Origin of the sequence: Ensifer sp. ENS03, from assembly GCF_014852035.1 — a bacterium.
GTDB classification, from domain to species: Bacteria; Pseudomonadota; Alphaproteobacteria; order Rhizobiales; family Rhizobiaceae; genus Ensifer; species Ensifer adhaerens.
The window spans coordinates 1297939-1354746 of record NZ_JACVAV010000001.1 but is presented as its reverse complement, the minus strand read 5'-3'; the positions used below and the strand labels follow the sequence as shown (position 1 = coordinate 1354746).

At 62.2% G+C, this 56808-nt stretch carries 51 protein-coding genes, 3 tRNA genes and 1 riboswitch (2 of these 55 cut by a window edge); of the genes, 16 read left to right on the top strand and 38 right to left on the bottom strand.

The window, feature by feature from the left end:
* The 19 genes from IB263_RS06630 to IB263_RS06540 all read right to left on the bottom strand — a co-directional run.
* A protein-coding gene (locus tag IB263_RS06630) for a biotin--[acetyl-CoA-carboxylase] ligase (protein WP_162727209.1) crosses the window boundary here: on the bottom strand, nt 1–748 show its 5' portion. The gene continues 17 nt to the left of window position 1, outside the view; the window shows 748 of its 765 coding nt (coding positions 1–748); it begins with the start codon at nt 746–748; its stop codon lies beyond the left edge, outside the window.
* The gene (gene nuoN / locus IB263_RS06625; protein WP_034803562.1) at nt 748–2190 is read right to left on the bottom strand and encodes an NADH-quinone oxidoreductase subunit NuoN; all 1443 of its coding nucleotides are present in this window, start codon (nt 2188–2190) and stop codon (nt 748–750) included. Before nuoN ends, IB263_RS06630 begins: the two co-directional genes overlap by 1 nt.
* Nucleotides 2191–2209: 19 nt before the next feature.
* Nucleotides 2210–3721 (bottom strand): NADH-quinone oxidoreductase subunit M, encoded by a 1512-nt coding sequence (locus IB263_RS06620; protein WP_060522197.1) that lies wholly within the window; start codon nt 3719–3721, stop codon nt 2210–2212.
* Nucleotides 3721–5715, bottom strand: coding sequence for an NADH-quinone oxidoreductase subunit L (gene nuoL, locus IB263_RS06615; protein ID WP_192437993.1), 1995 nt, complete (start codon nt 5713–5715; stop codon nt 3721–3723). The genes IB263_RS06620 and nuoL overlap by 1 nt, the downstream gene beginning before the upstream one ends.
* Nucleotides 5716–5722: 7 nt before the next feature.
* Nucleotides 5723–6031 carry an NADH-quinone oxidoreductase subunit NuoK gene (nuoK, locus tag IB263_RS06610; RefSeq protein ID WP_034803568.1) on the bottom strand — a complete coding sequence of 103 codons (309 nt, stop codon included), beginning with the start codon at nt 6029–6031 and terminating at the stop codon, nt 5723–5725.
* Between the two features lie 28 nt (nt 6032–6059).
* Complete coding sequence (locus IB263_RS06605) at nt 6060–6674, bottom strand: NADH-quinone oxidoreductase subunit J (protein ID WP_034804235.1); 615 nt, start codon at nt 6672–6674, stop codon at nt 6060–6062.
* Nucleotides 6675–6812: 138 nt separating this feature from the next.
* Nucleotides 6813–7304 (bottom strand): NADH-quinone oxidoreductase subunit NuoI, encoded by a 492-nt coding sequence (gene nuoI / locus IB263_RS06600; RefSeq protein WP_025426590.1) that lies wholly within the window; start codon nt 7302–7304, stop codon nt 6813–6815.
* 64 nt (nt 7305–7368) lie between these two features.
* Nucleotides 7369–8412: an NADH-quinone oxidoreductase subunit NuoH gene (nuoH, locus tag IB263_RS06595; protein ID WP_034803570.1), complete on the bottom strand. Its 1044-nt coding sequence runs from the start codon at nt 8410–8412 to the stop codon at nt 7369–7371.
* 20 nt (nt 8413–8432) lie between these two features.
* The gene (gene nuoG / locus IB263_RS06590; protein ID WP_192437990.1) at nt 8433–10514 is read right to left on the bottom strand and encodes an NADH-quinone oxidoreductase subunit NuoG; all 2082 of its coding nucleotides are present in this window, start codon (nt 10512–10514) and stop codon (nt 8433–8435) included.
* A gap of 109 nt (nt 10515–10623) precedes the next feature.
* A complete protein-coding gene (locus tag IB263_RS06585; RefSeq protein ID WP_192437988.1) occupies nt 10624–11274 on the bottom strand; it encodes an NADH:ubiquinone oxidoreductase in 651 nt (216 codons plus the stop codon).
* A 7-nt stretch (nt 11275–11281) separates the two neighbouring features.
* Nucleotides 11282–12586 carry an NADH-quinone oxidoreductase subunit NuoF gene (gene nuoF / locus IB263_RS06580; RefSeq protein WP_134887009.1) on the bottom strand — a complete coding sequence of 435 codons (1305 nt, stop codon included), beginning with the start codon at nt 12584–12586 and terminating at the stop codon, nt 11282–11284.
* Nucleotides 12587–12597: 11 nt separating this feature from the next.
* Nucleotides 12598–13728 carry an NADH-quinone oxidoreductase subunit E gene (locus IB263_RS06575; RefSeq protein WP_113293512.1) on the bottom strand — a complete coding sequence of 377 codons (1131 nt, stop codon included), beginning with the start codon at nt 13726–13728 and terminating at the stop codon, nt 12598–12600.
* Nucleotides 13729–13744: 16 nt separating this feature from the next.
* Complete coding sequence (locus IB263_RS06570) at nt 13745–14002, bottom strand: hypothetical protein (protein WP_034803583.1); 258 nt, start codon at nt 14000–14002, stop codon at nt 13745–13747.
* Nucleotides 14002–15192 carry an NADH-quinone oxidoreductase subunit D gene (locus IB263_RS06565; RefSeq protein ID WP_060522193.1) on the bottom strand — a complete coding sequence of 397 codons (1191 nt, stop codon included), beginning with the start codon at nt 15190–15192 and terminating at the stop codon, nt 14002–14004. The genes IB263_RS06570 and IB263_RS06565 overlap by 1 nt, the downstream gene beginning before the upstream one ends.
* Nucleotides 15193–15249: 57 nt before the next feature.
* Nucleotides 15250–15855: an NADH-quinone oxidoreductase subunit C gene (locus tag IB263_RS06560; protein WP_034803588.1), complete on the bottom strand. Its 606-nt coding sequence runs from the start codon at nt 15853–15855 to the stop codon at nt 15250–15252.
* 18 nt (nt 15856–15873) lie between these two features.
* Nucleotides 15874–16452: an NADH-quinone oxidoreductase subunit B family protein gene (locus tag IB263_RS06555; RefSeq protein ID WP_034803591.1), complete on the bottom strand. Its 579-nt coding sequence runs from the start codon at nt 16450–16452 to the stop codon at nt 15874–15876.
* Nucleotides 16443–16808 (bottom strand): NADH-quinone oxidoreductase subunit A, encoded by a 366-nt coding sequence (locus IB263_RS06550; protein ID WP_034803593.1) that lies wholly within the window; start codon nt 16806–16808, stop codon nt 16443–16445. The genes IB263_RS06555 and IB263_RS06550 overlap by 10 nt, the downstream gene beginning before the upstream one ends.
* Nucleotides 16809–17107: 299 nt before the next feature.
* A tRNA-Asp gene (locus IB263_RS06545) sits at nt 17108–17184 on the bottom strand.
* 76 nt (nt 17185–17260) lie between these two features.
* Nucleotides 17261–17337, bottom strand: a tRNA-Asp gene (locus IB263_RS06540).
* Nucleotides 17338–17795: 458 nt separating this feature from the next.
* On the opposite strand from IB263_RS06540, the gene IB263_RS06535 reads away from it, so the two are divergent.
* Nucleotides 17796–17871 (top strand) — tRNA-Val (locus IB263_RS06535).
* A 211-nt stretch (nt 17872–18082) separates the two neighbouring features.
* Here the strand turns inward: IB263_RS06535 and IB263_RS06530 are convergent.
* The 3 genes from IB263_RS06530 to IB263_RS06520 form a co-directional block, all read right to left on the bottom strand.
* Nucleotides 18083–18481 carry a cupin domain-containing protein gene (locus IB263_RS06530; protein ID WP_034803594.1) on the bottom strand — a complete coding sequence of 133 codons (399 nt, stop codon included), beginning with the start codon at nt 18479–18481 and terminating at the stop codon, nt 18083–18085.
* A gap of 87 nt (nt 18482–18568) precedes the next feature.
* Nucleotides 18569–22024 carry an AAA family ATPase gene (locus IB263_RS06525; RefSeq protein ID WP_192437986.1) on the bottom strand — a complete coding sequence of 1152 codons (3456 nt, stop codon included), beginning with the start codon at nt 22022–22024 and terminating at the stop codon, nt 18569–18571.
* Nucleotides 22024–23304, bottom strand: coding sequence for an exonuclease SbcCD subunit D (locus IB263_RS06520; RefSeq protein WP_090294527.1), 1281 nt, complete (start codon nt 23302–23304; stop codon nt 22024–22026). The genes IB263_RS06525 and IB263_RS06520 overlap by 1 nt, the downstream gene beginning before the upstream one ends.
* Before the next feature lie 379 nt (nt 23305–23683).
* Here IB263_RS06520 and IB263_RS06515 point away from each other — a divergent pair, with 379 nt between their 5' ends.
* Nucleotides 23684–25522, top strand: a complete 1839-nt coding sequence (locus IB263_RS06515; RefSeq protein ID WP_090294529.1) for a methyl-accepting chemotaxis protein — start codon at nt 23684–23686, stop codon at nt 25520–25522.
* A gap of 228 nt (nt 25523–25750) precedes the next feature.
* Nucleotides 25751–26227: a MarR family winged helix-turn-helix transcriptional regulator gene (locus tag IB263_RS06510; RefSeq protein WP_034803611.1), complete on the top strand. Its 477-nt coding sequence runs from the start codon at nt 25751–25753 to the stop codon at nt 26225–26227.
* A gap of 95 nt (nt 26228–26322) precedes the next feature.
* On the opposite strand, the gene IB263_RS06505 is transcribed toward IB263_RS06510, so the two are convergent.
* The 9 genes from IB263_RS06505 to IB263_RS06465 form a co-directional block, all read right to left on the bottom strand.
* Nucleotides 26323–28530 (bottom strand): esterase-like activity of phytase family protein, encoded by a 2208-nt coding sequence (locus IB263_RS06505; protein WP_192437984.1) that lies wholly within the window; start codon nt 28528–28530, stop codon nt 26323–26325.
* A gap of 67 nt (nt 28531–28597) precedes the next feature.
* On the bottom strand, nt 28598–29512 hold the full coding sequence (locus tag IB263_RS06500; protein WP_060522189.1) for a DMT family transporter: 915 nt from the start codon (nt 29510–29512) through the stop codon (nt 28598–28600).
* An 87-nt stretch (nt 29513–29599) separates the two neighbouring features.
* Nucleotides 29600–29782, bottom strand: a riboswitch (FMN riboswitch).
* Between the two features lie 124 nt (nt 29783–29906).
* Entirely contained in the window at nt 29907–30182 is a 276-nt protein-coding gene (gene hupB, locus IB263_RS06495) for a DNA-binding protein HupB (protein ID WP_034803616.1), read from the bottom strand.
* A gap of 220 nt (nt 30183–30402) precedes the next feature.
* Complete coding sequence (lon, locus tag IB263_RS06490) at nt 30403–32823, bottom strand: endopeptidase La (RefSeq protein WP_192437982.1); 2421 nt, start codon at nt 32821–32823, stop codon at nt 30403–30405.
* A 384-nt stretch (nt 32824–33207) separates the two neighbouring features.
* Nucleotides 33208–34485: an ATP-dependent Clp protease ATP-binding subunit ClpX gene (clpX, locus tag IB263_RS06485; RefSeq protein WP_034803621.1), complete on the bottom strand. Its 1278-nt coding sequence runs from the start codon at nt 34483–34485 to the stop codon at nt 33208–33210.
* 284 nt (nt 34486–34769) lie between these two features.
* Entirely contained in the window at nt 34770–35402 is a 633-nt protein-coding gene (locus IB263_RS06480) for an ATP-dependent Clp protease proteolytic subunit (RefSeq protein WP_034803630.1), read from the bottom strand.
* 287 nt (nt 35403–35689) lie between these two features.
* Nucleotides 35690–37249, bottom strand: a complete 1560-nt coding sequence (locus tag IB263_RS06475; RefSeq protein WP_192437973.1) for a phospholipase D family protein — start codon at nt 37247–37249, stop codon at nt 35690–35692.
* A gap of 19 nt (nt 37250–37268) precedes the next feature.
* Nucleotides 37269–38126 (bottom strand): endonuclease/exonuclease/phosphatase family protein, encoded by an 858-nt coding sequence (locus tag IB263_RS06470; protein ID WP_034803635.1) that lies wholly within the window; start codon nt 38124–38126, stop codon nt 37269–37271.
* A 159-nt stretch (nt 38127–38285) separates the two neighbouring features.
* Nucleotides 38286–38933 carry a VOC family protein gene (locus IB263_RS06465; RefSeq protein ID WP_034803637.1) on the bottom strand — a complete coding sequence of 216 codons (648 nt, stop codon included), beginning with the start codon at nt 38931–38933 and terminating at the stop codon, nt 38286–38288.
* A gap of 205 nt (nt 38934–39138) precedes the next feature.
* Between IB263_RS06465 and IB263_RS06460 the strand changes: the two genes are divergently transcribed.
* Entirely contained in the window at nt 39139–40377 is a 1239-nt protein-coding gene (locus IB263_RS06460; protein ID WP_192437971.1) for a cytochrome P450, read from the top strand.
* A 35-nt stretch (nt 40378–40412) separates the two neighbouring features.
* On the opposite strand, the gene IB263_RS06455 is transcribed toward IB263_RS06460, so the two are convergent.
* The 3 genes from IB263_RS06455 to IB263_RS06445 form a co-directional block, all read right to left on the bottom strand.
* The gene (locus IB263_RS06455; protein WP_060522184.1) at nt 40413–40757 is read right to left on the bottom strand and encodes a cupin domain-containing protein; all 345 of its coding nucleotides are present in this window, start codon (nt 40755–40757) and stop codon (nt 40413–40415) included.
* 50 nt (nt 40758–40807) lie between these two features.
* On the bottom strand, nt 40808–42091 hold the full coding sequence (locus IB263_RS06450; protein ID WP_034803656.1) for an O-acetylhomoserine aminocarboxypropyltransferase: 1284 nt from the start codon (nt 42089–42091) through the stop codon (nt 40808–40810).
* 204 nt (nt 42092–42295) lie between these two features.
* On the bottom strand, nt 42296–42724 hold the full coding sequence (locus tag IB263_RS06445; protein ID WP_034803659.1) for a CoA-binding protein: 429 nt from the start codon (nt 42722–42724) through the stop codon (nt 42296–42298).
* A 186-nt stretch (nt 42725–42910) separates the two neighbouring features.
* Between IB263_RS06445 and IB263_RS06440 the strand changes: the two genes are divergently transcribed.
* Nucleotides 42911–43747 (top strand): DMT family transporter, encoded by an 837-nt coding sequence (locus IB263_RS06440; RefSeq protein ID WP_034804240.1) that lies wholly within the window; start codon nt 42911–42913, stop codon nt 43745–43747.
* A 3-nt stretch (nt 43748–43750) separates the two neighbouring features.
* Here IB263_RS06440 and IB263_RS06435 read toward each other — a convergent pair whose 3' ends face one another.
* Nucleotides 43751–44572 (bottom strand): enoyl-CoA hydratase, encoded by an 822-nt coding sequence (locus IB263_RS06435; RefSeq protein WP_060580877.1) that lies wholly within the window; start codon nt 44570–44572, stop codon nt 43751–43753.
* A 167-nt stretch (nt 44573–44739) separates the two neighbouring features.
* On the opposite strand from IB263_RS06435, the gene IB263_RS06430 reads away from it, so the two are divergent.
* From IB263_RS06430 to IB263_RS06415, 4 genes are all read left to right on the top strand, one after another.
* Nucleotides 44740–45171, top strand: coding sequence for a PaaI family thioesterase (locus tag IB263_RS06430; protein WP_192437969.1), 432 nt, complete (start codon nt 44740–44742; stop codon nt 45169–45171).
* Between the two features lie 225 nt (nt 45172–45396).
* Nucleotides 45397–45861, top strand: a complete 465-nt coding sequence (gene rplM / locus IB263_RS06425) for a 50S ribosomal protein L13 (protein ID WP_057252379.1) — start codon at nt 45397–45399, stop codon at nt 45859–45861.
* Between the two features lie 2 nt (nt 45862–45863).
* Nucleotides 45864–46331 (top strand): 30S ribosomal protein S9, encoded by a 468-nt coding sequence (gene rpsI / locus IB263_RS06420; RefSeq protein WP_034803667.1) that lies wholly within the window; start codon nt 45864–45866, stop codon nt 46329–46331.
* 102 nt (nt 46332–46433) lie between these two features.
* A complete protein-coding gene (locus IB263_RS06415) occupies nt 46434–46772 on the top strand; it encodes an antibiotic biosynthesis monooxygenase (RefSeq protein WP_060580878.1) in 339 nt (112 codons plus the stop codon).
* Between the two features lie 36 nt (nt 46773–46808).
* On the opposite strand, the gene IB263_RS06410 is transcribed toward IB263_RS06415, so the two are convergent.
* The gene (locus tag IB263_RS06410; RefSeq protein ID WP_060522181.1) at nt 46809–47282 is read right to left on the bottom strand and encodes an Lrp/AsnC family transcriptional regulator; all 474 of its coding nucleotides are present in this window, start codon (nt 47280–47282) and stop codon (nt 46809–46811) included.
* 113 nt (nt 47283–47395) lie between these two features.
* Between IB263_RS06410 and IB263_RS06405 the strand changes: the two genes are divergently transcribed.
* The 3 genes from IB263_RS06405 to argC all read left to right on the top strand — a co-directional run bounded on the left by IB263_RS06405 (nt 47396) and on the right by argC (nt 50355).
* On the top strand, nt 47396–48187 hold the full coding sequence (locus IB263_RS06405) for a phenylalanine 4-monooxygenase (protein ID WP_192437967.1): 792 nt from the start codon (nt 47396–47398) through the stop codon (nt 48185–48187).
* Between the two features lie 127 nt (nt 48188–48314).
* Nucleotides 48315–49277, top strand: a complete 963-nt coding sequence (gene speB / locus IB263_RS06400) for an agmatinase (RefSeq protein WP_192437965.1) — start codon at nt 48315–48317, stop codon at nt 49275–49277.
* A 145-nt stretch (nt 49278–49422) separates the two neighbouring features.
* Nucleotides 49423–50355, top strand: coding sequence for an N-acetyl-gamma-glutamyl-phosphate reductase (gene argC, locus IB263_RS06395; RefSeq protein WP_192437963.1), 933 nt, complete (start codon nt 49423–49425; stop codon nt 50353–50355).
* A 76-nt stretch (nt 50356–50431) separates the two neighbouring features.
* On the opposite strand, the gene IB263_RS06390 is transcribed toward argC, so the two are convergent.
* Nucleotides 50432–51535, bottom strand: a complete 1104-nt coding sequence (locus tag IB263_RS06390) for a COX15/CtaA family protein (RefSeq protein ID WP_034803680.1) — start codon at nt 51533–51535, stop codon at nt 50432–50434.
* A gap of 173 nt (nt 51536–51708) precedes the next feature.
* On the opposite strand from IB263_RS06390, the gene IB263_RS06385 reads away from it, so the two are divergent.
* The 3 genes from IB263_RS06385 to IB263_RS06375 all read left to right on the top strand — a co-directional run bounded on the left by IB263_RS06385 (nt 51709) and on the right by IB263_RS06375 (nt 54092).
* Nucleotides 51709–51921: a DUF2842 domain-containing protein gene (locus IB263_RS06385; protein WP_034804246.1), complete on the top strand. Its 213-nt coding sequence runs from the start codon at nt 51709–51711 to the stop codon at nt 51919–51921.
* A gap of 33 nt (nt 51922–51954) precedes the next feature.
* Nucleotides 51955–52695 (top strand): metallophosphoesterase, encoded by a 741-nt coding sequence (locus IB263_RS06380; RefSeq protein ID WP_060580882.1) that lies wholly within the window; start codon nt 51955–51957, stop codon nt 52693–52695.
* Nucleotides 52696–52847: 152 nt separating this feature from the next.
* Nucleotides 52848–54092, top strand: a complete 1245-nt coding sequence (locus IB263_RS06375) for a GNAT family N-acetyltransferase (RefSeq protein WP_192437961.1) — start codon at nt 52848–52850, stop codon at nt 54090–54092.
* 56 nt (nt 54093–54148) lie between these two features.
* Here IB263_RS06375 and IB263_RS06370 read toward each other — a convergent pair whose 3' ends face one another.
* Nucleotides 54149–56332, bottom strand: a complete 2184-nt coding sequence (locus IB263_RS06370) for an exopolysaccharide transport family protein (RefSeq protein ID WP_192437959.1) — start codon at nt 56330–56332, stop codon at nt 54149–54151.
* Nucleotides 56333–56535: 203 nt separating this feature from the next.
* Between IB263_RS06370 and IB263_RS06365 the strand changes: the two genes are divergently transcribed.
* Nucleotides 56536–56808 carry the 5' end (the start) of a polysaccharide biosynthesis/export family protein gene (locus tag IB263_RS06365; protein ID WP_034804249.1) on the top strand. Its footprint extends 303 nt past the window's final position, so only the first 273 of its 576 coding nucleotides appear in the window; its start codon is at nt 56536–56538; its stop codon lies off the right edge, out of view.

Sequence of the window (56808 nt, the reverse complement as noted above, 5' to 3'; positions counted from 1 at the left end):
CGCCGGCGGCAATCGCCTGCGTCATGCCGTTGCCGGTGTCGAGCACCAGCCGTCCGGCCTCATCAATACCGGCAAAGCGCCCTGAAAGCGACCGGTCCGGCAGGTTCACGGTTATCGTTTCACCGATGCCGCGGGCTGCCGCCCGCCATTGTTCGATCGTCGTGGCGATACCGGCGCCCCGATCCCAAACCTGCAGGGTCTCCGCCATCGTCAGGAACAGGCGAGCAAACAGTTCGTCGGGCGAAACCGACGCACCTTCGTTGGCCAGCGACGTCACGGGATAGAGCCCTTCATCCGGCTGGACCGCGATGTTGATGCCGCAACCGATGACCAGCGCCCGGCGCCCGTCCGGGAGGCTTTCGCCTTCAAGCAGGATACCGCAGGTCTTCTTGCCGTCGATCAGGATGTCGTTCGGCCACTTGATCTCCACCGGCGCCGAACCCGGCGGCATCACCTGGCGGATCGCCCTGTGAACGGCGACGGCGACAGCAAGCGGCAAAGAGTGCAGGTGCTCGACCGGTGCCGGCTCGATGAGGAGAAGCGAAGCGTAGAGATTGCCCGGTTCGGAGAACCATGCCCGGCCGCGACGTCCGCGCCCGCCGGTCTGCCTGATGGCCGTGACCCAGAGATTGCCCGGGTCACCCTGGCGCGCACGCGCCAGGCATTCACTGTTGGTCGACCCGACCGCATCGAGAGCGACGTGCCGGAAATCGTCGAGCGAGATCCGGCCGCCGCTTTCAAAGGCGATCAAAAGAAGGTCCGCGCCGCGACTTCAGCGGCGTTTCCGAGCGGGCCGCCGATGAGCACGTATCCGAGAACGAACAGGCCCGAGAGACCGAACACCAGCCGCAGTTCGCCGGCGGTGCGGGCGAACTCGCCCTTGGCATCGTCGAACCACATCACCTTGATGACGCGCAGGTAGTAGTAGGCGCCGACGACGGATGCGAGAACGCCGATGATGGCGAGCGCATAGAGCTGGGCTTCAATGGCCGCCATGAAGACGAAGTACTTCCCGAAGAAGCCTGCCATCGGCGGGATGCCGGCGAGCGAGAACATCAGGACGGTCAGCACCGTCGCCATGAAGGGGTTGGTCTGCGAGAGACCGGCGAGATCGTCGACGTTCTCGACGTTTTCGCCTTCCTTGCGGCGCATCGCCAGGATGCAGGCGAAGGTGCCAAGCGTCATGACCATGTAGATGAGCATGTAGAGCAGCACGCCGCGAACACCAGCCATGGAGCCGGCGGCAAGGCCGACCAGCGCGTAGCCCATGTGGCCGATCGAGGAATAGGCCATCAGGCGCTTGATGTTCTTCTGGCCGATCGCCGCGAAGGCACCGAGCAGCATCGATGCGATCGAGATGAAGACGATGATCTGCTGCCAGTCTGCAACGACAGGCTCGAAGGCGTTGATGACGATGCGAACGAGGATCGCCATGGCGGCGACCTTCGGTGCCGCCGCGAAGAAGGCGGTGACCGGCGTCGGCGCGCCTTCATAAACGTCAGGCGTCCACATGTGGAACGGCACGGCCGAGATCTTGAAGGCTAGGCCGGCGAGTACGAAAACCAGCCCGAAGATCAGGCCGAGCGAGCGGCCTTCAGCCGTCAGCGCAGCCGCGATCTGGGTAAAGCCGGTGTGGCCGGTGAAGCCGTAGATCAGCGACATGCCGTAAAGCAGCATGCCCGAAGAAAGCGCACCGAGGACGAAGTACTTCAGGCCGGCTTCCGTCGAGCGGATGCTGTCGCGGTTGATGGCAGCGACGACATAAAGGGCCAGCGACTGCAGTTCCAGCGACAGGTAGAGCGAGATCAGGTCGTTGGCCGAGATCATCAAGAGCATGCCGAGCGTTGCCAGCACCAGAAGCACCGGGAACTCGAAACGGTCAATCTGGGCGGAGCGCGCATGGCCGACCGTCATCACCAGCGCGGTGATGGAGCCGATCAGGGCCAGAACCTTCATGAACTTGGCGAAGGGGTCCGACAGGAAGGCGCCGCCATAGGCTTCGCCTTCACCGGTCTTAAGCACGAGCCAGAGGCCAGCGATGATCAGGAGGGCAACCGCAAGACCGGTGACCGTCGACGCCGACTTCTCGCCGGAAAACACGCCAATCATCAGCAACGCCATCGCGCCGACCGCGAGGATCAGCTCGGGGATCGAGAGTTGCAGGCTTGCAAGGAGGGTTTCAGCAGTCATGTCCAATCACGTCCTGTGGTCATTGCACCGAAAGCGCAACGTTTTGCGCTGCCTGCAGGGCTGCGGAGTAGTTGTTGACGAGCAGATCCACGGAGGCCGCGGTCGCATCGAAGATCGGTGCCGGATAGACGCCGAAGAAGATCGTCAGGATCACCAGCGGATAAAGGATGGCCTTTTCGCGCGGCGACAGGTCGAGCAACGCCTTCAGGCTTTCCTTTTCCAGCGCGCCGAACACGACCCGGCGATAGAGCCAGAGCGCATAGGCGGCCGACAGGATCACGCCGGAGGTGGCAAAGAGCGCAACCCAGGTGTTGGCACGGAAGGCACCGACGAGGGTCAGGACTTCGCCGACGAAGCTGGACGTGCCCGGCAGGCCGACGTTCGCCATGGTGAACACCATGAAGGCGACGGCGTACTTCGGCATGTTGTTTACGAGGCCGCCATAGGCGGCGATTTCGCGGGTGTGCAGGCGGTCGTAGACAACGCCGACGCAAAGGAAGAGCGCGCCGGAGACTATGCCGTGCGACAGCATCTGGAAGATCGCACCCTGCACGCCCTGAACGTTGGCGGCAAAGATACCCATCGTCACGTAGCCCATGTGCGCAACGGACGAATAGGCGATCAGCTTCTTGATATCGGTCTGCATCAGCGCCACCAGCGAGGTGTAGATGATGGCGACGACCGAAAGCGTGAAGACGAACGGCGCGAAGTAATCTGAGGCCAGCGGGAACATCGGCAGCGAGAAGCGCAGGAAGCCGTAACCGCCGAGCTTCAGCAAGACGCCGGCCAGAATGACCGAGCCCGCCGTCGGCGCCTGAACGTGTGCGTCGGGAAGCCAGGTGTGGACCGGCCACATCGGCATCTTCACCGCAAAGGAGGCGAAGAAGGCGAGCCACAGCCAAGTCTGCATCTGGCGCGGGAAGTTATAGGCCAGTAGCTGCGTGATGTCGGTCGTACCGGCCTGCCAGTACATCGCCATGATCGCGAGCAGCATCAGCACTGAGCCGAGCAGCGTATAGAGGAAGAACTTGTAGCTGGCGTAAACGCGGTCCTTGCCGCCCCAGACACCGATGATGAGGAACATCGGGATGAGACCGGCTTCGAAGAACACGTAGAAGAGCACGATATCGAGCGACACGAAGACGCCGATCATGAACGTTTCCAGAACCAGGAACGCGATCATGTAGGCCTTCAGCCGCTTCTCGATCGACAGCCAGCTCGCCAGTACGCAGAACGGCATGAGGAAGGCCGAGAGCACCACGAACAGCATCGAGATACCATCGACACCGAGATGGTAGGAAATGCCGGTGCCGAGCCACTCGTGCTTCTCGATCATCTGGAAGCCCGGGTTCGAGGAATCGAACTGGTACCAGATGTAGACCGACACGGCGAAGGTGAAGATCGTCGTCAGCAGCGAAACGTTCAGGATATTCCGGCGGCCGTAGGCGCTGTCTTCCCTTGTGAGCAAGAGAAGCAGGACGCCGACGAGCGGCATGAAGGTGACCGCGGAAAGTACGGGCCAATCGGTCATCAGAAGGAACTCCTGAACATCATCCAAGTAACAAGCGCGGCAATGCCGATCAGCATCGCAAACGCGTAGTGATAGAGGTAACCAGTCTGCAGGCGGACAACGCGGTCAGTGACGTTGAGCACACGTGCGGCAATGCCGTTCGGGCCGTAGCCGTCGATCACGCGACCGTCGCCTTCCTTCCACAGGAAGGTGCCGAGCCACTTGGCCGAGCGTACGAACAGGAAGTCGTAGAGCTCGTCGAAGTACCACTTATTGAGCAGGAACTGGTAGAGGCCACGGTGCTGCTCTGCCAGATACTTCGGCAGTTCCGGCCGGCGGATATACATGTACCAGGCCGTGAAGAGGCCAAGCGCCATGGCGACAAACGGGCTCCACTTAACCCACTTCGGCACGTGGTGGTACTCATGCAGGATTTCGTTTTCCGCCGAGGTGAACAGCGCACCCTTCCAGAATTCGGCATAGCCTTCGCCGAAGAAGTGATCGTGGAAGATGAAGCCGGCGACCAGCGCACCGACGCCAAGGATATAGAGCGGCACCAGCATGACCTGCGGCGATTCGTGGACGTGATGCATGACATCCGAGGAAGCGCGCGGCTTGCCATGGAAGGTCATGAAGGTCAGGCGCCACGAATAGAAGCTGGTGAAGAGTGCCGCGACCACGAGCAGCGCATAGGCGAAACCGGAAACCGAGCTGTGGGCGGCATAGGCGGACTCGATGATCGCGTCCTTCGAGAAGAAGCCCGCGGTACCGATGATCGTGCCAGGGATGCCGACGCCGGTCAGTGCGATCGTGCCGATGAACATCATCCAGTAGGTAACCGGAATGTGCTTCCGGAGACCGCCCATGTAACGCATGTCCTGCTCGCCATCGACGGCGTGGATGACCGAACCGGCACCCAAGAACAGCAGAGCCTTGAAGAAGGCGTGCGTGAACAGGTGGAAGATCGCCGCGCCATAGGCACCGACGCCGAGGGCCACGAACATGTAGCCGAGCTGCGAGCAGGTCGAATAGGCGATGACACGCTTGATATCGTTCTGGACGAGGCCGACGGTCGCCGCGAAGAAGGCGGTGATCGCGCCGATGATGGTGACGACGGTCAGCGCATCCGGCGACAGCTCGAACACCGGCGACATGCGGGCGACGAGGAAGACGCCGGCGGTAACCATGGTTGCGGCATGGATAAGAGCCGAAACCGGGGTCGGGCCTTCCATGGCGTCCGGAAGCCAGGTGTGCAGCAGGAACTGCGCCGACTTGCCCATCGCGCCCATGAAGAGCAGCAGGGATGCGGCGGTGATGGCATCAGCCTTGTCGAGGTGCATGCCGAACAGGGTGACGACGGCCTCCCCTGCTCCCGCACCTTCGGCCGGAAGATAGGTCTTGGCGGCAGCGAAGATCGTTTCCAGGTTGACCGAGCCGAACAGCACGAAGACCAGGAAGATACCGAGCGCGAACCCGAAGTCACCGACGCGGTTGACGATGAAGGCCTTCATCGCAGCAGCGTTGGCCGACGGCTTCTTGTACCAGAAGCCGATGAGCAGGTAGGACGCAAGACCCACGCCTTCCCAGCCGAAGAACATCTGCACCAGGTTGTCCGACGTGATGAGCATCAACATCGCGAAGGTGAAGAGCGACAGATAGGCAAAGAAGCGCGGACGATGCGGATCGTGGTGCATGTAGCCGATCGAATAGACATGCACGAGGGTCGACACCGTGTTGACGACCACGAACATGACCGAGGTCAGCGTATCGACGCGGAACGCCCATTCGACATCGAAGGTGCCGGACTGGATCCAGCGCAGCACCGACACCTTGATCATTTCCTGGTGGCCCACGGCGACGTCGAAGAAGACGTACCAGGAGAGCGCAGCGGCAATGATCATCAGACCGCTGGTGACATATTCCGATGCCTTGGCGCCGATCGAACTACCGAAGAGGCCGGCGATCAGAAAGCCGATCAAAGGCAGGAAGACGATAGCCTTGATGATGGTATCCATAGCCCAATCAGCCCTTCATCATGTTGACGTCTTCAACAGCGATCGAGCCGCGGTTGCGGTAGAAGACGACGAGAATTGCAAGTCCGATGGCCGCTTCCGCAGCCGCGACGGTCAGGATGAACAGGGCAAAGACCTGGCCAGTGATGTCATTCAGGAACGCCGAGAAGGCGACCATGTTGATGTTGACCGCGAGAAGAATGAGTTCGACCGACATCAGGATGACGATGACGTTCTTCCGGTTCAGGAAGATGCCGAAGACGCCCAGCGTGAACAGGATGGCGCTGACGGTGAGATAGTGGGAAATTCCGATTTCCATTTTTTTGTTCCTCGATCTCGCGTCCGACTTAAATGCCCTGGCCGGGCTTGACCGTGACCACTTCGACGGCGGTCTCGGGCGTGCGGGCAACCTGCTGCGGGATGTTCTGGCGCTTGATGTTTTCGCGGTGGCGCAGGGTCAGCACGATCGCGCCGATCATGGCGACGAGCAGGACCAGGCCGGCGATCTGGAAGAAGTAGACGTAGTGCGTGTAGAGCACGTCGCCGAGCGCTGCCGTGTTCGTGCGGTCGGCGACCGCCGGGATCGGCATCGAAATCGACTTGGCGATCTCAGGCGAGAACGTCGCACCGCCAACCACGATGATGAGCTCGGCTGCAAGGATCAGACCGATCAGCGCGCCCACCGGCGCATATTCAAGCACGCCGGCCCGCAGTTCCGCGAAGTCGATGTCGAGCATCATAACCACGAACAGGAACAGCACCGCGACCGCGCCGACATAAACGACCAGCAGGATCATCGCGAGGAATTCGGCGCCAGTCAGCAGGAACAGACCTGCCGCGTTAAAGAAGGTCAGGATCAGGAACAGAACCGAATAAACCGGGTTCCTGGCCGCAATGACCATGAATGCCGACGCCACCGCGATGAAGGCAAAGAGATAGAAAAAAAGAACCTGCAGACCCATGATCGGTGCCTTCTTCGTCTTGCACGGCGTGAGGCGCTTCTGGCCCCACTCCACAGGCAAAGCCGGACACGCGTCCGGCCGTTGCCCAAACCTATGTCACATGCACCGCCCTCCCCGGGGCGGCGCTACGCTCTGGCCTCAGCGATAGGGCGAGTCCATTGCGATGTTGCGTGCGATTTCCCGTTCCCAACGGTCGCCGTTGGCGAGGAGCTTGTCCTTGTCGTAGTAAAGCTCTTCGCGCGTCTCGGTGGCGAACTCGAAGTTCGGGCCCTCGACGATGGCATCGACCGGACAGGCTTCCTGGCAGAAACCGCAATAGATGCACTTCACCATATCGATGTCGTAGCGAACCGTACGGCGTGTGCCGTCGTTGCGGCGCGGGCCGGCTTCGATGGTGATGGCCTGTGCAGGACAGATCGCCTCGCACAGCTTGCAGGCGATGCAACGCTCTTCACCGTTCGGATAACGGCGCAGCGCATGCTCGCCGCGGAAGCGCGGGCTGACCGGTCCCTTTTCGAAGGGGTAGTTCAACGTCGCCTTCGGCTTGAAGAAATAGCGCATCGACAGAAAGAACGCGCCGACGAATTCCTTCAGGAACAGCGAGCTGACGGCTTGCGAAAGACCGGCCATCATTTACCTCCAGAGTTGCCGGCCTGGGAGCGACCGGCGGTATGCTGCCAAACGTGAGCCATCGTCATGCGGCTCCCGTCAGCTTGAGAACGAACGCAGTGATCACGACCATTGCGAGAGAGATCGGCAGGAAGACCTTCCAGCCAAGACGCATCAGCTGGTCGTAGCGGTAACGCGGCACGAAAGCCTTCACCATCGCGAACATGAAGAACACGAAGGATGCCTTCAGCACGAACCAGATGATGCCGGGTACCCAGTTGAGGAACCAGACGTCCACCGGAGGCAGCCAGCCACCGAGGAACAGGATCGTCGTCAGCGCGCACATCAGGCAGATGGCGGCATATTCGCCGAGCATGAACATCATGTAAGGCGTGGAGCCGTACTCGACCATGAAGCCGGCGACGAGTTCGGATTCCGCTTCGGGAAGGTCGAAAGGCGGGCGGTTCGTTTCGGCCAGCGCCGAAATGAAGAACACGATGAACATCGGGAACAGCGCCAGCCAATGCCAGTCGAGGAACGACGCCGGCAGGCCGAGGTTGGTGCCGATGCCGCTCGACTGCGCGTTGACGATGTCCGTCAGGTTCAGCGAGCCGACGCAGAGCAGGACGGTGACGATAACGAAGCCGATCGAGACTTCGTAGGAGACCATCTGTGCTGCGGAGCGAAGCGCGCCGAGGAAGGGATATTTGGAGTTCGACGCCCAGCCGCCCATGATGATGCCATAAACTTCAAGAGAAGATATGGCGAACACGAAGAGGATGCCGACGTTGATGTTCGCGATCACCCAGCCGGCGTTGAGCGGGATCACGGCCCAAGCGGCGAGCGCCAGCGTCACGGAGACGAGCGGGGCGAGCAGGAAGATCGCCTTGTTGGCGCCGGCCGGGATAACCGGCTCCTTGAAGACGAACTTCAAAAGGTCGGCGAAGGACTGGAAAAGTCCCCAGGGGCCCACCACATTCGGACCACGGCGGAGCTGAACTGCAGCCCAGATCTTACGGTCTGCAAGCAGGATGTAGGCGATGAAAAGCAGCAGCGCGACCAGGAGCAGCAGCGACTGGGCGACCATGATGATCGCGGGCCAGACATAGGTCGAAACGAAAGCGTCCATGATACTCTATTCCCTCGCGCTCATTCCGCCGCAGCTTTGAAATTGTTGCGTGCCAAAGCCGAGCATTCGGCCATGACGGCGGATGCGCGCGCTATCGGGTTCGTCAAATAGAAGTCTTTGACCGGAGACGCAAACACGGATTTGCCCATCTCACCTGCTTTTTGACCAAGTGCGGCAATTTCGTCGCCGTTGCCGCTCGCGATCGCGTCGATATCGGCGAAATGCGGGTGGGCCGCATAGAGCTTCGAGCGCAATTCGCCAAGCGAATCAAAGGGCAGCTTCTTGCCGAGCACGTCGGAGAGCGCGCGGATGATCGCCCAGTCCTCGCGTGCGTCGCCCGGTGCGAAGCCGGCGCGGTTGCCGACCTGAACGCGGCCTTCGGTGTTGACCCAGGTGCCGGACTTTTCGGTGTAGGTCGCGCCCGGCAGGATGACGTCGGCGGCATGTGCGCCGTTGTCGCCGTGCGAGCCGATATAAACCGTGAAGCCGGACTTGCGTTCCGCAAGGTCGATCTCGTCAGCGCCGAGCAGGAAGAGAACTTCGGAGGCGGTGACCATCTCGGCCGCCGTCTTGCCGTTCGCGCCCGGAACGAAGCCGAGGTCGAGACCACCGACGCGGGAAGCGGCCGTGTGAAGAACGGCAAAACCGTTCCACTCGGCGGTAACCGCACCGACGGCGCCTGCGAGCTTGGCGGCGGCAGAAAGAACGGCAGCGCCGCCCTCCCCTGCAACAGCACCCTGGCCGATGAGGATCATCGGGCGCTGCGCCTTCCTCAAGGTCGCTGCAAACTTGCCCTTGCCCGAGACGAGCTCGGCGAGCGTTTCGGTGCCGGCGCCGAGATACTCGTATTCGTAACGCAGTTCGCCCGGCTCGCCGATCACGGCGATCGGGAAGTTGCCCATGCGGTAGCGCTTGCGGATGCGAGCGTTGAGAACCGACGCCTCAAAGCGCGGATTGGAGCCGATGATCAGCAGCGCGTCAGCGCTTTCGATGCCAGCAATCGTCGGGTTGAAGAGGTAGCTGGCGCGACCGAGCGACGGGTCGAGTGCGGCGCCATCCTGGCGGCAGTCGACACTCTCGGAGCCGAGCGCTGCGATCAGCTGCTTCAGCGCGTACATTTCTTCGACCGAAGCGAGGTCGCCGGCAATGGCGCCGATCTTGTCGCCGGAAGTCTGGGCGACAGCAGCCTTGACCGCCTGGAAGGCTTCGCCCCACGTTGCCGGCTGCAGACGGCCGTCCTTCTTGACGTATGGACGATCGAGGCGCTGCGTCTTCAGGCCATCCCAGATGAAGCGGCTCTTGTCGGAGATCCACTCTTCGTTGATGTCCTCGTTGACGCGCGGCATGATGCGCATGACTTCGCGGCCGCGGGTATCGACGCGGATCGCCGAACCGAGCGCGTCCATCACGTCGATGGATTCGGTCTTGTTCAGCTCCCACGGACGGGCGGTGAAGGCAAACGGCTTCGAGGTCAGCGCACCGACCGGGCAGAGGTCAACGACGTTGCCCTGCAGTTCGGAGGTCATCGCCTGCTCGAGATAGGTGGTGATCTCGGCGTCTTCGCCGCGGCCGATCAGGCCAAGTTCGGCAATGCCGGCAACTTCGGTCGTGAAGCGAACGCAGCGCGTGCAGTGAATGCAGCGGTTCATCACGGTCTTGACGAGCGGGCCGATATACTTGTCTTCGACGGCGCGCTTGTTTTCCTGGTAGCGCGAGCTGTCGATACCGAAGGCCATGGCCTGGTCCTGCAGGTCGCATTCGCCGCCCTGGTCACAGATCGGGCAGTCGAGCGGATGGTTGATCAGCAGGAATTCCATCACGCCTTCGCGCGCCTTCTTGACCATCGGCGTGGTCGTGAAGACTTCCGGCGCTTCGCCGTTCGGGCCCGGACGGAGGTCGCGCACGCCCATGGCGCAGGAAGCGGCGGGCTTGGGCGGCCCTCCCTTCACCTCGATCAGACACATGCGGCAGTTGCCGGCGACCGAAAGCCGCTCGTGGAAACAGAAGCGCGGAACTTCAGCCCCGGCCTCTTCGCACGCCTGAAGCAGCGTGAAATGATCCGGTACCTCGATCTCTTTTCCGTCGACTTTCAGCTTTGCCATCTTCGTACTCAATCCTGTCTTCCGTCCGTCGGCCCATCGGCGACGCACAATTCCAACACAGCCTTGCTGCTTGCGGGCGATGGCCGTCCCCGGTCCCCGCCCTGTTGTCTCAAGCGCCTTTCAGCGCCTTGGCCTGTCCAACCCAATCGTCCCGCTTGATCCGCCCGCCGAAACCGAGTTCGTCGTCGAAGCGGGCGACATCCGCCTCGCTCCAACCGGCGATGTCGGCAAAGCCGCTGATGCCCTTCGCGTTCAGCACCTGCTCGAGCTTCGGGCCGATGCCGGAGATCCGCTTGAGGTCGTCGGCGGCTTTCGCCTTGGCGCGCGTCGCGCGAACCTTGACCACCTTTTGAGTGGCAACCTTCTCGACCACCGGCTTTGCGGCTGCGCGCTTGGCAGGCGCGGACGGCTTGGCGACCGGTTCCGGCTTTGCGTCGGCCTGCACCGTCTTTGCGACAACGGCAGTCGTCGTGTCAGACGCTGCGGGCTCTGTCCGCTTCTGCGCCGCCTCGACGGCCCCTTGCATCGCGCCGATCATGGCGCCTGCAATCTGGGTCGTGAGACCGAAGCCGATCGCGGTCGCTGCCGCAACCGCGGCTGCCGGGTGAACCATCAGCGGATGCAGCGGCACCTGTGAAAGGCCCTTCATCCATTCGCCCATGCCGAACGGGTCGGCCGGATCGCCGCCAAGCGGACGTGCGAACGGAATGCCTGCTTCGGCCTGTCCCTTCATCTGTCCCTCTTCGCGTGCGCCGGCCATCGTCGGGTTACTCCGCCGCTTCCAGAACCGCGCCATCCGACGACGCATTGCGCGTATATTCGTCGATGCGCTTTTCCATTTCCGGACGGAAATGCTTGATCAGACCCTGGATCGGCCAGGCAGCTGCGTCGCCAAGGGCGCAGATCGTGTGGCCTTCCACCTGCTTGGTGACGTCGAACAGCATGTCGATTTCGCGCTTCTGGGCGCGGCCCTGAACCATGCGTTCCATGACGCGCATCATCCAGCCGGTGCCTTCGCGGCACGGCGTGCACTGACCGCAGCTCTCGTGCTTGTAGAAGGCCGAGAGACGCCAGATCGCCTTGATGATGTCGGTCGACCTGTCCATCACGATGACGGCGGCGGTTCCAAGACTGGAACCGACCTCGCGCAGACCGTCGAAATCCATGATCGCGTCCTTCATCTGCGCGCCGGGCACGCAAGGAACGGACGAACCGCCGGGAATGACGGCGAGCAGGTTGTCCCAGCCGCCGCGAATGCCGCCACAGTGCTTTTCGATCAGCTCATGGAACGGGATCGACATCGCGTCTTCGACCGTGCACGGGCGGTTGACGTGACCGGAGACCGAATAGAGCTTGGTGCCGTGGTTGTTCGGGCGACCGAAACTCGTGTACCAGCCGGCGCCGCGGCGCAGGATCGTCGGGGTTACCGCGATCGACTCGACGTTGTTGACGGTCGTCGGGCAGCCGTAGAGGCCCATGTTGGCCGGGAACGGCGGCTTCAGGCGCGGCTGGCCCTTCTTGCCTTCAAGGCTTTCGAGCAGCGCCGTCTCTTCGCCACAGATGTAGGCGCCGGCACCATGGTGCACGTAGATGTCGATGTCGTAGCCGAGTTTGTTGTTCTTGCCGAGCAGGCCATAGGCGTAGCACTCGTCGATCGCCGCCTGCAGCGCCTCGCGCTCGCGGACGAATTCGCCGCGGACGTAGATGTAGGCGACATGGGCACCCATGGCGAAGCTGGCGACGACGCAGCCTTCGATCAGCGTATGCGGATCGTGACGCATGATGTCACGGTCCTTGCAGGTGCCGGGCTCGGACTCGTCGGCATTGACGACGAGGTAATGCGGACGGCCGTCGCTTTCCTTCGGCATGAAGGACCACTTGAGGCCCGTCGGGAAGCCGGCGCCGCCACGACCGCGAAGGCCGGAAGCCTTCACTTCGTTGACGATCCAGTCACGGCCCTTTTCGAGCAGCTGCTTGGTGCCGTCCCAGTGGCCGCGTGCCATGGCGCCCTTCAGGGACTTGTCCTTGAGGCCGTAGATATTGGTAAAGATGCGGTCTTCATCTCTGAGCATAATTCACCTCTTTACCGCGGCTTCTTGCCGAAGACCTTGATGTATTCGGCTTCGCCGCCCTTGGCGAGCGCCTTGGCCTGCTTGACCCAGTCGTCGCGTTCGATGCGGCCCTTGAAATTCAGGTATCCGTCGACCCACTCGCGCTCCGCCTTCTTCCACGAAGCAACTTGCGCGTAGGTGTAGATGCCCAGTTCGTTGAGCGTACCCTCGATCTTCGGACCGACGCCCGAGATCAGCTTGAGATCGTCAGTCGCTGCCGGCTTCTCGATGCCGGCCGGACGGTTCTTGTCCTCCAGCGACGGCTTGCCGGAGACGGCAGCAGCCTTGGCCGGCTTCGACTTGTCGACAGTGTCGCCTTCCACCTTGGCGTTGGCAGCGGCTTCCGCCTTTGCCGTCGCCGGGGTCTTCAGCGATGCGTCGGTCACGGCCGACGCGGTCTTGGCGCGGCCGGCATTCGACGGCGGCACGGAGACGGCCGGAGCATCGCTCACCTTCTTGGCGGCGCTGGCCGCAGCCTTGGCCGGAGCCGCATCCGCAAGCATGAGGGTCGTCGGGCCGCCTTCCGGAGCCGAATAGATGCGATCGATCTGCGGACCGGGGGTGACTTCAGCACCCTTGCCTGCTTCGAAACGGTCGATGATCTGCTCGAGCTGCTCGGGCGTCAGGTCTTCGAAGGTGTCCTTGAAGATCATGACCATCGGCGCGTTGACGCAGGCGCCCTGACATTCGACTTCTTCCCAGGAAAGCGTGCCACTCTCGTTCAGGGTGAAGGGATCATGGGCAATCTTGCTCTTGCAAACCTTGATCAGGTCTTCGGCACCACGCAGCATGCAGGGCGTCGTACCGCAAACCTGGATGTGGGCGCGCGTGCCGACCGGCTTCAACTGGAACTGGGTGTAGAAGGTCGCAACTTCGAGCGCGCGGATGTACGGCATGCCGAGCATGTCCGCGATCGACTCGATGGCGGCCTTCGTGACCCAGCCGTCCTGGTCCTGAGCGCGCATCAACAACGGGATGACGGCAGACTGCTCACGACCCTTGGGGTACTTATTGATCGTTTCCTTCGCCCAGGCGGCGTTCTCCTTGCTGAAGGCAAAGCTCGCTGGCTGGACGGTGTCTTCGGCTAGTCGACGAACGGACATTCTAGTGGACACCTTATCAGTTAATCGAACCGCACCGCGATTTCGTCACCGAGACGAACTCACAGGCATAGGCTGACTGGTCTTTCTGCAAAAATACGATGTAGCGCGTGCCATTGGCGACCGCGGCCTTGATCTCGTAGCCCTTGGCAACGAGATCGGCCATCGAGCCCCCGCGCATGCCGCCCGACGTCGCGCCGCTTTCGACCTGCTCCTGCGCAGAAACGGTCGATGCAAGCGCGAGAAGAGCGAGCGTGGCCAGGGGCGCGAGACGCATCAGCGGTCCACCTCACCGAACACGATATCGAGGGAGCCCAGCACGGCCGAAACGTCGGCAAGCTGGTGTCCCCGACAGAGGAAATCCATCGCCTGCAGATGCGCATAACCTGGGGCACGGATCTTGCAGCGATAGGGCTTGTTGGTGCCGTCGGAGACGAGATAGACGCCGAATTCGCCCTTCGGCGCTTCGACGGCGGCGTAAACTTCGCCGGCCGGCACGTGGTAGCCTTCGGTATAGAGCTTGAAGTGGTGGATGAGCGCTTCCATCGAACGCTTCATCTCGCCGCGCTTCGGCGGAACGATCTTGCCGTCGAGCGACGAAACCGGACCGACCTTGGCATCGCCGAGCAGACGATCGACGCACTGGCGCATGATGCGAGCCGACTGGCGCATTTCGATCATACGGATCAGATAACGGTCGAAGCAGTCGCCGTTCTTGCCGATCGGGATATCGAACTCGAGATCCGAATAGCACTCGTAGGGCTGCGAACGACGCAGGTCCCAGGCAGCGCCCGAGCCACGCACCATCACGCCCGAGAAGCCCCAGGCCCAGGCATCGTCGAGCTTGACGACGCCGATGTCGACGTTGCGCTGCTTGAAGATGCGGTTGCCGGTCAAGAGTTCGTCGATGTCGTCGACGGTCTTCAGGAACGGATCGATCCACTTGCCGATGTCTTCGACGAGTTCGTGCGGCAGGTCCTGATGGACGCCGCCCGGACGGAAGTAGGCCGAGTGCATGCGCGCGCCGCAGGCACGCTCGTAGAACACCATCAGCTTTTCGCGCTCTTCAAAGCCCCAGAGCGGCGGCGTCAGCGCGCCGACGTCCATGGCCTGAGTCGTGACGTTCAGAAGATGCGAGAGGATGCGGCCGATTTCCGAATAGAGGACGCGGATGAGCTGGCCGCGGATCGGAACTTCGGTCGCCGTCAGCTTCTCGATCGCCAGCGCGTAGGCATGCTCCTGGTTCATCGGCGCCACGTAGTCGAGGCGGTCGAAATAGGGCACGGCCTGCAGGTAGGTCTTGGTCTCGATCAGCTTTTCGGTACCGCGATGCAGCAGGCCGATATGCGGATCGACGCGCTCGACGATTTCGCCATCAAGCTCGAGCACCAGACGAAGAACGCCGTGCGCCGCCGGATGCTGCGGACCAAAGTTGATGTTGAAGTTGCGGACGTTATGTTCGGTCATACCGATTGCTCCAGGTCGGACGGCAGCCGTTCACCGGCTACCGCGGACCACTTAGTCTCACCGTGCTTTCGCCTTCTCGTCGCCGGGCAGCACGTAGTCCGTGCCTTCCCAGGGAGAGAGGAAGTCGAAGTTGCGGAATTCCTGCTTCAGTTCGACGGGTTCGTAGACGACGCGCTTTGCTTCGTCATCGTAACGCACCTCGACAAAACCGGTGACCGGGAAGTCCTTGCGCAGCGGATGTCCTTCGAAACCGTAGTCCGTCAGGATGCGACGCAGGTCAGGATGGCCGGTAAACAGGATGCCGTACATATCGTAGGCTTCGCGCTCGAACCAGTCGGCACCGGGATAGACCGGCGTTGCCGACGGAACCGGCTCGTTCTCGCCGGTTGCGACCTTGACGCGCACGCGCAGGTTCTGGCGCGGCGACAAGAGATGATAGACAACGTCGAAACGGTCCGGCCGCTGCGGCCAGTCGACGCCGCAGACATCGACGAAATTGACGAAGGCGCACTGCACATCGTCACGAAGGAACGTAAGCAGCGCGATCAGGTTCGCCGACGTCGTCGTCAGCGTCAGCTCGCCATAGGCCAGCGATGCGTCGGAGATCAGCGCACCGCGCGTTTCGCGCAGGTAGGACGCAAGCTCATTCAGGGCTTCACTCATATCAAAGACCCCCTGCCCTTAGCGCTCGATCGTGCCGGTCCGGCGGATCTTCTTCTGCAGCAGGAGCACGCCGTAAAGCAGCGCTTCTGCCGTGGGAGGACAGCCTGGCACGTAGATGTCGACGGGAACGACGCGGTCGCAACCGCGAACAACCGAATAGGAATAGTGGTAGTAGCCGCCGCCATTGGCGCACGAACCCATCGAGATGACGTAACGCGGCTCCGGCATCTGGTCATAGACCTTGCGGAGCGCAGGCGCCATCTTGTTGGTCAGCGTGCCGGCGACGATCATGACGTCGGACTGGCGCGGCGAGGCGCGCGGCGCAAAACCGAAGCGTTCGGCGTCGTAGCGCGGCATCGACATCTGCATCATTTCGACCGCGCAGCAGGCGAGACCGAAGGTCATCCACATCAGCGAACCGGTACGGGCCCAATTGATGAGCTCGTCGGTCGAGGTGACCAGAAAACCCTTGTCGGCGAGCTCATTGTTGATCTCGCCGAAGAATGCATCATTGCTGCCAATCGGCTTGCCGGTGGAGGGATCGATGATCCCTTTCGGCTTGGGCGCAACGAGCGTGGTGCCGGAGGTCAGTTCCATTCCAGCGCTCCCTTCTTCCATTCATAGATAAAGCCGATCGTCAGCACTCCGAGGAAGACCATCATTGACCAGAAGCCGAACCAGCCCAATTCATGGAACGAAACCGCCCAAGGAAAGAGGAAGGCAACTTCGAGGTCGAAGATGATGAAGAGGATCGACACGAGATAGAAGCGGATGTCGAACTTCATGCGGGCGTCATCGAACGCATTGAAGCCGCACTCGTAGGCCGACAGCTTTTCCGAATCAGGAGCCTTGAAGGCGACGGCGAAGGGAGCAATCAGAAGCGCCACACCGATCACCAATGCGATTCCAATGAAAATCGCGATCGGAACGTAGGAACCGAGAAGTTCAGTCATTGTTATCCGTCCCTGCCTGCGGGAGGGCGCATGGGAGAGCGCCAGAACAACAAATCTCGCAGGCCGAAAAATATGTTGCAACGCCGGAGTGGTTAGCGCAGCCCGCGCCGTCGCGCAAGCCTTGAGGGGCCATTTAAACCGCTTCGCAACACAGGATCGGACGGGTGATACCGACAAAGCGCGGATTCGCAGGCCGACGCGAACTTTACGGTAAAACAAAGCGAGACGAGACAGATTGCCGCAGCGCACAATCCGGCCCTAGGGCCGGCGCAATTCACAGGAAGGACGGAGAGAAGAAATGGCGCGAGTGACGGGGCTCGAACCCGCGACCTCCGGCGTGACAGGCCGGCACTCTAACCGACTGAGCTACACCCGCGCATGATGACCGCGAACGATCATTAGTATCACCATCGGCCCTCGTTGAGAACGCCTAGGCAAATCCAGATCAAGAATGGCGCGAGTGACGGGGCTCGAACCCGCGACCTCCGGCGTGACAGGCCGGCACTCTAACCGACTGAGCTACACCCGCATCATCTTGACTTGGTTGAGGCGTTTCCGCCCCGCATCGAGCAGCAGCGCCGTTCGATGAGCGGCTAACTAAGCGGTTCGGATTGGGGTGTCAAGCGTGTTTGAAGACAAATCCGTGACGGAGTGAAAATTGATCCACAGGGCGATAAAAGGATCGAAATCGGAATGGACCAATAGCGCCTGCCGCCACCGGCCCGCCGTCACCTATCCCAACACGCACTCGTCGATGCGCGTACACGGAGGCTGATTCCGGATTGCCTCCCCTCCCTCCCCCGTTCGCCGTTACCCAGGCGCCGTCCGCGCATTTTGTCCACAAGCACGAAGCCCGCAGTTTCAGGGTGTCGCGCAAGCGCCAACAAAAAAAATCATAAAAACGATACAAATGCTCTTGCGGTTTTTTTCGGTTACGCCTAGATCACGGCCACCGACGCGGCGGACTGATCCGGTCCAAACGCGGAAGGGCGATTAGCTCAGTTGGTAGAGCGCCTCGTTTACACCGAGGATGTCGGGAGTTCGAGTCTCTCATCGCCCACCATTTTCTCCCACAGAAAATAATCACCAAATCTGCTCAAATTGCTGTTCGCGTTTGCGATAGGCCTGCCGCTTCGAATTGCTTTGGCTTTAGAGCTCAGCCGTCAACAGTCGGGAATCAGGGATTCGACGGCCTCGATCGCGATACCCGCACCGTCAGCCTCGCCGGAGCAGCAAACCCGCCAAATCCCAACGTATCGATAGGCCCACCGGCGCTACCCGCCGCGATACTGCTCGTCGCTGACATGCTCCAGCCAATCCACAGCCTTGCCGTCGAGCGCTTCCTGAATCGCAAGATGCACCATGGCCGTATCGGGTGCTGCACCGTGCCAGTGCTTTTCGCCCGGCGGGAACCAGACGACATCGCCCATACGAATCTCTTGCACAGGGCCACCCCAGCTTTGCACGAGACCACGGCCGGCGGTGACAACCAGGGTCTGGCCGAGCGGGTGCGTATGCCAGGCCGTCCGAGCGCCGGGTTCGAAGGTGACGCTGACAGCGCGGACGCGCGCCGGGTCTGCGGCCTCGATCACCGGGTCCTGGCGTACCGTGCCGGTGAAGTATTCCGCCGGGGCGCGCATCGAAGGTCTCGATCCACCGGGTATGATGTCCATATCTCGTTCCTCCGATTTTCGTGTGTGGCGCTCGTCGTCAGCGAAAGTGCGCTACGGCGGACAGGCCCGGCCTCGCCCGCGAGCCTATCATAACCTGTGGATTGTCACAGTCGGACAGGCCTCACGGGCGATCTCGCAAAGATGCTCGTGGTGCGTCAGATAGATCACCTGGCCGACGCGGGCCATTTCGGCCATCTGCTCGAAGGCGCGGCCGGCGCGTCCGTCGTCGAAGGTCTCCATGATGTCGTCGGCAATGAAGGGCAGCGATTCGCGCGCGGCTGCGATTTCGTGATAGCCGGCGATTCTGAGCGCCAGGTAGAGCTGAAAGCGCGTGCCCTTGGAGAGATCCTTGGCAAGCTTCGACCCGCCGGCCGTCGCATTGGCGATCAGGAACTCCTGTCCCCGGTCGGACTGCGCCGACAGCCCGGAATATTCTCCGCCGCTGATCCGGCTGAAGGTCTCCGACGCGCGCCGCATCATTGCGCTGCGATGCCGCTCGCGGAAAAGCCGGAGCGCGGTCTCGGCGGCGATGACGCCGGCGCGAAGCCGCAGATAGGCAAGCGCCTTGTTTTCGATGTCGAGCAGCAACGTCCGCCGCTTCTGTTCGAGTTCTGCGACCGTGTCGCCGCCTTCGACAGCCGCGAGCGCCTTTTCTCTTTCCCGCATCTCCGTATGCAGTTCACTGACGTCGCGGTCGCTTTGTTCGAGTGCGGCATCCAGCCGTGCCAGTTCCAGCCGCACCGCCGTGTCATCGAGTTCCGCGAGCAAAGCCTCCGCCTGCCTGCTCTCGGCGACATCAAGGCGGGAGGCAAGATCCGCCTCCGATTCGGCGATGCGTTCACGCAGGCGCTGCTGTTCCCGGCCGGCCTCGAATAGCTGCGCGGCCTCATCGAGCGTTTCGCAGTCGAAGAATTCAAGCACCTGCCGCCTGCGCGCCACATGGAGCTCCCGCTCCGCACAGGCGGCACGCCGCTCTTCCTCCAGGCGGGCGATTTCGGCGAGGAGGGTTGCGCGGCGATCCGAAAGCCGCTGCGCCTCGGCGGCGCGCGTCTTCAACGTCATGTAGGTCGTCAGTGTGTCATCAGCGGCCGTCCCGCGGGCAAGCTCGGCAATGGCACGGTCGAATTCAACCTGGTCCTTGCGCATGCCGGCGATGCGATATTCGAGGTCGGCCTTGCGCTGCGTCAGCTTATCGAGCTCCTGCAGGATCGCCAGCATCGGACCGGTCTGCTCTGGCGTCAGCGGTTCGCTCCGTGCGGCCAGCCAGCTTTTGGCAAGAAGTTCCGACCATTGTTCTTGCCACGCGTCCATCGCGTCTTCAGCCAGATCGAGCGCCGACTGCCGGCTTTCCAGAAGCGTTCGCGCCCGCTTTGCCGCCTCACGGGCTGCGTTGCGGGCGCCGTCCAGCGCACGCGCCTGCGACACCGCCTGCTCGGCGGCAAGGAGAAGGTTGTCGAGCCGCTCCGGCAGGCGTCCGTCGATATCTATGGCCGCAAGCTCCTCGCGCAAGCCGGCAATCGCTTCGGCCTCCTCGGAATGGGCGCGATCGAAATCCTGGCGCGCCGCGCGCAAATGCGCGCGCAGGTCCAGCGCCGCAAGCCGTGTGGTCAGCCAAGCCTCCAGCTGCGTCAGACGCATCACGCTAGGTAAGCCGCAGGCCAAGACGGCTGTTGCCAAAACCTGCGCTTGCGTCGCCGCGTCGGCCAGAGATTGCTTCTCCTGCTGACGCAGCGTCGCGATGCGGGCACACCGCTCGGCGATCGACAGCGACAAGCCGCGCATGTCGGCAAGCTGCGCCGTGTCCGCAAGGCGTCGCGCGGAAACCTCATCGTCTTCGCTCATCGCCTGCTCGAAGGCAGTGGCCGTTTCCAGAGCAAGCTCCGCCTTGTGCTGGCGCCACGCTTCATTGCGGCGCTGACGCAGTGCTGAGGCCGAGAAATCGTCCATCGTGCCGCCAACGGCGGACAGCCCGGCCAGCCGCGCCTCGTCCCCCGCCAGCAACTCCTGCTCGGCGGCGATGCGGTCGACAACTCGCAAATGCCGCTCCTCCTGACTGGCAGCTGCCCTGCGCCAGGTCTCCAGCGTTGCCGGCGACGGGGCGTCGAGCGCGAGCAGGTCATCGCCCGTTCCGGCAAAGGGCCTCAGCTGCACAAGCTTGTCGGCGAGTTCCGCATCCAACCGGTCGATGGCCTGTTGCGCCGCCTGCTTGCGCAGGACGCAGTCGCTGCGCCGCAACAGCGACAGCTTTTCGGCAAGCCCGGAGACGTCCGCTGCCCCCTGCTCTTCGAGCCGTAGCAAATCGCCTTCAGCGTCCCGATCCGATTCGACGGCGCTCTGCAGCTCCAGGCGAGCCGAAGCGACACGTTCGACGAGGGCCGAGTGCCGGCGCGCCAAATCCTGAAGCTGCGCGCCGGTCCCGGCCGCAAGTAAAAGCGACGCGGGATCGCGGTCAGCCGGTTCGCCGAGCCGCAACAGGCAGCCAAGAATTTCTGCCCCGGTCCGCGCCAGATCCTCCAATCGAGACGGCATGTCGCGCGCCGCGGTGACATAACGCGCATCAAGCGCGGTTTCCTGAAGCGCGGTCAGGCGCTCGATCAGGCAGAGGCCTTCCTTGTCGAGCGGCATTTCCTCGAGCGCATCGCGGCGATGCTGCATCTCGCTGTCGATCTGTCGTAGCCTGATCTCCGTCTCCGCCTCCTGGCGCCGAAGCGCCGGCAGTTCACTCGCCCACTCCGCTGGCGGGACCGGCAGCGGCGGAGCGCCCGCCAGTTCCGCACGGAGGGCGCGCAGCCTGCCGAAATGGGGCAACGCTTCGACCTCGACTTTCAGGCGGGCCCGCGCCAGCCGCAACTCGGCTCGACGCGTGATCGCTTCGTCGTGGCGTTCACGCGCCTGCGTCAGCGTCTTGCGCAGCGCCGCATATTCGCGTGCATTGATATCGAGCGCATTGCGTTCGACCCTCAGGGCCTCAAGCTCGCCTTTCAGTTCCGCAAGCTGATGCTTGCGCGCCTGTGGCCGGTAGAAGCCGTCGGCCTGCCCGCGCAGGGCCGCAAGGATCGCCGTGCTGTCCGGCAGGCCCGAGCTCGCCGAAAACAGCAGTGACCCGAGTTCGCCCTCGCTTTTCAGGATCGCCTCGCCGCCCTTCTCGATGCTCTCGTCGTCCAGCGAGAACATCATCTGGTAGGTGTCGCGATCGATCGCGCCGAGCGCTCCGGAAAACGTGTTGTCGGGCAAGGGCTGGTCGTCGAGGCCGACCAGTGAATTCGTCTTTCTCTTGATGCGGAAGACCCGATCGAAGCGGCCGGCCGCTTCGATCGTGCCGCCCACGCGCATCGTCTGGTAAGGGTGCAGGAAGCCGTAGGGGCTCGAATGCTCGATGCCGAAGAGTAGGTCGAGAAAACCGGAAAACAGAGTCGATTTTCCAGCCTCGTTCGGGCCGTAGACGATGTGGAGGTCGGGAGTGCCGGGCACGCCATCGCCGAAGTCAAGGCGACGATCGGTAAACTTGCCGTAGCGGACGAGATCGAGCGCGCTGATCCGCATCAGTGGCCACCCTCGCCGGCGCCACCGCCATGAAGATGGGCGAGCACCTCGGCGGTTCCCGACACACCGGCTTCAAACGCCAGCCGCGCGACCGCCTCTTCGTCCGGCGCCAGCGATTGGCGAAGCTCGGGCGGAAGCTGTTGCAGGACGTCTTCCACGGCCGCCAGCACGTCCTGGCGAAACCCGTGCGCCGGCAAGACGTCCGCTTCGACGAGCGCCGCCAGCTCTTCGACGGGATCGAGCATGGCGCCCGGTTTTTCGGTCCGGGCGTTGCCGCAGGTGAGTTCGACCTTCTCGATCCAGCAGCCGGCGATGCCGGCGGCAATGTTGTCGATCTCCGCCCGCAACAGGTCCGCGTCACGGCGAAGGCGCCAGGCCAAGGGCGTCGCGCCGGCGAGCGTCAGACGCAGGATGACGTTCTCTGCCGCCGCTTCACCACAGGTGCGCGAAAGCGCCTGCCTGACGGCATCGAGCATGTCGCGCCATTCCGTGATGCCCGTCAGATCGACACGAAGGCGTTCGAAGCTGGCGATGCCGATCGCCCGCTCGGCAAGACTGACATGGCCGTCGTCGTCGACCGTGACGAACGACACGCTCTTCACGCCGACTTCATTGATGTCGCGACCCTGCGGCATACCCGGCATGACGATGAAGGGCTCCGCCGCATGGACCTGCCGCTGGTGGATGTGGCCGAGTGCCCAGTAATCGAAGCCATGGGCAACGAGATCGGCGACGCTGCAGGGGGCATAGAGATCGTGACCCGCGGCACCTGCGAGGCTCGTGTGCAGCATGCCGATGTTCACCGCGCCGGGCACCGGCGGCTGGAAGGCCGGAAGCAGGCTTTCGGGCGCATGCGGGCTGGCGAAGCTTACGCCGTGCACATAGACGTCGCGACCGCTTGCCAGCGTCTTGGCGACCACCGCCTTTGCCCTGCCCTTGAAGACGTGGGCGGATGGCGGCAGGGTCAGTTCATTGGTGACCTGCGACTGGGCGTCGTGGTTGCCGCGGATGATGAAGACGCGGATGCCGTGTTCATCCAGCCGGCGCAGTTCCCGCCCGAGAAACAGGGCCGTGTTCATCGACGTCTGGCTGCCGTCATATAGATCGCCGGCAATCAGCAGGGCATCGGCCTCTTCGGCGATGCAGAGATCGACGATCTTGACCATAGCCTGCCGCGACGCCCCGCGCACGATCTCTGCGAGGTCGGCATTTCTAAGGGCGAGGCTGCGGAGAGGCGAATCGAGATGCAGGTCTGCGGTATGGACGAAACGGAAGGGCATGGCCGACCATGGCCGTCCCGCCACCGCCCGTCAATCAGCCGTCACACGTCATCCACTTGCGAAATGCGCAGGCTACCGGCAAGCATATTTCAGCCTGCTGAAGTAAAGGCGGCGCTAATACAAATGTGGTTGGCGGCGATTGTTAACATCGTCTGTTCAAGACATCGCGGCGCTACCTGCAAATATCAGATTATACTCACTTTAATCGATTAGGGCTTTTGTAACATCTTGTTCGATAGGTTTGCCCCGGCTGCGTTTCAAGCGCGTCCAGGCACCGGAATGATTCCTGCTTCGGCTATCCGCTCCGTCATGACGATCAAGAGCCGGAATGACTTAATTCAAGTACAGTTTTACGGACGGCCGTCCTTCCGGGGGTACCATGTCACGGCTCAAGATTTCCCACACGCTTATTGCCCTTTTCCTCGTGGTCGCCGTTATCGTCTCGGCGCTTGCCGTTTCATCTCTCGGCGGCATCAAGATGATGAACGAGCGCAACAACGAGATCGCCACCACCTGGCTACCGCGCGTCTCGCTTTCACGCGCGCTCGAAACGCAGCTTTCCGATACCCGCATGGCGTTTGCCCGCCATCTGATTTCCCTGACGCCGTTTGAAAAGAAGGCAGCGGAAAAGGTCATCGGTGAGACCGTCGCAGGCTTCAACAAGCTCGCCGACGAATATTCGAGCCTGATGGTCACCGATGCCGACAAGGCGGCGCTCGACAATGTCCGGACTGCCTATCAGGCCTATCTCTCCGTCGCCGAAGGCATGGTCAAGCTCTCCAACAACCTCGAGAACATGAAGGCGCAGAGCGTCTTCAAGGTCGAGATGCGCGAGACCGAAGGCAAGGTCGACGAGGCGATCAAGGAAATGCGGGCGCTGAACCTCGCCGGCGCGGATGCCGCCGTTGCCGCAAGCTCGGCCACGCATGACCAGATCCGCATGATCGAGATCGGCGTCATCGCCCTTGCCGCCGTCATCGTGCTCGGCGCCATCCTCTATGCCGTGCGCGGCATCGCTCGCCCGATCCAGATCATCACCCGCTCGATGGCACGCCTTGCCGAAGGTGACACCGACAGCAGCATCCCCTATGGCGCCCGCAAGGACGAAATCGGCGAGATGGCCCGTGCAGTCGAGGTCTTCCGCCAGGCGGCGATCGCCAATCAGCATCTCGAAGCCGACGCCCAGACACAGCGCGCCAAGGCGGAAGCCGAGCGTCTGCGCGTGACGGAAGAAGCGGAAGCAGCAGCCCAGCGCCGCCTTCAGGAAGCCACCGCCGGTCTTGCGAGCGGCCTGCGCCGCCTTGCTTCGGGCGATCTCGCCTTCCAGCTCAACGAACCCTTCTCGCCCGATTTCGAGCAACTGCGTCACGACCTGAACCAGGCTGTCGCCCAGCTCGCCGACACGCTTGCCGCCGTCTCGTCAGCATCGGGCAACATCGACAGCGGTGCCCGTGAAGTCAGCCAGAGCGCCGACGACCTGTCGCGCCGGACCGAGCAGCAGGCAGCGTCGCTGGAAGAAACGGCGGCAGCACTCGACCAGATCACCGTCAATGTCGGCAATTCGTCAAAGCGCACCCACGAGGCCCGCAGCGTTGCCGGCCAGGCCAACGAAAGTGCCCGCAAGTCTGGCGCGATCGTGTCGGGCGCAGTCGATGCGATGGGCCGCATCGAGCATTCGTCGAGCCAGATCTCCAACATCATCGGCGTCATCGACGAGATCGCTTTCCAGACCAACCTGCTGGCGCTCAACGCCGGCGTCGAAGCAGCGCGTGCCGGTGATGCCGGTAAGGGTTTCGCCGTCGTCGCCCAGGAAGTGCGCGAGCTTGCCCAGCGCTCGGCCAACGCGGCCAAGGAGATCAAGGATCTGATCCGCAACTCCGCCGTTGAAGTCGAAAGCGGCGTCCGTCTCGTGCGCGAAACCGGCGAGGCTCTGCGCACGATCGAAGGCTTCATCGTCACGATCAACCAGCATATGGACGCGATCGCCGTCTCGGCACAGGAACAGTCCGCCGGGCTCTCCGAGGTCAATACGGCAGTCAACCAGATGGACCAGGTCACCCAGCAGAACGCGGCGATGGTCGAGGAAGCCAATGCGGCAAGCGCGACGCTTGCCCAGGAAGCCGGCCGTCTGCGCGAACTGATCGCGCGCTTCACGCTCGCCGAGGCTGGCGGTCACGGCTACGCCCAGTCGACCAACGGCGCGCGCTGGGCCGCCTGATCGCGATCGGAGGCGACGCGCAAGTCGTGTGACGCGCAAACGGTCGCCTGTCGCGAGAATTTCTTGCCACATCGAGTGAAACGGCCGCCAGAAATGGCGGCCGTTTCTTTGTCGGCAATGGAGTTACCGTGAAACGCCGGAGGTTTGTGTCGACAAATGCGGCAATTATAACTATCACTAATGTTACTGCCATTTCACATGGCACCTCATGAAATTCCAGCGACGATCATGAAGAAGACATTTGAAGTTTCCGATAGACTGTTCGAGCTTTACCACCGGGTTCACCGGCTGGTGAACGAATCGATGACCGAGGAAGGCGTGTCGCTGGCGCGCAGCAAGTTCCTCTTCTTCCTCAGCAAGCTCGGCCCCTGTCGTTCGACCGACATCGCCTGCGCGCTGAACTTCGCGCCGCGCACCGTCACCGAAGCGATCGACGGCCTGGAGCGTGACCGCCTGGTCATGCGCAAGCCCGATCCTGAAGACCGGCGCGCCAAGATCGTCTCGATCACCGAAACGGGCCGCGTCGTACTGGAAGCCGCAGAGCACCCGCGCAAGCAGCTGCTCGAGGAGATCTTCTCGGCCCTCGACGACGAAGAACTCGACGCGCTCTTTGATATCGTCGGCAAGCTGGTCGACCGGACGGACGAGATCCGCAAGCGCAAGGATGAGGCCGAAGAGGCAGCGCAGATCGCGATCGCCCGCTAGGAGCGTTCTCGCTCGTCGCAAATCACAAGTGCCGAAACAGAAAGAGGCCGGGACGTCATGTCCCGGCCTCTCCCGTTTTCTCCGGGCGGTAACGCTTACATCGCGTTGATGGCGCCAATGGAGAAGAACAGGGTTTCGCCAGAGGAGTCGTCGACGCCGTCATTGTCGGTGACGACATAGCCGTTGCCGGCGGCATCGACGGTGAAGCCTTCGACCTTGTCGACGACGTAGCCATTCAGCGCCTTCAGTTCCGGAATGAGATCACGAACCTCTTCCTTCTTGACGACGGGCAGTTCACCGCCAAGGGCAGCTGGCTTCAGTTCCGAGAGCGCAACGCGATAGATCTTCTTCAGCTTGGCAGCCTGACCGATCAGGTTGTCGCGCTCGATGACATAGGCATAGTCGCCGTGGACGGAAATTTCCGACAGACCAACCCAGCCGTCACCGGCCTTTTCGAGTGGGTAGCGCACGGCGCCCCATTCTTCGCTCTTCAGGTTGTAGGAGACGAGCTTGACGAAGCCCTTCTCGTCATCCTTCCATTCGCGCTGAACCGCCATCCACAGCGTCTGCTCGTCGCCTTCGCCGACAACGGTGATGCCTTCGAAGCCAAAGCGGGTTTCGCCGGCACGCAGCGCTTCCGGCAGGGCGATTTCCTTCTTGATCTCGCCCTTCTTGTTCACGTGGAAGATCGCGTGGCTGTAGAGCTTGTCGGAGTTGCCTTCCGACGCGAGCCAGAAGCCCCCTTCCCCGTCATTGGCGATGCCTTCGATGTCGAGCTTCTGCGCCGGTGCGCCATCGCGGGTGATGGCGAGCGCTTCGGTGATCAGCGCCGGCTTCTGGGTGGCATCGATGGTGAAGATCGTGGGCTGCGACGAGTAGACCGAATCGTTGACGGCGCGCAGGAAGCCGGGCTTGTCGGCGACGGCGGCGAGACCGGAGAGTGCGCCGAAGCCGATCGGCAAGCCATCCTTCTCGGCGGAGCGGATCTGCGGATAGACCGCTTCGCCCTCGGCACGCTCATAGATCATCACGTGCGAGCGCGCGCCGCCGTCCTCGACGAGATCGACTTCGTTTGCGGTCGCAAAGAGATTGCGCGCGGGGATCGCGACGGCGCCTTCCGGCGAGATGCCCGACGGCAGGAGCTGCAGCAACTCAGGCTCGGCGCCCGTATCCTTGTAGACGCCGACGATCGAGGCACGCTCGGACAGAACGAAGAACAGGTTGTCGTCACCGAACTTCGCCGCTTCCAGGCCCTCGGGCTCAACGCCCTTGGCCGAAGAGCGCTTCTCCGGATAGTGGCCGATGGCGGCGATCGCATGCTCCAAGCTCGCGCCCGATTCGAAGAGCACCTTGCCGGTGGTGTCGAAGATCGTGAAACCGCGCGAACCGCCTTCATAGTCGCCTTCGTTGGCAACGACGATGCGGTGGTCGTCGAGCCACTTCACCGCGTCGGGCTCGCGTTTGCGGCCCGGCTGCTCGTCCTTGAAGGCAATCGCGCCGTTGCGCTTGGTGTCGATGTTCTTGAGGTCGACCGTGCCGGCAGAGAAATGCGTCTTCACCGTTCCCGTCTTGCCGTCGATGATGACGATGTGGTTGTTCTCCTGCAGCGTCAGCGCGATCTCGTCCTTGCCGTTGAAGGAAACGAATTCCGGCTCCGGGTCTTCACCGGCGATTTCGGCAAGACCGGTCAGCGTCACGCGCTTCAGCGAACCGCAATCGGCAACACCATCCTTCAACGACAAGATGACGAGGTCGCCGGCCGGCATCTGCGGGATCTTGCCGTCGTTCAGCTCTTCATCGCGCTCGTTCTCGATGGCGATGGCCGCCAGCGTGCGGTCCTTGTTGACGGCGATCGAATCCGGCTGGCCGCCGAGATCGCAGGTCGCATCGACTTTCTTCGAGGCCAGATCGACGATCGCAAGAAGCCCCGAAGGCTTGACGAAGCTTTCGCGCGTGTTGACCGCGACGAGTGCCTTTGCACCGGCGATGGTGACCGAGGTCGGCTCGCCGTCAAAAGAGACCGTGCCGGCTGCCTTCGGCGCCTTGGCATCGTTGATGTCGATCAGGCCGACGCGCTTGCCGGGGCTGTCGGAATAGACAAGCGTGTTGCCGTCTTCGCTGGCCGTGATGATTTCGGCAGATGTCGGCGCCTTGCGCGCATCGCCTTCCGGCAGGTTATCGGCAACAGCAAAGGATGCAATGCGGTTGAAGACGGGCTCGGCCGCCGCAGGAAATGCTGCGGATGCAAGAAGAACGGCCGCAAGCGCGGTCACGCGCGAAGTGATGGTCATGAAATCCCCCATGTGCGAACACTGAAAACATGGGGGTTCTGCGCGATGCCGATGACAGCCGAATGACAACGCTTGGGTTTTACACCGTTCCGGTTGCAGGCGCGGCGCGCTCGCGCCGCATCTCGTTGCGCATGATGAACAGCGAGGCGCCAAGGATCAGCACTGCGCCGACCCAAAGATATCCTGTCGGCGCGTAACCGAAGACCAGCCAGCCCGCAAAGACGTTAAGCGGCAGCTTCAGATCGTCGAAGGGCTGCACGTAGGCAGCGTCGGCAACAGTATAGGCGAGCGTCAGCAGATATTGTGCGACTACGGTCAGTATCCCGGCGAGCAGCAGGAAGCCGAGTGCTGTCCCATCCGGCATGGTGAAGCCGGCCGAAAGCGCGATGGCGCCGTTGATCGGCGTCAGAAGCACAAGCAGCCATACGGTGATCGTTTCGGGGCGCTCGAGACTTGTGAGGCTCTTGGTGATGAGCGACGAAGCGCCCCACAACAGCGCCGACAGGATCGGCAAAAGGGCGGCCCAGCTGAAGCTGTCCGACCACGGTTCGAGAATAATCATCGCCCCGGCGAAACCGACCGCGGTTGCGGCCCAGCGCGCCGCGCCGACGCGTTCGCCGAGAAACAGGCGGGCGCCGAGGATGATGAAGAACGGCGAGGTCATGACCAGCGCGATCGCCTGCCAGATCGGCACGTGCGCCAGACCGGAGACCCAGGCCCCCACACCGAAGGCGGCCAACACCACGCGCGCGACGTGACGCCAGGGATAGTCGGTGCGCATGGCCGACAGCCCGACGCGTCGCAGAAACGGCAGTGAGAAGAGGAAGGCGAAGGCATATTGCCAGAACGCCATGGCGGTGGCTGGAAAACCGAGCTTCATCGTCAGCCATTGGGTGACGACATTGAGGCCGGCGAAAGCGATCCCGGCCAACACCATGAAGCCGGCTCCGGCCATGGCGCGCGAGGAGGAAAAGCCGAGGGAAGTCTGATTCATGTCATGCACCCTGAAAGCGGACCAAACACAAATCAGGACGCATGAGCGCACGGCACGACGCCGGGCATCCCTGCCCTTCGTGTCAGCGACCATTCTCTTTCATCCGGACTATGACCGTCGGCTCCGGAGTTGCACCGGATCTGCTGACCCTCTCCCCAAAAATCGAGGAAAGGCGCTCGCGGGCTTGGGCCACCTTCGCGCGTCTCCAAGACGCCGCGCTGTCATGCCCTTACCGCCGGTGGGGACTTTCACCCCGCCCTGAGAATGGGCAAGCCCTAGAGCAAATGACGGACACCCGCAAGGGCTGCCCCCAAAATGCGAAAGGGTCCGGCTTGCGCCGAACCCTCGAATACCTGGACTGCCGGCCTCGTGTCCGGCCGCCAAGCAAATCTCATCAGCCGTTGACGGCATCCTTCAGGCCCTTGCCGGCCGTGAACTTCGGCACGTTGCGTGCCGGGATGTCAACTTCCGCACCCGTGGACGGGTTACGGCCCTTCGAGGCTTCGCGGCGCGAAACCGAGAAGTTGCCGAAGCCGACCAGGCGAATGTCGCCGCCGTTCTTCAGCTCAGCCTGGATGGTCTCGAAAACTGCATCAACTGCAGAAGATGCGTCGGTCTTGGAAAGTCCGGCCTTCTCAGCAACGGCAGACACGAGCTCATTTTTGTTCATGTTTCCACCCCTTTCAGATTGGTTCGAAACGACTGTGTTTTAAGGCGCGGCGGCTTGCGCTTCGCCCGCGTCTTGCCTTTCCCAATTGCGCCTAATCCCTTGGAATGCAAGGCTTGCAGGGCGCTTTTACAACAAAAAAGACCGGCCAATGGCCGGTCTTCCCAATTTTTCTGCAAAATGAGCGCCGCGCGAGCCGGCTGCACCCATTTTCAAACCCCCGTCAGTGGGCGACGGAGGAGCCTGCTTCGTCCTGCGAATCAACCGGTGCTACGGTTGCCGGCTCGTTTGCCGGGTCCCAATCGATCGGTTCCGGCATGCGCACCAGAGCGTGTTCGAGCACTTCGCCCACCCGCGAAACCGGGATGATTTCGAGCGCGTTCTTCACGTTGTCCGGGATCTCGGCGAGATCCTTGGCGTTCTCTTCCGGGATCAGCACCTTCTTGATGCCGCCCCGCAGCGCTGCCAGGAGCTTCTCTTTCAGACCGCCGATCGGCAGCACGCGGCCGCGCAGCGTGATCTCGCCGGTCATTGCAACATCCTTGGAGATCGGGATGCCGGTCATGATCGACACGATCGTGGTTGCCATCGCGACGCCGGCCGACGGGCCATCCTTCGGCGTCGCACCTTCCGGTACGTGCACGTGGATGTCACGCTTGTCGAACAGCGGCGGTTCGATGCCGAAGTCGATTGCGCGCGAGCGGACATAAGAAGCCGCCGCGGAAATCGATTCCTTCATCACGTCGCGCAGGTTGCCGGTGACGGTCATGCGGCCCTTGCCGGGCATCATGACGCCTTCGATCGTCAGAAGCTCGCCGCCGACCTCAGTCCATGCGAGACCGGTGACAACACCGATCTGATCGTCACGTTCAGCTTCGCCGTGGCGGAAGCGCGGAACGCCCAGATAGTCGTTGATGTTGGCAGCGTTCACTTCGACCTTCTTGGCCTTGCCCTTGATGATCTCGGTCACGGCCTTGCGGGCGAGCTTCATCAGCTCGCGTTCGAAGTTACGCACACCGGCTTCGCGGGTGTAGGTCTGGATGACCGCCATCAGCGCGCCGTCTGTGACCGAGAATTCCTTCGGCTGCAGCGCGTGGTCGCGGATCGCCTTCGGCAGCAGATGCCGCTTGGCGATTTCCAGCTTTTCCTCTTCCGTGTAGCCGGCGATGCGGATCACTTCCATGCGGTCCATCAACGGCGCCGGGATATTCAGCGTGTTGGCGGTGGTGATGAACATCACGTTGGACAGGTCGTATTCGACCTCCAGGTAGTGGTCCATGAAGGTCGAGTTCTGTTCCGGATCCAGCACCTCGAGCAGCGCCGACGACGGATCGCCGCGGAAGTCCTGGCCCATCTTGTCGATTTCGTCGAGCAGGAACAGCGGATTGGACCGCTTCGCCTTCTTCATCGACTGAACGACCTTGCCCGGCATCGAGCCGATATAGGTGCGGCGGTGGCCACGGATCTCGGCTTCGTCACGAACGCCGCCCAGCGCCATGCGCACATATTCGCGGCCGGTCGCCTTGGCGATCGACTTGGCGAGCGAGGTCTTGCCGACGCCCGGAGGGCCGACGAGGCACAGGATGGGGCCCTTGATCTTGGTCGAACGCGCCTGCACGGCGAGATACTCGACGATGCGCTCCTTGACCTTGTCGAGGCCGAAATGATCGACGTTGAGCACTTCCTCGGCATGGTTCAGGTCGGTCTTGATCTTCGACTTCTTGCCCCAGGGCAGGCCGAGCAGCCAATCCAGGTAGTTGCGAACGACGGTGGCTTCCGCCGACATCGGGCTCATCTGGCGCAGCTTCTTCAGCTCTGCATCAGCCTTTTCGCGCGCTTCCTTGGAAAGCTTGGTCTTGGCGATACGCTCTTCGAGCTCGGCCATCTCGTCGCGGCCGTCTTCGCCGTCGCCGAGTTCCTTCTGGATCGCCTTCATCTGTTCGTTGAGGTAGTACTCGCGCTGGGTCTTCTCCATCTGGCGCTTGACGCGCGAGCGGATGCGCTTTTCCACCTGCAGGACGGAGATCTCGCCTTCCATGAAGCCGAGCGCCTTTTCCAGGCGCATCTTCACGCTGGTGGTCTCTAGCATTTCCTGCTTTTCGACGATCTTGATCGACAGGTGCGAAGCGACCGTGTCGGCCAGCTTCGAATAGTCCTCGATCTGGCTGGCAACGCCGACGACCTCGGGAGAGATCTTCTTGTTGAGCTTTACGTAGCTTTCGAATTCGGAGATGACCGAGCGGCTGAGCGCCTCGATCTCGACCGGATCTTCCTCCGGCTCGCTCAGGCTATGCGCCGCAGCCTCATAGAATTCCTCGCGCGGCGTGTAGCCGTCGATTTTGGCGCGCGCGCGGCCCTCGACCAGTACCTTGACGGTGCCGTCGGGCAGCTTCAGCAGTTGCAGAACGTTGGCGATGGTACCGACTTCGTAGATCGCGGACGGTTCCGGATCGTCGTCGGTGGCGTTGATCTGGGTGGCAAGCATGATCTGCTTGTCGGTGCCCATGACTTCCTCGAGCGCACGGATCGATTTTTCGCGGCCGACGAAAAGCGGCACGATCATATGCGGGAAGACTACGATGTCGCGGAGCGGCAGGACCGGGTAGGTCGCGCTTTCAGTCGCCGGTGACGTTTTGTTCGTCATGTCATTTCCTTTCCGTCCCGATTTCGGGCCCGTATCCGGGAGCCCTACAGGCACTCCCGGCTGTCATATTTTCCACATGAAAGTGGAGTGCGACCGCGTCCATTTCAAGGCTCGACGCAGACATCCACAAACAGTGGCCGGGTCCTTCTGACTACGCATCAATGCTGTTGCGGACCTTGCGACGGACTACAAGCTCATGGACCGCAACCATTAAGGTCCTTCATTGAATCGTCACATCATTGCGTTGTTTGCGGCACTTTAGCAACAATCGAATTGTGAAATCTGCGCCCCGGCGCAGGTGTCTCAACAGCTAAGTGTGAACACATGAAGCAGACATGAAAAAGCCCGCACGAGGCGGGCTTCTCAAAGGGTAATTCAGGACGCTCAGGCCGAAACGTTGGTCTTTTCGTCCGACCGTTCCGAGTAGATGTAGAGCGGCCGGGCAGCGCCCTTGACCACCTCGTCCGAGATGACCACTTCGCGCACGCCTTCGAGCGTCGGCAGCTCGAACATGGTGTCGAGCAGGATCTTCTCCATGATGGAGCGAAGGCCACGGGCACCGGTCTTGCGCACGATCGCCCGACGCGCGATCTCGCGAAGCGCGTCCTCGTGGAAGGTCAGTTCGACGTCTTCCATCTCGAACAGGCGCTGGTACTGCTTGATCAGAGCGTTCTTCGGCTCGGACAGGATCTGGATCAGCGCATCTTCATCGAGATCTTCCAGCGTCGCCAGAACCGGCAGACGACCGATGAATTCCGGGATCAGGCCGAACTTGACGAGATCTTCCGGCTCCAGTTCGCGCAGAACTTCGCCGACACGGCGATCTTCCGGCGAGCGGACCGTTGCGCCGAAACCGATCGAGGTCTTCTCACCACGGGCGGAGATGATCTTGTCGAGGCCGGCAAAGGCACCGCCGCAGATGAACAGGATGTTGGTCGTATCCACCTGCAGGAATTCCTGCTGCGGATGCTTGCGGCCGCCCTGCGGCGGTACCGAGGCAACCGTGCCTTCCATGATCTTCAGAAGCGCCTGCTGCACGCCCTCGCCCGATACGTCGCGGGTTATCGACGGGTTGTCGGACTTGCGCGAAATCTTGTCGACTTCGTCGATGTAGACGATGCCGCGCTGGGCGCGCTCGACGTTGTAGTCGGCAGCCTGAAGCAGCTTCAGGATAATGTTCTCGACGTCTTCACCGACATAACCGGCTTCGGTCAGCGTCGTGGCGTCGGCCATGGTGAACGGCACGTCGATGATGCGGGCGAGCGTCTGGGCGAGATAGGTCTTGCCGCAGCCGGTCGGGCCGACCAGCATGATGTTCGACTTCGCAAGCTCGACGTCGCTTCCCTTGGCGGCGTGCGCCAGGCGCTTGTAATGGTTGTGAACGGCGACCGACAGGATGCGCTTCGCCTGCTGCTGGCCGATGACGTATTCGTCCAGAACCTTGATGATTTCCTGAGGGGTCGGAACACCGTCGCGGGACTTGACCATCGAGGTCTTGTTCTCTTCGCGAATGATATCCATGCACAGTTCGACGCATTCATCGCAGATGAACACGGTCGGTCCGGCAATCAGTTTTCGGACTTCGTGCTGGCTCTTGCCGCAGAACGAACAATAAAGTGTATTCTTCGAGTCACCGCCGTTGCTTCCGCTGACCTTGCTCATTTCCACTTCCTTCCAGCACGCCGGACACTTTCAAGATAAGTATCGCGGACCACTCAATTTGCCCTGAGCCTCAACCTCAAACAGGGCTTCCGGGAGTACTCACCGCCCCAGGCGTAAACGCCCGACGCAGTCGCAACGACTCTCCCAACTCCGAACGAACACTACGCTGACAGATTCCAACATAGCATTAATGGTTCATATTACCGGCTTTACCCTGTCGATAAAGCCCTTGAGCCATTACAATTGTGTCACAATTACATCTATCCCGACACAAATGCGCGTTATCAGGCCTGCTCGCCGCCCTCGATCTCTTCGCGCGAGGTCAGAACCTTGTCGACAAGGCCCCAGCTCAGAGCTTCGTCCGCATTCATGAAATGATCGCGATCGAGCGTCTGCTCAACCTCTTCATAGGTCCGTCCGCAGTGCTTGACGTAGACCTCGTTGAGGCGGCGCTTCATCTTCAGGATGTCCTTGGCGTGGCGCTCGATATCCGAGGCCTGGCCCTGGAAACCGCCCGAGGGCTGGTGAACCATGATGCGCGCGTTCGGCGTGGCGAAACGCATGTCCTTGTGGCCGGCGGCCAGGAGCAGCGAACCCATCGAGGCCGCCTGACCGACGCAAAGCGTCGAAACGGCCGGCTTGATGAACTGCATCGTGTCGTAGATCGCCATGCCCGACGTGACGACGCCGCCCGGCGAATTGATGTAGAGCGCGATTTCCTTCTTCGGGTTTTCCGCCTCAAGGAAAAGAAGCTGGGCGCAGACGAGCGTTGCCATCTGGTCTTCGACCGGGCCGGTCACGAAGATGATGCGCTCCTTCAGAAGGCGCGAAAAGATATCGTAGGAACGTTCACCGCGGTTGGTCTGTTCAACAACCATCGGCACCAGTGCCAGGGCGGTATCAACGGGATTTCTCATATCGAACCTTCATCAATCGGGTTCGCAAAACCTTTGCGAACCGGGAATCACGGGATTTACCTTCTGCTCCTACATAGAGTGTCAACACCCTTCACTTCAAGTCGCGAAGCTTCGATAAGCTTAATCGAAGGTCCGCTTTGCTTCGAAGTTCGGCCGTCCTCCACACATGGTTGGCGATAGAACATTTTTCCATCGATATCCTCGGTTGAGGCCATGGACGCAAACTCTGCACACAGGCTTCGGCGATATCGGTAAACGAAGGGGAAATCCGCGAACCTGGGCGCTGTTCACAGCTGCGACTCGATCGGCAGCACACGGATTACCCCGGCGATCATGCGCCTTGCCAGGCTCGCGTCCGGCTCGTGGCGCACCAGCCGCTCGGAGCCATTGGCGCGATCACGCCAGACAAGACGCGATCCTTCGATGTCGATCCGGTAGCTGATCGACGGCGAAGTTTCCTCCTCGAACATGGAAGCCAGTTCGCCGGCGAGTGCCACATCCTGAAAGACGACGCCCATTTCCGTGTTGAGTGAAGCTGAGCGCGGATCGAAGTTCATCGAGCCGACAAAACCGTTCAGGCCGTCGACCACGAACGCCTTGCTGTGCAGGCTCGCGTTGCGGCGTCCGAACAATGTCATGCGGTGTCCCTCGGCGACATCGCCCTGCTCCTTCAACTCGAAGAGCGCGACGCCGGCCCGGATGAGCTTCCGGCGATATTTGACATAACCGCCGTGAACGGCGGCAACGTCGGTCGCTGCAAGCGAATTGGTCAGGACCGCCACGCGAGCGCCGCGCGAAACAATGGCGGCGAGTTCCCGCGTGCCGGCAACGCCGGGAATGAAATAGGGCGAGATTATCCGCAAGTCCCGCGTGGCTGCCTCGATCAGCGGAAAGAGTTCGCGCAACAGCCAGTTCTGGCGCCGCTGCATCAGCGCCTTTTCCGGCGGATCGGATGCCAGACGGATCTCGGAACTCCAGTGAAGCCGCCGTGTGCCTTGGTAGATCTCCGCCTCTTCAACCGCCTTGTCGACGCGCTCGAGATAGAACCGGCCTGCCGGCGTGCGCGCCAATCCTTCGACGGAATCGCGCAGTGCCGGCAGATACTGCTTGCGCGGCGTGCGCAGCGCCGCGATCGGGAGCACGGATGTGCTGTTCCAGTAGCGGTCGAACATGGCAGACGCCTGCTCCAGCACGGGTCCGACCATCCAGACATCGAGGTCACGGAAATTGGAGAGCTCGGCGGCATCGAAATAGGCGTCTCCGATGTTGCGGCCGCCGGCTATCGCAACGCGGCCGTCGGCTACCCAGAGCTTGTTGTGCATGCGGCGCGTGGCGCTGAAGGCGCGGATCGCCATTTCGAAGCCGCGGCGAAAGCGGTCGGTGCGCGCCCGGCTCGGATTGAAGAGCCGTACGTCGATATGGGGATGGGCGTCGAGCGCGATGCACATTCGGTCATGGATGCCCGCATTGATGTCGTCGAGCAGCAGCCGGACGCGGACGCCACGGTCCGCGGCGGCCAGGATCTCGCGGGCGAGAAGAAGACCGGTCAGGTCGCCCTTCCAGTAGTAGTACTGCAGGTCGAGGCTGCGTCCGGCGCGTCGTGCTGCGTGAGCTCGGACCACCAGGGCCTCGATATTATCGGAAACAAGCGCCACCCCATTGGCACCCGCCTGCCCCGCAACGAGCGGCGCCACATATCGGTCGAGCTCCGTGACGGCATCGGCCAGCGGGAGTGCGCTTGACGGCGGCCCGTGCGGGCGGCGGCCGAACCGGCCGTAGACATAGAGAACCGTCGCCACAACCAGTCCGAGGATGGCGGCAACGGTGAACAGGATAGAGGATCCCATCGAAAACTCGCCCGTGCCTTTAGGCCGCCCCCGTACGCCCGGCTTCGACCCGTCGGCCGTCTCTTTGTTCCGGCTGCGCCGCCTTCAGGTCGATCGAGGCCTTTACCGGCAGATGATCCGAGGCAATCCGCGCCAACGGCGAATCGTGCACGGCGACCGACGTCACCAGGCTATGCGGGTTTCCGAGCACACGGTCGAGCGGCAACAGGGGAAAGCGTGAGGGAAAACTGGCGACCGTCGCGTGGGACGGATCGAATACCGGGCTGAGGAAGGACAGCGACGAACGCCGCCCCATCCGCCATTCATTAAGGTCGCCGATGAGCAGCGTCGGCCGCCCGTTCGCATCGGACGCTGCCTCGAGGATCGCCTCGGCCTGCTGGGCACGCGAATGCCGCAGAAGTCCTAGATGGGCGGCGATGATGCGCAGCGGCCCCACTTTCAGATCGAGATCGACGACCAGCGCACCGCGCGGTTCCACGCCGGGAAGCTTGAGCTGCCGCACGTCGGAAACGGCGCCCTCACGCAGCAGCAGGACATTGCCGTGCCAGCCATGCCCCTTGGTCGAAAATCCGGAAATCGGCACCGAAACAAGGTGTGCCTCGCGGCGCAAATGCTCGAGATCGAGCAGACCGGCACGCTCACCGAACCGCTGGTCGGCCTCCTGAAGCGCGACGATATCTGCGCCCAACTCACCGATGACATTGGCGGTACGACCGGGGTCGAAGCGCCCGTCGGTGCCGACGCATTTGTGAATGTTGTAGGAGGCGATTACGATATCGCCACGGCTGACCGCGGCTTCGCGATGAACGACGGTGGGGCGTCTCTTGCGGATCGCAGCGACGATCCCCGCCGATAGACTGGACTGGTTTTTTCCCATGCCGCTCCCTGCTTGCTGGCCGCATCATGCGCAAATAGGTCGCCTGGTGCCACAGAAAAAGGGAGGAAAGCGGAAGTTTGTTCCCCGCGGATAGCACGCCTGGAGATACGGACGCCGGCAGCAAACGCGCGCTACCGGCGCCCCTTCCCGCGCTTTCGTTCAATCGGCCGGCCCTGCAAACAGGATCAGATTTCCGTCGGGATCGAGCACGATAAACGTCCGTGCGCCCCAGGGTTCCGTGCGCAACGTTTGGTGAAAAAAGACCCCGGCCGACTGGTAGCTCAGGAACAATTGCTTGATGTCATTGGCGGTATCGAGGGCGATGGAGGCGGAAAGCAGGTGCTCGCGCTGCCGGATGTCGCCGACGAAGACGGGTTCGCAGACGAGACGCAGAGCGAGCCGAGCATTGTCCCGGATCACCTGCCCGTAGAAGGGCGGATCGCCGTAGACGAAATCGACCGCAAAGCCGAGCTTCTCGGTGAAGAAGTCGCACGCGGCGCTGATATCGGCAACGAACAACTGCGCGGCTGTCGATTGCAGCACCGGCTGCGGTGTGGCGGGTTTGGATTGCATGGTCATTGTCAGGGCTCCTGATTTGAGCGCCTGCCAACTGTCGAACCCCGATTGACGCGCGATCAGTTCCTGCGCGTCGGCGAGCTTGAACTCCGACTTGAGAATGGTCTCGTCGTCAAGATCGCGGAAGCGCGGCAAGGCAGCCCTGATCTCGGCTGCGACCGGATAGTATTGGTCGCGATGCCATCTGAGGTATTGCTTCGCCTGCTTCTTCAGGTTTTCAAGGTTTGGCATGGGCGCAACTACGGTCTGTGTTCCGTAGGCGGGCGTTGCCCTTTCAGCCCTCTGCCGATGCGCCCTACGCAGCCAGCAGAGATTGGCCGCCATGGCACGTGCTGTCAACGCCCCGATGGCCGCGGGTGCCGATATCCGCCCTTGCCGGCCGAACCGCGGTTCCCTTAGACATAGGGACCATTGAAGTCCGCGAAGAGCCGCTGCCATGCCTGCCATTTCCATCGACCGCACGCTGAGGCGCGTTTCCATCGACGCGCGGGATCCTGCCTTCTACCGTGATCCGCTCGCAGCCTATGCCGAGATCCATGCGCAGTGCCCGGCCTTCTTCTGGGAGGAACGTCAGCAATGGTATTTCGCCGGCTACGACCTGGTGAACGCGCTTTTGCGCGACCGACGCTTCGGCCGGCAGATACTGCATGTGGCGACACGCGACGAACTCGGCCTGCCGCTGCCGAAGCCGCATCTGAAGGATTTCGACGCGCTCGAAGAGCATTCGCTGCTGGAACTCGAACCACCGGCGCACACGCGGCTGCGCACGCTCGTCAACCGGGCCTTCGTCTCGCGGCAGATCGAACAGCTCCGGCCGGACATCGAGCAACTGTCGCATGCCCTCATCGCCGGCTTTGCCGATGACGGCGAGGTCGAACTGCTGAAAAGCTTTGCCGAAACGCTTCCCGTGACGATCATCGCCCGCATGCTCGGCATTCCCGTCGAAGCGGCGCCCGATCTGCTCGACTGGTCGCATCGCATGGTCCGGATGTATGTCTTCAACCCGAGCTACGAGACCGAACTCGACGCTAACCAAGCCTCCGCAGATTTTGCCGACTATCTGCGCGGCATCATCGCCGAGAAGCGCCGCACCCCCGCAGACGACCTGCTGACGCACATGATTACCTCGGAAAAGGATGGCGAGCGGCTGTCGGAGGCGGAACTGGTCTCGACCACCGCCCTCCTCCTCAATGCAGGTCACGAGGCGACCGTGCACCAGATCGGCAACGCGGTGAAGACAATCCTGCAATCCGGGCTTCCGGCGAAAGACCTGTTTGCCACGGAGACGGCAACCGCGCTGACGGTGGAGGAGTGTCTGCGCTTTGCGGCACCGCTGCATATTTTCCAGCGTTATGCGCTCTCGGATATCGAACTCGATGAAGGCGTCACTCTGCGAAAGGGCGACAAGATCGGCCTGCTGCTCGGAGCGGCGAACGTGGACCCGAAGAAGTTCACCGGACCGAACGCGTTCCGGCCGACGCGCGACGAAGGCGCCAATGTCTCTTTCGGAGCGGGCCTGCATTTCTGTATCGGCGCGCCGCTTGCCCGGCTGGAGCTCAATCTGGCGCTGCCGATCCTCTTTCAGCGCCTGCCGAACATGCGGCTGAAGAACGAGCCCGAGGTCAAGGACGCGTTCCATTTTCACGGCCTGGAACGCCTCGACCTCGTCTGGTGACGAGCACCGAAGACTGATCTCCGGTGCTTGAGCGATCACAGACGGATGACATAGTCCTTGCGGGTCGTCTCCACGACCTCCCAGGTGCCCTCAAAGCCGGGACGCAGGATCATGCTGTCGCCGGCGCGCAGATGCGCCGCTTCGCCGCCATCCTGCGTGACGATCGAATAGCCTGAGAGGATGTGGAAGTATTCCCACTCCTCATAGACGATCCGCCACTTGCCGGGCGTCGATTCCCAGACCCCGGCATAGAGACCTCCTTCGGCCTCCTCAAGGTTCCAGGTCTTGAACTGCGGCGCGCCTGAGATGAGCCGGTCGGCCGCCGGCGTACCGATTTCCGCCTCGACGGTGGACAAGTCAAACTTCTGCATATTCGTCATCTTGGCACCCTTGCGAAGAGCGCGCTGACGCGCCCTTCGCGGCTAGTGTTTCAAAGCTTTGCCAACGACTGTTCGAGATCGGCGATGATGTCCGAGACATCCTCAATGCCGACCGACAGGCGCACGACGTCAGGGCCGGCACCGGCCGCCACCTGCTGCTCGGGCGTGAGCTGGCGGTGCGTGGTCGAGGCTGGGTGAATGACGAGCGAGCGCGTGTCGCCGATATTGGCGAGGTGCGAGAACATTTCCAGCCCCTCGACGAAACGCTTGCCCGCCTCGTAGCCACCCTTGAGCCCGAAGGTGAAGACGGCACCGGCGCCCTTCGGCGAATAGCGCTGCTGCAGGGCGTGGTTCGGGTCGTCCTCCAGCCCGGCATAGTTGACCCAGGAAATCTTGTCGTGCGTCTTCAGCCACTTGGCGACCGCAAGTGCGTTGTCGCAATGGCGCTGCATGCGCAGCGGCAGCGTTTCGGAGCCGGTCACCAGCATGAAGGCATTGAACGGCGAGATCGCCGGACCGAAATCGCGCAGGCCGAGGACGCGCGCGGCGATGGCGAAGGCGATGTTACCGAAGGTCTGATGCAGCACGACGCCGGCATACTCCGGACGCGGTTCGGACAGCATCGGATACTTGCCGGACTTCGACCAGTCGAAGGTGCCGCCATCGACGATGACGCCGCCCATGGAGTTGCCATGGCCGCCGATGAACTTCGTCAGCGAATGCACGACGATATCGGCGCCATGCTCCAGCGGCCGCAACAGGTAAGGTGTGGCCATGGTGTTGTCGACGATCAGGGGCAGGTCGTGCTTGCGGGCAACCTCGGCGATGGCGGCAATATCGACGAAGGTGCCGCCGGGATTGGCGAGGCTCTCGATGAAGATCGCCTTGGTGCGCCGATCGATCTTCGCCTCAATGGAAGCCGGATCGGCAGGGTCGGCCCAGCGGACCTGCCAGTCGAAGGACTTGAAGGCGTGGCCGAACTGGTTGACCGAGCCGCCATAAAGCCGGTTGGCGGCAATGAAATTGTCGCCCGGGCTCATGATCGTGTGGAAGACGAGGAGCTGTGCGGCGTGGCCGGAGGCGACGGCGAGCGCCGCCGTGCCGCCTTCGAGCGCGGCAATACGCTCTTCGAGCACTGCCTGCGTCGGGTTCATGATGCGGGTATAGATGTTGCCGAACTGCTGGAGACCGAAGAGTGCCGCCGCATGGTCGGTGTCGTTGAAGACGAAGCTCGTCGTCTGGTAGATCGGCGTCGCCCGTGCACCCGTGGTTGGGTCAGGTTGCGCCCCCGCATGGATTGCGAGCGTGTTGAAACCAGGATTGTCTTTCGTCATTTCGTCCCTCCCGTGACCAGAGCGCGGCCGCCAACCGGCACGCCGGAGACGCTCTATCACCTTGAATCTACGCGTGAACCGCTATCGAACCTGCGCAGTTGCACGCGCAAGCCGCGGCACTATTCCAGAGCCTTCGCATGCGGTCAAAGAGGATTTTTCAAGAACTGACGGTTGTATGGTCCGCCGGCGATGTGCCGCCCGAGATCAGCCGATCAGGCGTGGGTACTCGATCGCCGGACAGCGGTCCATGACCACCTTGATGCCGGCGGCTTCCGCTTTCGCCGCAGCGCCGTCATGGCGCACGGAGAGCTGACCCCAGATCGCCTTCGGCAGCGTCTCCAACGCGAGAATCTCGTCGACGAGCGCCGGCAGGGCGTCGGCAGCGCGGAAGACGTCGACCATATCGATCGGCTCCTTGATATCGGCGAGGCGGCCGACCACGGCCTGGCCCTGGATGCTCTTGCCGACATGCCCGGGATTGATCGGGATCACCCGGTAGCCCTTGCGCAGCAGAAACGCCATGACCCGATGGCTCGGACGCTCAGGATTCGGCGAAGCGCCGACAAGGGCGATCGTCTTGGTCTCGCGCAGGATGTCTGCGAGATAATAGTCCGGGTAAGCGTCGTGGTTCATCTGCAGCTTCGGATCCGTTCGTGTTAAACGGTCGTATAATGATGGCGAGGCCGGCCAAGTCAACCGTGCGGCCCGCTCGTCCCCCGCCAAAGATTGCCGCTTCCGCAAGACTTTCCGGTTGCTTTTGCGCCCGTGCGGCGCGACAAGCGTCTCAACGCCCGCTACACCGTTTCCGAGGTTTCAATCTTGCCGCTTGATGTCATTGCGCTCGTCCTGTTCGGGGCGTTGTTGCACGCGACCTGGAATGCGTTGGTCAAGGCGGGAACGGAAAAGTCGCTCGACGCTGCGATGATCGCGCTCGGGGCCGCGGCCGTCGCCATCCCCTTCCTGCCGTTCATGCCGTTGCCCAAACCGGAAGCGTGGCCATACATCCTGGTTTCGGCACTGTTCCAGTTCGCCTATTTCCAGCTCGTCGCCGCATCCTATCGCGCCGGCGACATCGGCCTTGTCTATCCGCTGATGCGCGGAGCGGCGCCGTTGATCGTCGCGATGACCAGTGGGGCATTGATCGGCGAAAAGCTCACCTTCGGAACGATGATCGGTATCCTAACGATCTCTGCCGGGGTGCTGACACTCGCCTTCGAGTCGCGCAAGGGCGGCAAGAACGCGATCGTGCTTGCGCTGCTCAATGCCTGCGTCATCGCAAGTTACACCTTTGTCGACGGCATCGGCGCGCGCGTCTCGGGCAATGCGATCTCCTACACGCTGTGGATGGCGCTGCTGCCGCCGGTTCTGCTTTTCACCTGGGCCTTTGCCCGGCGCGGCATCAAGCCGGTCGCCCGCCACGTCTACAAGAACTGGTGGCGGGGCCTCATCGGCGGCGCCGGCTCGATCGGCGCCTATGGCCTGGCGCTCTGGGCGATGACCAAGGCGCCGGTTGCAACCGTCGCGGCACTCCGCGAGACCTCGATCCTCTTTGCCGTGGTGATCTCGGTCGTGTTCCTCAAGGAACCGGTCAGCGTCTGGCGCATCGCAGCGGCCTGCGTTATCGCGCTCGGCGCCCTGCTCCTGAAGCTCGCCTGAGCGTCAGTCTTCCTTCCATTCTGGCATGCGCTTGCCGAGGAATGCGCCGATACCGTCCTCGGCATCACGCGCGAGCATGTTCTCGACCATGACGCCGACGGCATAATCGTAGGCCTCTGGCAGGTCCATCTCCGCCTGGCGATAGAAGGCCTCCTTGCCGATCTTCAGCGCCTGTGGCGACTTCGAGGCAATGACTGCTGCGTATTTGTCGACCACCTGGCGCAGGTACTGCTGCGGTACGATGCGGTTGACGAGACCGAAATCCTTGGCGGTCGAAGCGTCGATGGTCTCGCCGGTGAGCAGCATTTCCATCGCCTGCTTGCGATGTGCCGCACGCGTGAGCGCGACCATCGGCGTCGAGCAGAAGAGGCCGATATTGACACCGGGCGTGCAGAAGGTGGAGCTGTCGGTGCAGATCGCGAGGTCACAGCTTGCGACGAGCTGGCAGCCAGCTGCCGTTGCCAAACCATCGATCTCGGCGATGACGGCCTGCGGCAACCGCGTGATTTTCAGCATGAGATCGCCGCAGAGGCGGATCGTCCGTTCGAAGAAGGCCCTGCCCCGGTCGTCGTCTTCGCGGTGCGCAGTCATTTCTTTCAGATCGTGACCGGCGGAAAACAGCTTGCCCGTGGCGGCGAGCACGACGACCCTGATGTCCTTGGAGGTGGCGACCGCATCGAACTCGGCGTGCAGCGCCTCCATCATGGCGATCGACAGCACGTTGGCCGGCGGGTTGTTGAGTGTCAACCGCAAGACGGGTCCAGACTGTTCACGCAGCAGCAGGCCGTTCGGCTCTTCCTTCTTGAACGACACGACGTCGGCCATCTTCTTCTCCTGAAACTTGAATTTGGTTGGTGGTACGCCGGCCACGCGTGCCGTGCAAGCCGACAGGCACACCCCCGTGACGCATTCCGCCTACGACCATTTTCCGCCTTGCGTCCGGCCACCAGCCGGTTTCAGGTGACGGACAGACATGTTGAAGGATAGAATGCATGACCATCGAGCCGATCATGACCGTCGACGACCTCAACCGATTTCTCGACACGGATTTCCCGCAGGTCCATACCGACGGCAAGGTCTTCCATGTCACGGCTGTTGGACCCGGCTTTGCCACCATGCGGCTCGATCCGAACGAACGGCATATCCGGCCAGGCGGCACGGTTTCCGGCCCTACCCTTTTCGCGCTCGCGGACGTCTCGGCCTATATCGCATTGATCGCCCATATCGGACCGGTTGCGCTTGCCGTCACCACCAATCTCAACATCAACTTCCTGCGCAAGCCCGAGCCGGAACCGCTCGAATGCACCTGCCGCATCCTCAAACTCGGCAAGCGGCTCGCCGTTCTCGACGCGTCGATCGTCACGTTTGGCGACGACGACCTCGTTGCGCATGCCACAGCGACCTATTCGATTCCGCCGCGATAATTTGTGGTATCAAAATACCATACATATAACATATTGTTTTTGCTTATCTTTATTTCCATGCCGCAGATTTCGCGTTCTTGACGCTTGTTTCGCACTTGCGTATAAGCTGCCGCAGATCGCGGTCCTCTGAGGGCCGCTTTCTCTTTTGCCCGGGAAACTGGACAAAACCAAGCAACAAGAAACGCCCAGCGGTTCGCCGCTCGGGTCCAAAGAAAGATTTTTGATATGGCAACCTTCGTTCAGAAGCCTGCAGAGGTGGAGAAGAAGTGGATCATCATCGACGCCGAAGGCCTCGTTGTTGGTCGCCTCGCTTCCCTCATCGCAAACCGCCTGCGCGGCAAGCACAAAGCTACCTTCACCCCGCATGTTGACGACGGCGACAACGTCATCGTCATCAACGCCGAGAAGGCAGTTCTGACGGGCAAGAAGTACACCGACAAGAAGTACTACTGGCACACCGGCTACCCCGGCGGCATCAAGGAGCGCACCGCGCGCCAGATCATCGAAGGCCGCTTCCCGGAGCGCGTCATCGAGAAGGCCGTCGAGCGCATGGTTCCGCGCGGTCCGCTCGGCCGTCGCCAGATGAAGAACCTGCGCGTATACGCAGGCGCCAACCACCCGCATGAAGCACAGCAGCCGGCCGTCCTCGACGTCGCCAAGCTGAACAGCAAGAACACAAGGAGCGCCTGATAATGGCTGACCTTTCCGCTCTCAAGGAAATCGCCACGACCGCGGAACCGGCTGCTCCGGTTCACGTCAAGAAGGTCGACGCCCAGGGTCGCTCCTACGCGACCGGCAAGCGTAAGGACGCTGTCGCCCGCGTATGGGTCAAGCCGGGCACCGGCAAGATCACCATCAACGGCAAGCCCTACGCGGCTTACTTCGCCCGTCCGGTTCTGCAGATGATCCTGCAGCAGCCGATCGTCGCTGCTGCCCGTGACGGCCAGTTCGACATCGACGCGACCGTTGCTGGCGGTGGTCTTTCCGGCCAGGCCGGTGCCGTTCGTCACGGCATCTCCAAGGCACTCACCTACTTCGAACCGGGCCTGCGCTCGGTCCTGAAGCGCGGTGGCTTCCTCACCCGCGACAGCCGTGTGGTCGAGCGTAAGAAGTACGGCCGTGCGAAGGCACGTCGTTCGTTCCAGTTCTCGAAGCGTTAATCGCTTCAACTGCGACACTTGGAAAGGCGGGGCTTTGCTCCGCCTTTTTTTGTTATCATCCGCCGCACCGTTTCCCGCAACGTCGACCCCTCGAGGCACAGCATGACAAGCTCCCCCGTCGCCAAGACCCCAGAGCCGCCCTATTACATCGTCACGTTCGCCTCGCGGCGCACGGCAGGCGACCACGGCTACGACAACATGGGAGACGAAATGGAGCGACTTGCGCGCGAGCAGCCGGGTTTTCTCGGTCTCGAAAGCGTGCGCGGCGCCGACGGCTTCGGCCTAACCAATTCCTACTGGGCGGATGAGGAGAGCATCGCGGCCTGGAAAAACAATGTCCGCCACCTGACGGCCCAGCGCCTCGGCCGCGAGCGCTGGTACGAGGATTATCAGGTTCGTGTGGGCAAGATCGAGCGCCAATACGGTTTCGAACGCCCCTAGTTCTGCGGCTGCGCACGGTCGCCGCCGGCAAGCGGGCTAAATCGGCAACTCCGTCGTCGACTTGAGTTCGCGCAGGACGAAGCTCGACACCACGGTGCGCACATGGGGATTGCGCATCAGATAGCGCGTCATGAAGGTATCGTAGCTTTCGACGTCATTGGCGCGGATCTTCAGCATGTAGTCGAATGTGCCAGATAGAGCGTAGCACTCCATGATCTCCGGCCGGTCGCGCACGACGGCGGAAAAGGCGGCAATCGCCTCGTCGTGATGATCTTCGAGCGTCACATGGGCGATGATGCAGAGTTTCAGGTCGAGCTTTGCCGGATCGAGCAGCGCCACGCGCTTGCGAATGACGCCATCCGTCTCCAGTTCCTGCAGCCGCCGCCAGGCCGAGCTTTGCGACATGCCGGCTTTCTCCGCGAGATCGGAGAGCGACTGGCCGCTATCGGCCTGAATGAGCCGCAGCAGCTTTCGCACAGGCTGAAGACTTTCTTTCACATCAGCAGGCATTTCGAATTTTCCTCCCGCGATCAGGCGTCAACGTGGCAACTGTGGAACAAATACTCGCTCCATCCGCGATACAATTGCAACAGGAGAGTTCATCTGACGAATGAGGAGACGTCATGACGAAGGAAAGCAGCTACACGGCCAAACTGCCGGAATCGGACGGCACCTATCACTATACCCCGGAAGAAGATTCGATCTGGGGCGAACTGTACCAGCGGCAGATGAAGCTTCTGGCCGACAAGGCGTGCGACGAATACCTCGAGGGCGCCAAGACGCTCGATCTCGGCCCTGACCACGTGCCGCAGTTGAAGGACGTGAACCGCCGCCTTGCCGAAACCACCGGCTTCGGTGTCGAAGGTGTTCCCGCCCTCATTCCGCCGTCCCGCTTCTACGAACTGCTGTCCCAAGGCAAGTTTCCGCTGGCGACCTTCATTCGCCGCCGCGAGCATATCGATTACATCGAAGAACCCGACATCTTCCACGAGGTCTTCGGTCACTGCCCGCTATTGACCAACCAGAGCTACGCCAATTTCGTCCGCCGCTTCGGCGAAAAGGCGGTTTCGCTCGGCAAGGGCTATTCCTGGCACATGTTCCGGATCTTCTGGTTCACCGTCGAGTTCGGGCTGATCAACACGTCGAAGGGCCGCCGCTGCTATGGCGCAGGCATCGTGTCTTCGCCCAACGAGACTCGGAATGCGATGGGAACCCCAGGTGTCGAGTTCCGCCCGTTCGACCTGATGACCGTGCTGCGCACGCCCTATCGCATCGATATCGTCCAGCCGATCTATTACGTGATCGACAGTTTCGCCCAGCTGGAAACGATAATCGAAGAGGATATCGCCGCGCGCATCACCGAAGCCAAGGCGCTTGGCGATTTCGCCCCGACCTACGAAGCCAAGGCCTCGTAATCGCGGAAGAAACGGCCGGCAGGGCCTTGCCTTGCCGGCAACGATTGTCCAACCTTCCGCCACCACAGGTTTGAGCGGGATGCGCGCAGAGGATGCGCGCTTTCCGGCTCCGAGGCAGAGGCGGGATATGGCGAACAGGACGATCGATCATGCGCTGACGGCGCGCTCACTCACATCGGCGGCGTCCGATCCGACCCATGCCGGGATTCTCTCCTTCATGCGCCGCAAATATTCGAAGCAGTTGAAGGGTGTCGATGCCGTCGTCTGGGGCATTCCCTTCGACGCCGCCACTTCGAACCGCCCCGGCGCGCGCTTCGGGCCGCAGGCGATCCGCCGCGCCTCGGCAATCTTCGACAACGATCCGCAGTACCCGTTCGACCGCGATCTCTTCGCGGAGATGGCGACGGTCGACTATGGCGACTGCCTGCTCGACTATGGCAATCATTCGAAGACGCCGGCAACGATCGAACGCGAAGCGACTAAGATCATCAGGAATGGCGCCTATCTGCAAGCGCTGGGCGGCGACCACTTCGTCACCTACCCGATCCTGAAGGCGCAGGCGGCTCTGCACGGCCCCCTCGCCCTCGTCCAGTTCGACGCCCACCAGGATACCTGGCCGGATGAACGCGGGCGCATCGACCACGGCTCCTTTGTCGGCCGTGCGGCGCGCGAGGGCCTGATCGATATAGATGCCTCGATCCAGATCGGCATCCGCACGCACGCGCCTGAGGATTGCGGCATCCGCATTCTCTATGGCTACGACGTCGAAGAGATGAGCGCTGGCGAGATCGCCGAGACGATCATAAGGCAGGTCGGCGAGCGCAAGGCCTATCTGACCTTTGATATCGACTGCCTCGACCCGGCTTACGCGCCTGGCACCGGCACACCGGTCGCCGGCGGCCCGTCGAGTGCCAAGATCCTCTCTGTCCTGCGCAAGCTCGGAGCGCTGACCGTGGTCGGCAGCGACGTCGTCGAAGTGGCGCCAGCCTATGACCATGCCGACGTCACCGCAATCGCCGGTGCGACGGTCGCGATGTATATGCTGGGCCTGCATGCGGAGAAGCTTGCCGAGCGTGCGCCGCTTCGCTGAGCGCTGCCGTTGCGGTGAATGGCCGCTGCTTATATAGGAACAGGTGGGTTTGGCGGCGTTCCGCCGGCCCGTTGAGAAATTGATTCAATTCTATGCCAGAATGATTCCGGAACGGCTTCTAACTGTCTGGCAGAACGGGAAAATCATGAAACCGAAGATCTTCATCGATGGCGAACACGGCACCACGGGCCTGCAGATCCGCACGCGCATGGCCGGCCGTAGCGATCTCGAACTGCTTTCCATTCCGGAAGCGGAACGACGCAACGCCGCGATGCGCGAAGATCTTCTGAACGAAGCCGACATCGCCATCCTCTGCCTGCCGGACGACGCCTCGCGCGAGGCGGTTTCGATGGTCTCGGGCAACAACAAGGTCCGCATCATCGACACCTCGACCGCGCATCGCATTGCGCCCGACTGGGCCTATGGCTTTGCCGAAATGGACAAGGCGCAGCCGGAGAAGATCCGCAGCGCCCGTTGCGTCGCCAATCCCGGTTGCTATCCGACCGGCGCGATCGGCGTGATCCGGCCGCTGCGCCAGGCCGGCATCCTGCCGGACGGCTATCCGGTGACGGTCAACGCGGTCTCCGGCTACACGGGCGGCGGCAAGCAGATGATCGCGCAGATGGAAGACGAAACCAATGCGGATCACATCAGCGCGCCGCACTTCCTCTACGGCCTGACGCTCAAGCACAAGCATGTGCCCGAGATGAAGATGCACGGGCTGCTCGACCGCGCACCGGTCTTTGCGCCCTCGGTCGGCAAGTTCGCACAGGGCATGATCGTCCAGGTGCCGCTCTATCTCGAAGACCTCGCCGCCGGCACGACGCTGGAGACGATCCATGCTGCAATCGTCGCGCATTATGCCGACCAGTCGATCGTCGAGGTCGTGTCGCTCCAGGAGAGTGAAAAGCTCGGCCGCATCGACGCCACCGAGCTTGCCGGCAAGGACACGATGAAGCTTTTCGTCTTCGGCACCCCTGGCGGCAACCATGTGAACCTCGTCGCCCTGCTCGACAATCTCGGCAAGGGCGCCTCGGGCGCGGCGGTCCAGAACATGGACCTGATGCTGTCGGCCTGATCGGCACTGAGCTCAAAACAAAAGACCCCGGCGAGCCGCTCGCCGGGGTCTTTCTTTTTCCGGAGCTCGTCCGGCGTCAGTCGCGCAATTCGATCGCCGTCGGCCGCGGGTACTCGCCGTAGAAACCGCGCCAGTGGGCGATGGCAAAGCCAAGCACCACAAGCGCGCCACCCTGGTGCGCCACGCCCCAGCCGACCGGCACCTGCAGCACCAGCGTGGTGATGCCGATCACCGCCTGCACCGAGACGAGCAGGAACAGGAGCACGGCGCGGCGCGCATGGGTGGTTTCGGGTGCTGCCCGCAGCGAGGCAATCATGTGCATCAGTGCGAAGGCAAAGAGCACATAGGCGCCAATGCGGTGGACGAACTGGACCGTCTTCGGGTTCTCGAACAGGTTGATCCACCAGGGCTGCTGCAGGAACAGGTCCTGCGGGATGATCGCGCCATCCATCAGCGGCCAGGTGTTGTAGCTGAAGCCCGCATCGAGACCGGCGACGAGCGCGCCGAGATAGATCTGGAACAGACTGAAGATGGCGATGATCGCCGCCATCTTGCGCGAACGGTCGGTGGGCGCCGTGTCATTCGAATGCGCGCTCAGCCCGCGGAAGATCCACATACAGGCGGCAAAGATCAGACAGGCGATGACGAGATGCGTCGCAAGCCGGTACTGGCTGACCTCGGTGCGCTCCACGAGGCCCGATGAAACCATCCACCAACCGATGAACCCCTGGAAACCGCCAAGCGCAAGGATACCGAGCAGCGGCATGCGCAGCTTGCGCTCGACCTTTCCGGTGAACCAGAAATAGGCAAGCGGCAACGCGAAGATCAGGCCGATGGTGCGGGCAAGCAGACGGTGCGCCCATTCCCACCAGAAAATCGTCTTGAACTCGTCGACCGTCATGCTGCTGTTCATCTGCTGATACTGCGGAATGCGCTGGTAGAGCTGGAATTCCTCTTCCCACTCGGCGACCGTCAGCGGCGGGATCACACCATGGATCGGCTTCCACTCGGTGATGGAGAGGCCCGATTCGGTAAGCCGCGTCGCGCCGCCGACGAGCACCAGGGCAAAGAGGGTGAACAGCACGACTGCCAGCCAGCCGCGGATCTGCCGGCGGTTGCGGTCGGTCCTGCCGATCTCGTTTCGAAGCATTTGTTCAGTCGCCATTTCGACGCCGGCCATCATGTTCCCTCTGGTGTCGCAGGGTTGTCGGCGGTGCAACCGGACGGATCAACGGTCGCACCTTCAGGAAAGCCGTTGATTTGCACCAGAGCGGCATGCAAAACAAGGCCGAAACCTTTGCGGCATGCGGTCGCGGCCGCTCCGCGCGCATTTGCCCATGTGAAAGATATGAAATGCCCGTACGCCTCAGAAAGCTGATCGGCACGATCCTGATCATCATCCTCGTCGTCGTCTATGCGCTGGCCGCCGTCACCTTCGCCTCGCTGCTGCTCGGCGCTGCCCCCTGGTACGTGCATCTGGCCTACTTCTTCTTCACCGGCCTGCTCTGGATATTGCCGGCCATGCTGATCATCAAATGGATGGAAAAGCCCGCGAAGGATCGTTGATCCTCAATCCGGTAGCCATTCGGGGGGACGCCCATGCGACTTGCAGTTATCGCTGACATCCACGGCAACGATCTTGCGCTCGAAGCGGTGCTCGCCGACATCGATGCGCAAGGGATCACCGATATCGTCAATCTTGGCGACCATCTGAGCGGCCCCCTCAATGCCGCACGCACGGCCGACATCCTCATCAAACGGGCGATCCTTTCGATCCGAGGCAATCACGATCGCTATCTTTTGACCATGGATCCGCATGAAATGGGGCAATCTGATCGCGCAGCCTATGATCAATTGCAGCCGCAGCACCGCGAATGGCTGGCGACCCTGCCCGTCGCACACGTCCACGAGGAAGCGTTCTTCCTGTGCCATGCGACGCCGACCGATGACGAGACCTACTGGCTGGAGGCCCTGACGGCCGATGGCACCGTCCACATGGCGCAGCATTCGGCCATCGAAGCGAAAGCAGCCGGCGTCGACTATCCGGTTATCCTGTGCGGCCACACCCATATCCAGCGCGCCGTGCGGCTTTCCGACGGCCGCCTCGTCGTCAATCCCGGCAGCGTCGGCTGCCCCGGGTATGACGACGACCAACCGGTGCCGCACAAGGTCGAAGCGGGCTCCCCGGACGCCCGCTACGCGATCATCGAGAAATCGGCCTCGGGGTGGCACGTCACCTTCCGCAATGTCCCCTATGACTGGATGGCAATGTCCCAGCTTGCGGCCAGCCGCAACCGCATGGAATGGGCAAAGGCGTTGGCCACCGGCTTTCTCGATTGAAATTTGCGCGCGCTTCACATTCCTCGCTTCACGCTTTGCTAACCGCGTTCGCCGGTTATTCCCAATCGGCTTCATAAGTATTCCCGAATTAAAGCGATCGTAGCGGGCTTGAGGTTCAATCTCTCCGCAACAAGGACCGGACGGCACCTGCGATGACGAACTCGGAACTCACCATGGACGGCTCCGGCGACCGCCGCGCGCACGCGTCCTTGCGTGCAGATCCGACCGATGCCGCCGGCCGCTTCGAAATCTCGCTTCACCGCAATATGGAGGCGCTCGAAACCGAGTGGCGCGTGCTCGACGGTCTTCCTGAGAACTCGCTGCATCATGCCTATCAATGGTGCAGCGCCTGGGCTGCGACCCATGTCAGCGACCTGGCCCTTCTGCGCGTTACCTTCGATGGCGAACTCCTGCTCGTCCTGCCGCTGGAAGTGGCGCGCGGACGCTTGTTTCGAACGGCAAAGCTGATCGGAACCGAGCATAGCAACCTCAACACCGGGCTCTTTGCCCCCAACGCCGCGGCGATCATCAGCACGCCCGCGCTTGCCGACGCGCTTGCCCGCGCCATCTGTGGCGCGCTGCGCGGCCTTGCCGACATCGTCATGCTCGATCGTCTACCGAGCGACTGGCGCGGTGCCCCCAGCCCCTTCTCCCTGCTTTCGAACGTTGCCAATCCCAACCCGTCGTTTCAGCTTCCCCTTCTCGGCGGCATTCAGCCGACACTGGCCCAGCTCAACGCCAAGCGGCGGCGCAAGAAGATGCGCATTTCCGAGCGACGGCTGGCTGAAATGGGCGGCTACGACTATGTGGTCGCGCGTACGGGTGACGAGGCCCACGCGCTGCTTGATACCTTCTTTCGGCAGAAGGCGACGCGTTTTGCTGCGCTCGGCCTTCCCGATGTCTTCCAGGACAAGGAAACGCAGGCGTTTTTCCATGCGCTCGCCGCCCGTCTGGGCGACGACGTTCAACTCATGGAACTCAATGCCATCCGCCTGCGGGGCGAAAACGACGGCCGCATCGTCGCTGTCGCCGGACTTTCCCGCAAGGCAGATCACGTGATCTGCCAGTTCGGGTCGATCGACGAAGCTTTGGCCGGCGATGCCAGCCCGGGTGAATTGCTGTTTTACCGCATGATCGAGCGCCTATCGGGGGAAGACGTGCGCCTGTTCGATTTCGGCGTCGGCGACCAGCCCTACAAACGCTCCTGGTGCACGATCGAGACACCGCTGCGCGACATCGTGTTGCCGGTGACGTTCGCCGGCCGGCTCGCAGGCCTGCGGCATCACCTCGTCGTGAGGGCAAAAAGGGCGATCAAGGCGAACCGGGCCGTTTATGCCCGCATCCAGCGCACGCGACGGCACAGGCAAGACAAGACCTTCGACAGCAGCGCCGACTGATAACCTAGATAGAGGACGAGGCCCAGGCGCGTTGTCGCCGGTGGCCGGCGAGACCATTATGCCGCGTCGCGGTCCGGGTATTCGGGGTCCGATTGTACCTGGCCGGTCATCAGCACGATGTCGCGATAGCCCGCTGCGCCGAATCCGGTCAGCACCTCGACGATCCGCTCATCGCTCACCGACGGCGCCGACAGGATGATTTCCGCGCCATCGCGGCCAGCGATCTTCTCAACAGCCATTTCATCGGCAGGGCCGCATTCGAGCAGGACGAGATCATAGGCGTTGGTCAAGGCGTCGATGATCATCTTCAGCCGGTCGATGCCGCGCATCGCCTGACGCGGATCGGCATCGCCCTGAGGAATGATGTGCGCGTCGGAAAAACGGTCGGCGTGGATCGTGTCCGTGAAGGGCACCTCCCCCGCCAGCAGGTTGGTGATACCAGGAAGCTGCTGCGAGCGCGCCATCAGGCGTGTCGGGCAGGCAGAACCCGTCAGGTCGATCAATACGACCATCAGCTCCTCTTCGGCCAGCAACCGGGCGAGCATCACGGTGGCGGTAGAACCCTCGTCTCCGCCGGGCGAAACCGAAATCGCAACGCGCACGTTGGTGGCGCGCAGATGCTCGGCGACGGCCTCGATCGAGAAATCCGCCTCGGCGGCCTCTTCCTCCATGTCCGGTGCAAGCGACACGTCCATCGCAGGCAGCAAGTCGACGGCGTCATCTGCCGCGGGCGCAATTGCAGGCGAAGCCTGAGCCATCTCGACCGGCGGCAAATCGGCGACGCTTGCGGCCAGCGCCGGACGCGGGTGGACCGGTGCCCGTTCGCCCGTAGCCGCGACCGGCCGCAAGGCTCGTCCGCTGAAAAGCTCGCCGAGCATGATGCCAACGCAGGTCAGGAGGAACGTGGCAAGCGCTGCGACGACCGTGATCGGCAGCACTTTCGGGAAACTCGCGCCGGTCGGAACCACGGCACTCGAAATGACCCGTGCATCGGCCGGCGTCGCATTCTCCACCGTGCGCGATGTCGCTTCGCGATAGCGCGCGAGATAGGTCTCCAGCAATTGCCGCTGCGCCGTTGCCTCGCGCTCGAGCGCGCGCAGCCCCACCTCTTCTTCGCCCGCCCGAGCCGACTGCGCCTTCAGCGCATTCAGCTGCTGGGTCAACTGCTGTTCGCGCAGTTCACCGACCTTCGCCTCGTTTTCAAGGCTCGTCAGGATCTTGCGGGTCTCGGAGCTGATCTGGCCGCGGATGCCTTCGAGCTGCGACTTCAGCGCCTTCAGGCGCGGATGACCGTCGAGCAGGGTCGTCGAAAGATCGGCGACCTGCGCCTGGAGATTGGCCTCGGTTTCCTTCAGCCGCTGGATCATCTGTGAACCGACGACGTCGGCGATGGTGTCCGGCGCGCGGCCGCTCGCAAGCGCCGAACGCACGCCGGCGGCACGCGCCTCCGCATTGGCACGCTCGCCGCGCACCCGGGTCAGCTCCGTCGAGATATCCGTGAGCTGCCGCGTCGCGAAGTTGGTGGTTTCGCCGGTTGGCAGCAGATCCGACGAGGCGCGGTAGGCCGCCACCTTCGCCTCGGCGTCGCGCACCTTCTCGCGCAGATTGGCGATCTCCGGTTCGAGCCAGCGTGTCGCCTCGGAATTGGTGTCGAGTTTCGCACCGCTCTGGAGTGCCAGGAAGACCTTCGCCATCTCGTTGGGCACGGCGGCCGCAAGCTGGCGGTCCTTCGAGGTGAAGCCAATCGCAATCACCCGCGACTTCTCCACCTGGTAGACCTGGAGCTTGTCGGAGAATTCCTTGAGCACCCTCTCCTCGGGCGGCATCTCCAGCGGGTTCTTCTTCAGCCCGAGCATGACGAGAAGATCCGAAAGCGCCGAGGGCGCCGACGACGGGTCGAATTCCTTGAGCTCATAGAGCTTCATGTTGCGGGCGACCTGCTTGATGAGATCGGCCGACTTGAGCACCTGTACCTGGCTGAGGATGCCGGATTCATCGAAGACGCGGTCGGCGCCCGCCTGGGAAGCCTGGTTGGGGCCGCTGAACTCCGGCTCGCGCGATTCGATGAGCACACGGGTTTCGCTCTGGTAATCCGGCGCGATCATCTTTGCTGCGCCGAAGGCAAGCGCCGCCACAGCGACGGTGGCGAGCAAAACCTTGACGCGCCGATCCCAGACGGCGCGAAACAGGCCGCCGAGGTCGATATCCACATCCTGTTGTGCGCTGCCGCTTCCCGACATGCTAGTCGCTCCGAACCTTCAAATCTCGCCGGACCGTAAAGGAACATGGTAACGCAAGGGTTAATGCGATCAACCTGCGGATGATAAAGACGGGGCGGTATCGCCAGGTCTCCGCGAAAATTCTACCGCGAGTTTACCTGCTATTAACCCTAACGGACCGATAACGTCACAAAAGCTGGTCGTTTCCGGAGCCTATGAACCGCATGTCCACCGCAGCTATCAAGACGGGTCTCGCGATCACGGCGGCAGCGCTGTCGATGTTGCTCGGCGGCTGCACGAGCTACCAGCCCGCGCCCAAGGCCTTCAGTGAAGCCACGATCCAGCCCTATCGGCTCGACAGCGGCGACCGCCTGCGCATCAATGTCTTCGAACAGGCCGGTCTCAGCGGCACTTACACGGTCGATCAGGCCGGTTACGTCGCCTTCCCCCTGATCGGCACCGTCGCCTCGCGCGGCAGGACCCTGCCCGAACTGGAG

What these genes read in the sequence shown, in the direction of transcription:
- nuoN (WP_034803562.1), bottom strand. Translation starts at nt 2,190, where the DNA reads ATGACTGCTGAAACCCTCCTTGCAAGCCTGCAACTCTCGATCCCCGAG.
- IB263_RS06620 (WP_060522197.1), bottom strand. Translation starts at nt 3,721, where the DNA reads ATGACCGATTGGCCCGTACTTTCCGCGGTCACCTTCATGCCGCTCGTC.
- nuoL (WP_192437993.1), bottom strand. Translation starts at nt 5,715, where the DNA reads ATGGATACCATCATCAAGGCTATCGTCTTCCTGCCTTTGATCGGCTTT.
- nuoK (WP_034803568.1), bottom strand. Translation starts at nt 6,031, where the DNA reads ATGGAAATCGGAATTTCCCACTATCTCACCGTCAGCGCCATCCTGTTC.
- IB263_RS06605 (WP_034804235.1), bottom strand. Translation starts at nt 6,674, where the DNA reads ATGGGTCTGCAGGTTCTTTTTTTCTATCTCTTTGCCTTCATCGCGGTG.
- nuoI (WP_025426590.1), bottom strand. Translation starts at nt 7,304, where the DNA reads ATGGCCGGTCTTTCGCAAGCCGTCAGCTCGCTGTTCCTGAAGGAATTC.
- nuoH (WP_034803570.1), bottom strand. Translation starts at nt 8,412, where the DNA reads ATGGACGCTTTCGTTTCGACCTATGTCTGGCCCGCGATCATCATGGTC.
- nuoG (WP_192437990.1), bottom strand. Translation starts at nt 10,514, where the DNA reads ATGGCAAAGCTGAAAGTCGACGGAAAAGAGATCGAGGTACCGGATCAT.
- IB263_RS06585 (WP_192437988.1), bottom strand. Translation starts at nt 11,274, where the DNA reads ATGGCCGGCGCACGCGAAGAGGGACAGATGAAGGGACAGGCCGAAGCA.
- nuoF (WP_134887009.1), bottom strand. Translation starts at nt 12,586, where the DNA reads ATGCTCAGAGATGAAGACCGCATCTTTACCAATATCTACGGCCTCAAG.
- IB263_RS06575 (WP_113293512.1), bottom strand. Translation starts at nt 13,728, where the DNA reads ATGTCCGTTCGTCGACTAGCCGAAGACACCGTCCAGCCAGCGAGCTTT.
- IB263_RS06570 (WP_034803583.1), bottom strand. Translation starts at nt 14,002, where the DNA reads ATGCGTCTCGCGCCCCTGGCCACGCTCGCTCTTCTCGCGCTTGCATCG.
- IB263_RS06565 (WP_060522193.1), bottom strand. Translation starts at nt 15,192, where the DNA reads ATGACCGAACATAACGTCCGCAACTTCAACATCAACTTTGGTCCGCAG.
- IB263_RS06560 (WP_034803588.1), bottom strand. Translation starts at nt 15,855, where the DNA reads ATGAGTGAAGCCCTGAATGAGCTTGCGTCCTACCTGCGCGAAACGCGC.
- IB263_RS06555 (WP_034803591.1), bottom strand. Translation starts at nt 16,452, where the DNA reads ATGGAACTGACCTCCGGCACCACGCTCGTTGCGCCCAAGCCGAAAGGG.
- IB263_RS06550 (WP_034803593.1), bottom strand. Translation starts at nt 16,808, where the DNA reads ATGACTGAACTTCTCGGTTCCTACGTTCCGATCGCGATTTTCATTGGA.
- IB263_RS06530 (WP_034803594.1), bottom strand. Translation starts at nt 18,481, where the DNA reads ATGGACATCATACCCGGTGGATCGAGACCTTCGATGCGCGCCCCGGCG.
- IB263_RS06525 (WP_192437986.1), bottom strand. Translation starts at nt 22,024, where the DNA reads ATGCGGATCAGCGCGCTCGATCTCGTCCGCTACGGCAAGTTTACCGAT.
- IB263_RS06520 (WP_090294527.1), bottom strand. Translation starts at nt 23,304, where the DNA reads ATGCCCTTCCGTTTCGTCCATACCGCAGACCTGCATCTCGATTCGCCT.
- IB263_RS06515 (WP_090294529.1), top strand. Translation starts at nt 23,684, where the DNA reads ATGTCACGGCTCAAGATTTCCCACACGCTTATTGCCCTTTTCCTCGTG.
- IB263_RS06510 (WP_034803611.1), top strand. Translation starts at nt 25,751, where the DNA reads ATGAAGAAGACATTTGAAGTTTCCGATAGACTGTTCGAGCTTTACCAC.
- IB263_RS06505 (WP_192437984.1), bottom strand. Translation starts at nt 28,530, where the DNA reads ATGGGGGATTTCATGACCATCACTTCGCGCGTGACCGCGCTTGCGGCC.
- IB263_RS06500 (WP_060522189.1), bottom strand. Translation starts at nt 29,512, where the DNA reads ATGAATCAGACTTCCCTCGGCTTTTCCTCCTCGCGCGCCATGGCCGGA.
- hupB (WP_034803616.1), bottom strand. Translation starts at nt 30,182, where the DNA reads ATGAACAAAAATGAGCTCGTGTCTGCCGTTGCTGAGAAGGCCGGACTT.
- lon (WP_192437982.1), bottom strand. Translation starts at nt 32,823, where the DNA reads ATGACGAACAAAACGTCACCGGCGACTGAAAGCGCGACCTACCCGGTC.
- clpX (WP_034803621.1), bottom strand. Translation starts at nt 34,485, where the DNA reads ATGAGCAAGGTCAGCGGAAGCAACGGCGGTGACTCGAAGAATACACTT.
- IB263_RS06480 (WP_034803630.1), bottom strand. Translation starts at nt 35,402, where the DNA reads ATGAGAAATCCCGTTGATACCGCCCTGGCACTGGTGCCGATGGTTGTT.
- IB263_RS06475 (WP_192437973.1), bottom strand. Translation starts at nt 37,249, where the DNA reads ATGGGATCCTCTATCCTGTTCACCGTTGCCGCCATCCTCGGACTGGTT.
- IB263_RS06470 (WP_034803635.1), bottom strand. Translation starts at nt 38,126, where the DNA reads ATGGGAAAAAACCAGTCCAGTCTATCGGCGGGGATCGTCGCTGCGATC.
- IB263_RS06465 (WP_034803637.1), bottom strand. Translation starts at nt 38,933, where the DNA reads ATGCCAAACCTTGAAAACCTGAAGAAGCAGGCGAAGCAATACCTCAGA.
- IB263_RS06460 (WP_192437971.1), top strand. Translation starts at nt 39,139, where the DNA reads ATGCCTGCCATTTCCATCGACCGCACGCTGAGGCGCGTTTCCATCGAC.
- IB263_RS06455 (WP_060522184.1), bottom strand. Translation starts at nt 40,757, where the DNA reads ATGACGAATATGCAGAAGTTTGACTTGTCCACCGTCGAGGCGGAAATC.
- IB263_RS06450 (WP_034803656.1), bottom strand. Translation starts at nt 42,091, where the DNA reads ATGACGAAAGACAATCCTGGTTTCAACACGCTCGCAATCCATGCGGGG.
- IB263_RS06445 (WP_034803659.1), bottom strand. Translation starts at nt 42,724, where the DNA reads ATGAACCACGACGCTTACCCGGACTATTATCTCGCAGACATCCTGCGC.
- IB263_RS06435 (WP_060580877.1), bottom strand. Translation starts at nt 44,572, where the DNA reads ATGGCCGACGTCGTGTCGTTCAAGAAGGAAGAGCCGAACGGCCTGCTG.
- IB263_RS06430 (WP_192437969.1), top strand. Translation starts at nt 44,740, where the DNA reads ATGACCATCGAGCCGATCATGACCGTCGACGACCTCAACCGATTTCTC.
- rplM (WP_057252379.1), top strand. Translation starts at nt 45,397, where the DNA reads ATGGCAACCTTCGTTCAGAAGCCTGCAGAGGTGGAGAAGAAGTGGATC.
- rpsI (WP_034803667.1), top strand. Translation starts at nt 45,864, where the DNA reads ATGGCTGACCTTTCCGCTCTCAAGGAAATCGCCACGACCGCGGAACCG.
- IB263_RS06415 (WP_060580878.1), top strand. Translation starts at nt 46,434, where the DNA reads ATGACAAGCTCCCCCGTCGCCAAGACCCCAGAGCCGCCCTATTACATC.
- IB263_RS06410 (WP_060522181.1), bottom strand. Translation starts at nt 47,282, where the DNA reads ATGCCTGCTGATGTGAAAGAAAGTCTTCAGCCTGTGCGAAAGCTGCTG.
- IB263_RS06405 (WP_192437967.1), top strand. Translation starts at nt 47,396, where the DNA reads ATGACGAAGGAAAGCAGCTACACGGCCAAACTGCCGGAATCGGACGGC.
- speB (WP_192437965.1), top strand. Translation starts at nt 48,315, where the DNA reads ATGGCGAACAGGACGATCGATCATGCGCTGACGGCGCGCTCACTCACA.
- argC (WP_192437963.1), top strand. Translation starts at nt 49,423, where the DNA reads ATGAAACCGAAGATCTTCATCGATGGCGAACACGGCACCACGGGCCTG.
- IB263_RS06390 (WP_034803680.1), bottom strand. Translation starts at nt 51,535, where the DNA reads ATGGCCGGCGTCGAAATGGCGACTGAACAAATGCTTCGAAACGAGATC.
- IB263_RS06385 (WP_034804246.1), top strand. Translation starts at nt 51,709, where the DNA reads ATGCCCGTACGCCTCAGAAAGCTGATCGGCACGATCCTGATCATCATC.
- IB263_RS06380 (WP_060580882.1), top strand. Translation starts at nt 51,955, where the DNA reads ATGCGACTTGCAGTTATCGCTGACATCCACGGCAACGATCTTGCGCTC.
- IB263_RS06375 (WP_192437961.1), top strand. Translation starts at nt 52,848, where the DNA reads ATGACGAACTCGGAACTCACCATGGACGGCTCCGGCGACCGCCGCGCG.
- IB263_RS06370 (WP_192437959.1), bottom strand. Translation starts at nt 56,332, where the DNA reads ATGTCGGGAAGCGGCAGCGCACAACAGGATGTGGATATCGACCTCGGC.